Origin of the sequence: Photobacterium nomapromontoriensis (assembly GCF_050336815.1) — a bacterium.
GTDB lineage: Bacteria > Pseudomonadota > Gammaproteobacteria > Enterobacterales > Vibrionaceae > Photobacterium > Photobacterium nomapromontoriensis.
This window is the reverse complement of the sequence record NZ_JAKJSL010000018.1, coordinates 115343-173013: the sequence shown is the minus strand read 5'-3', so window position 1 is coordinate 173013 and position 57671 is coordinate 115343. Positions and strand designations below refer to the sequence as shown.

The window sequence follows — 57671 nt, the reverse complement described above, 5'->3', positions numbered from 1 at the left end:
AGAGCAAATTGCTAAGAATCAGGAAAACCCAGAAAAATTGCTCAGTTTGGGGCGTGCACTTGATCGGGTACTGCAGTGGAATTTTTATGTGATCCCGCAGTGGCATATCAGTAAGTTCCGGGTAGCCAGCTGGGATAAATTTTCTCGTCCGGCACAGCGACCAAAATATTCGTTGGGGAAAGATACCTGGTGGATGGACCCTGTTAAGGCAGCAAAATTGCCTGAGAAGCGGCGTTAACTTATGGCTGCCTATATTCTTCGTCGTTTACTACTGGTTATTCCGACACTGTGGGCCATTATCACAATTAATTTTTTTGTGATTCAAATTGCACCAGGTGGGCCAGTGGAGCAGGCAGTGGCACAGCTCGAAGGGCATGGTTCTGGGATCATGGAGCGTTTTACTGGTGGAGGGCAGGAAGTCAGCAGCCTTGACGTGGCTGAAAGTGGCAGTGGTTACCGTGGTTCCCGCGGACTTGATCCTGAAGTGGTTGAGGCGATAAAAAAACAGTTTGGCTTTGATAAACCCTTGCTTGAGCGTTATCTGGATATGCTAACCGACTACGCCACCTTTAATTTTGGGGAAAGTTTGTTCAAGGGTGGAAATGTCATCGATCTGATCATTGAAAGGTTGCCAGTATCCATATCGTTAGGGTTATGGAGTACGTTGATCATTTATCTGGTCTCAATTCCATTGGGGATCGCCAAGGCAATCAAACACGGCACACGTTTTGATATTTGGAGTAGTGCGGTGGTGATCATCGGCTACGCGATACCGGGCTTCTTGTTTGCAATCCTGCTTATCATCTTCTTTGCCAGTGGCAATTACGTTAGCTGGTTTCCGCTTCGCGGCTTAGTCTCATCGAATTTTGATCAACTGGCCTGGTATCAGCAGATCCTAGATTACTTCTGGCACCTGACACTACCGATTATTGCCATGGTCGTCGGGGGATTTGCCACTTTGACCATGCTGACGAAAAACTCGTTTCTTGATGAAATCAATAAGCAGTATGTTGTTACCGCTCGGGCTAAGGGGCTGGATGATAGGGATATTCTTTATCGTCATGTATTTCGTAATGCCATGTTGATCATTATTGCCGGCTTTCCTGCCGCTTTTATCAGTATTTTCTTTACCGGAGCCATGCTGATCGAAGTGATGTTTTCTTTGGAAGGGATTGGATTGCTGGGGTTTGAGTCCACAATACAGCGTGATTATCCTGTTGTATTTAGTTCGCTGTATATCATGACCTTATTGGGGCTGTTACTGAACATCATTTCTGATATTACCTACACTTGGGTGGATCCACGGATAGACTTTGAGGCGCGCTAGTGAAACTAAACCCGTTAACGAAGGAACGTTGGGCTCGATTTCGCGTACATAAGCGAGGTTACTGGTCGCTGTGGATCTTTTCAATCCTGTTTATGATCAGCTTGTTTGCTGAGTTTATTGCCAACGATAAGCCATTATTGATCCATTATAAATCAGGCTGGTATTTCCCGATTATCGAACAATATTCTGAAACCCAGTTTGGTGGTGAGTTTGATGCAGAGGCCGATTATACCGACCCCTACGTGGTTGAACTTATCAATGAACACGGTTACATGATCTGGCCGATCATCCGCTTTAGCTATGACACCATCAATTATAATTTACCCGGTCCGGCGCCATCGCCCCCAGATCGGGTTAACTGGTTGGGGACCGATGATAAAGGGCGAGATGTGCTGGCTCGGATCATTTATGGTTTTCGTATATCAGTGCTATTCGGTTTTGCCTTGACGATTATATCGACAGTGATTGGTGTCATTGTCGGTGCATGCCAAGGATATTACGGTGGTTGGGTTGATCTCTTTGGGCAGCGATTTATTGAGGTCTGGTCAGGGATGCCAACACTGTTTTTACTGATCATTTTGTCGAGCTTTGTGGAACCTAATTTCTGGTGGTTACTGGGGATCATGGTGCTATTTAGCTGGATGGGCCTTGTCGGTGTTGTACGGGCTGAGTTTTTACGCTGTCGTAACTTTGACTATGTACGGGCGGCACAGGCGTTAGGGGTCGGAGATGGTCGTATTATGCTCCGCCATATGTTGCCTAATGCCATGGTAGCGTCATTGACCATGATGCCTTTTATTCTTAGTGGTTCTGTCACGACACTGACATCACTGGATTTCCTCGGTTTTGGCCTTCCTGCTGGTTCGCCGTCATTAGGTGAATTGCTGGCGCAAGGGAAAACCAACTTACAAGCCCCTTGGCTTGGGTTGTCGGCTTTTGTTGTATTGTCCCTCATGCTGAGCTTGCTGGTGTTTGTTGGTGAGGCCGTGCGTGATGCCTTTGACCCTCACCATCAGAGATAAGCGATGAGCAAACCAATTTTAACAATCGAAAAACTGTCGATAGGCTTTCAGAGTGGCTCTGCAGTACACCAAGTGACTCAAGAGGTCAGTTTGTCCATCCGTCAGGGGGAAACTCTGGCGCTGGTGGGGGAGAGTGGTTCCGGTAAATCGGTGACGGCCAATGCCATTCTACGGTTGTTACCTAAATCTTCAACGCGGTATCTTGGCGGCCACATCCTGTATGACGGTATTGATATGATGCGGTGCAGTGATCGGGAGATGAGGCGTATGCGAGGAGACCGTATCGGCATGATCTTTCAAGAGCCGATGATGTCGCTCAATCCGCTTCATAAAATTGGTCGTCAATTATGCGAAGTGTTGGCTATCCACCGTGGAACGCGCCAGCGTGAGGCTGAAAAGCGGGCATTGGAGTGGCTGAAAAAAGTCGGATTACGCGAACCTGAAAAGCGGCTTGAATCTTATCCTCATGAATTGTCGGGTGGAGAGCGCCAACGAGTCATGATTGCGATGGCATTAATTAATGAACCTGAGCTGTTGATTGCCGATGAACCAACAACAGCGTTGGATGTTTCAGTACAAGCGCAAATCTTGGATTTACTGAAAGCGCTACAGCAGGAGCTGGGCATGGCCATGCTGTTTATCACCCATGATTTGAGTATTGTGCATAAAATTGCCGATCGTGTGGCGGTGATGCAGCTAGGACAGCTAGTCGAAACCAATACGAAAGATGAAATCTTTAATCATCCGCAGGACCCGTACACTGTTAAGTTGATTAACTCCAATCCTTCTGGTCAGCCTGTCCCTGTTGATGTAAACGCTACACCTATGTTTGAGATCGAAAACCTCAGGGTGTGGTTCCCCATTAAAGGGGGATTGCTTAAGCGAGTGAAAGATCATATCAAAGCAGTCACTGATGTGAGCTTTCTGCTGCGTACCGGACACAGTGTCGGTTTGGTTGGGGAGAGTGGGTCGGGCAAGTCGACGATAGGTATGGCGATCCTTAAGCTTCTCGACAGTGAGGGAGTGATCAAATTTGAAGGTTTCGATATTTCACAACTAGGTCGCAAAGCAATGCTGCCGTATCGCAGCCAACTTCAAGTTGTATTTCAAGACCCGTTCTCAGCCCTTAACCCTCGTATGTCCGTTGCGCAGATTATTGGCGAGGGGTTAACCGTCCACCGGCACTATTCGCAGGAAGAGCAGGATCAGATCATCTGTAATGCGATGCGAGAGGTGGAGCTTGATCCTGACACCCGGCACCGTTATCCCAATGAGTTTTCTGGCGGGCAACGGCAGCGTATCGCTATTGCCCGTGCTTTAGTGCTAAAGCCTGCGTTTATTTTACTTGATGAACCGACATCATCGCTTGATAGAACCGTACAATTTCAGGTGTTAACCCTACTGAAATCGTTACAGCAAAAATATGGGTTAAGCTACTTATTTATTAGTCATGATCTGAGTGTAGTGAAGTCGCTTTGCCATTATACCCTTGTACTTAGAGAGGGGCAGGTTGTGGAGCAAGGGGAAACCGATAGCCTGTTTCGGTCACCAGAGCAAGCCTATACACAGCGCTTAGTTTCACTATCAGCGGTTTAACTAAAATGCAACAGTGCGCATCTTCTGAATAGAACATCCTCACTCTTAATTGAGCATAAATCCTACTTTTGACTAAAATTTCAGCAAGAACGGTTTTTCCTATTGGTTTTATAGGTAAAACCTGCTGTTAGTTTTTGTTCTTGGTGATAACATCGCGACACTAATAAAATGAATAGCTTGTTCTGACGGCGTCAGGCGAGTGGGAAAGCATTATGGTTAAGCCTGAAAATAATTGTATCGTCATCTTCGGGGCATCGGGTGATTTGACCCATCGCAAGTTGATCCCTGCCTTTTACCATCTCTTTGCCAATGGCTTATTGTCTGAAGAGTTTGCCATTCTCGGGGTAAGTCGAACGCACTTCTCGGATGAAGAATTCCAGCAAAAGCTGAAAGAGTCATTAACGGCAAATGAAAAAACTGACCCGCAGACATTAGAGGCATTCTGTCAACGTTTGCATTATCAAGCGATTGATACTAAAGATGTCAACGATTACGCTAAGTTGAAAGCCCGTCTTGATGACATTGAACAGATTTATCAGACCAATGGTAATACCACGTTCTATTTGGCTACGCCGCCAAGCCTTTACAGTGTTATCCCAGAGTGCCTTGCTGCATACGGCTTAAATAGCGAAGCCTGTGGTTGGAAACGGCTGATTGTCGAAAAGCCATTCGGTTATGATTTGGCAACCGCCGAGCAGCTTGATGCTGATCTACATAACCACTTCCAAGAACATCAGATTTACCGCATTGATCACTACCTCGGTAAAGAGACGGTTCAGAACCTGTTAGTGTTCCGTTTTGCCAACGGTCTGTTTGAGCCATTATGGAACCGTAATTTTATTGATTACGTAGAAATCACAGCCGCTGAATCCCTCGGGGTTGAGGAGCGTGGTGGTTACTATGACGGTTCTGGTGCAATGCGCGATATGTTCCAAAATCATTTGCTACAAGTATTAGCAATGGTCGCCATGGAGCCACCAGCGGCTATTAACGCGAACACCATGCGTGATGAAGTCGTTAAGGTGTTTCAAAGCCTACAGCCACTATCTGAAAATGATCTTAAACACAACTTAGTGCTTGGCCAGTACACCGAGTCAGATGTACGCGGCAGTCACTTAGCGGGTTACCGCGAAGAATCGGGTGTCGCCCAAGATTCACGCACAGAAACTTATGTCGGTTTGAAGATGTTTATCGATAACTGGCGTTGGAATGGTGTACCTTTTTATGTTCGTACGGGTAAGCGTTTACCAACCCGTGTCACCGAAGTGGTTATTCACTTCAAGAAAACTCCACATCCCGTGTTTGGCGCTAGCGCACCAGAAAATAAGCTTGTAATTCGAATTCAACCCGATGAAGGTATCCTGATGAGTTTCGGTTTGAAAAAGCCGGGTGCAGGCTTTGAAGCGAAAGAAGTGACCATGGACTTTCATTATGAAAGTCTGGAAGAAACCCATATGCTGACCGCTTATGAGCGTTTGTTGCTGGATTCAATGAAAGGCGATGCAACCTTGTTTGCCCGTACTGATGCAGTGAAGGCGTGTTGGAGTTTTGTTCAACCTATTTTGGACTACAAAGAAGATCCTGAGCACCTTTATGGCTATGCCGCTGGTACGTGGGGGCCGAAAGAAGCTGATGAGCTTCTGTCTCGTGATAACCGTGAATGGCGATATCCGTGTAAAAACCTAGCCAGTACGGATTATTGCGAACTATGAATAAGATGAACTACCACGTATTTGACAGTTCAGAGCTGGTGGTTGAAGCGCTGGCAAAATCATTGCTTGAGTACAGCCAGCAAGGTCAACCTGTTCATATCTCGCTCTCGGGAGGCAGTACGCCGTCACAGCTGTTTGTATATTTAGCCAATTCAGCCTATGCGACGGATATTCAATGGGCAAACCTGCACTTTTGGTGGGGGGATGAACGTTGTGTTGCTCCTGAACATGAACAAAGTAACTATGGTCAGGCTAAAGCATTGTTATTTGATCATATAGAGATCCCTGCTGAAAATATTCACCGTATTCGCGGTGAAGAATTTGCCGCGATGGAAGTGTCTCGCTTTACTCAGGAAATGTGTGATTTGATCCCAATGCAGGATGGTGTGCCTGTGTTTGATTGGATCATGCTCGGTATGGGCACAGATGGTCATACTGCATCGTTGTTCCCGGGTCAGACTGATTATCAAACCACGGCGATTGCAACGATTGCCGCGCATCCGGAAACACGTCAGATCCGTGTATCAAAAACGGCGCACCTGTTGGCGAATGCTAAACGTATTACCTATTTGGTCCTTGGCGCAAGCAAGGCATCAATATTGAAGGACATTGCCGAGCAAATGCCTGCGGCAGAACAATATCCAGCTGCGAAAGTCTGTGCCAAACATGGCATTACTGAGTGGTATCTAGATTCAGAAGCAGCTTCAGAGCTGGCATAAGGAGAAGTAAATGAAAGCTGATATCGGTGTTATCGGATTAGCAGTAATGGGTCAGAACCTGATCCTGAATATGAATGATAACGGTTTTAACGTTGTTGCCTTTAACCGTACCGTCGAGAAAGTCGACGAGTTCCTCAATGGCCCAGCAAAAGGCACAAACATTGTCGGTGCAACTTCTCTTCAGAACTTGGTAGACCAATTGGAAAGCCCACGCAAAATCATGCTGATGGTGCGTGCTGGTGATGTGGTGGATCAGTTCATTGACAGCCTTGTTCCATTGCTAGATGAAGGCGATATCATCATTGATGGTGGTAATACGAATTACCCTGATACTAACCGCCGTGTTGCTGCGCTACGTGAAAAAGGTATTCGCTTTGTCGGTGCCGGTGTTTCAGGTGGTGAAGAAGGTGCACGTTTCGGACCGTCGATCATGCCAGGTGGTGATCCTGAAGCATGGCCATATGTGAAGCCGATTTTCCAAGCGATTGCAGCGAAAACCGAAGATGGTGAAGCGTGTTGTGATTGGGTAGGCAATGAAGGCGCTGGCCACTTTGTGAAGATGGTTCACAATGGTATCGAATACGGTGATATGCAGCTGATCAGTGAAGCATATCATTTCATGAAAGAGGGTCTTGGACTGTCTGCTGACGAGATGCAGGCTATTTTCACTGAATGGGACAAGACTGAGCTTAATAGTTATTTGGTTGAGATCACCGCTGATATCCTTGGTTATAAGGACGAAGACGGTGAAGCACTGGTTGAGAAAATTCTTGATACTGCGGGTCAAAAAGGTACCGGTAAGTGGACAGGTATCAATGCCCTTGATCATGGTATCCCATTGACGCTAATCACTGACGCTGTATTTGCTCGTTGCCTTTCTTCACTGAAAGATCAGCGTATAGAAGCCGAGAAACTGTTCAATAACCCAATCACCGCAATTGAAGGTGATAAGGCTGAGTGGGTTGATGCGCTGCGTCAGGCACTGCTTGCGTCTAAGATCATTTCTTACGCTCAGGGCTTTATGTTAATCCGTGAAGCGTCTGAAGAAAACAACTGGGCACTGAATTACGGTAACGTGGCGCTAATGTGGCGTGGTGGCTGTATCATCCGTAGTGCGTTCCTAGGTAACATCCGTGATGCATTTGAAGCCAACCCTGAACTGGCTTTCCTTGGTCTAGATACTTACTTCAAAAACATTCTTGAGCAGTGTCTGCCTGCATGGCGTAAGGTTGTAGCAAAATCGTTTGAAACGGGTCTACCAATGCCATGCATGTCATCAGCACTGACTTTCCTTAACGGTTACACAACTGCTCGCTTGCCTGCCAATATGCTTCAGGCACAGCGTGATTACTTTGGTGCGCATACTTATGAGCGTACTGATAAGCCACGCGGTGAGTTCTTCCACACTAACTGGACCGGTAAGGGTGGTGATATTTCATCAACCACTTATGATGTATAACATCACTATTGACTGACTGATACATTAAAAGCGCGGATATTATATCCGCGCTTTTTTAGTTCAAGTATATAAATAAAACACGACGCTTTGTATTATCAATAGCTTCCTGCGTCAGATTACGGTGAGTGTAGTGGTCAAATTTAGTTGACAACTACATGATATGCTCGCTTTCACAAACAGCATGTTTTTCTAATTTTTCTATTAACACTTCACGGCGAAACGGTTTGGGTAAGTAATCATTCATTCCTGAGTCAAAACAACGTTGAATATCATCATCGAGAATGGACGCAGTGAGAGCAATAATGTGCGTCTCATTGAGTTTTTCTTCGTGTTCAAATTTTCGAATTTCAGTGGTCGCTTCAAAGCCATCCATAATCGGCATCATGCAATCCATTAAGATTAAACGTGTTTTATTATGGTGTTGTCTGAAAAGTTCAAGCGCTTCAGCACCATTATTTGCTATCTCATATTGGAAACCGAGTTTCTTAAGGTTAATTGATACAACTTTTTGGTTAATAATATTGTCTTCAACCACTAATACCATGTTGTTAGAGTTTGAAGATAGTGTTGTGCCTGTTGTAAAAAGTTCATCGCTGCTTGACTCTTGATCCGTTTCGCTTGTTTCTGCATTGTATGCTTTTGCCGATTTAATGAGCGCATCTAACCGACTACCAAGCAGCGGCAGCGTGATGTAACCTGAAATGATGTCACCATAATCAAATTTATCGGCATTGTTAGGGCGTGATAGTAGAAGGGGGAGATTAGGGTATTGCTGGTGGACCGTCTCGACCTGACTATCAAAATAGGGGACATCAAGAATAAGCACAGCATGCGGGTTACTTGTTGTATCACTATTTAAGTTTTGGCGGATTTCTTCTGGTGAGGATATGAGTGAAACAGGGTAGTTCATCGTCTTTAAATTTTGAAGTAATAAGCTATCTAGTTTGGGGGTACAATATATGACGGACTTAGGTTCACCTTTGCGCACTTTTCTCTCAGGGTCTTCGGAAAGACGAATTGTGAAGTAGAACTCACAGCCTTGGCCTTTCTCTGACCTAATTTGAATTTCACCCCCCATCATTTTTATCATTTTAGATGAAATCGCTAATCCGAGCCCAGTGCCGCCATATGTTGTCGAGGTGCTATTACTCTCTTGCTTAAACTCTTCAAACACTTGGTCATGCTTGCTGCTGTCAATACCGATTCCGGTATCTTTGACAGCAAAGTAGAAATCAAAACTTTGTTCATCTTGTTGAACACGATTAAGCGTAAAAGTGACGGAACCGGTTTGAGTAAATTTGATGGCATTCGAGGCAAGATTCATCATGACTTGACGGATTTTCTGTTCATCAGCACGCACATAATCAGGAATGTCAGCGTCCATGTTAATCCGTAAATCAACGTTCTTTTGCTGCGCTTTCGGGGCGATAAGTGCGGCCGTATCGTATAGAATTTCACGAATATCGCAGGTATGAGTGTTTACTTCCAAGTGACCAGATTCAATTTTAGAAAGGTCGAGGACATCGTTAATCAACATCAGCAATGTTTGTGATGATGAGTTTATGGTGGTGAGGTAATCTTTTTGAATAGCTGTTAACTTGGAGTCGGCCAGTATTTCAGTCATACCAATAATACCATTCAGCGGAGTACGTATTTCATGAGACATATTGGCCAAGAAAGAGCTCTTTGCGCGGTTGGCTTTGGTGGCTTTTTCTTTGGAAGCGAGCAGTGCAGATTCCAAATTCGAAACTGAACGAATGACAAAAAAGAGTACAGCTAGAATAGAAAACCCAAGTAAGCTAGCTAATAGGTTGTGATAAAACATATAAGCAGAAAGCTTACTTTCTATCAATTTAGGCATATCGTCGTAGAGTGCTTCTAAGTTAGTTTCAACGCGATGAATAGTTGAGCGTAACTTACCCAGTTGCCCTTCATTATGGCTATAGCCAACTGTTTCAAAGTCATTTTTGAGTTGAGAGTAATGGTCTGAGAATAGTGAGAACTTTGTGGCGAGCAGAGGGTTATCAGGATGGGTATTAACTTGTTGCTGAAGCGCTTGTAAGGCGGTATTTATCTTTGGGATAAGCGCTGTCTCAAAATCTTTGAAAAAAGAGATAAGTAGAGATTGCAGATCGATTAACTGGTTCGTTAACCGTTCATCATTTGTGATAAAAGCGACGCGTTCAAACTCTAATGTAGATTGTTTGAGATCATCAATCGCCCCTTTGTTCTGGCTGTCGCCATGGATAAGGTAAACCGTCTCGGTTAAGCGATTGAATTGTGCAAGGTAAGCATCGATAGCAGAAAGGGTTTCTTTGTAATCAAAATCGGTGGCAAGCGCATATGCTCTCATGCTGTCATTGATAGTGTTCAGACTTGTCTTGATGGCGTTTGCTTCATCCATCATTTTCGTAATGTATTTATCATCTTGGCGAGCAAGAAAATCTTTTTCATGCCTGCGCATCATTAACATTTGCTGAGAGGAGAGAGCGATGTCGAGTTGTAAGAGGTGAAGTGCGTTTTCTTTTTTATCTACCTGATTGTTGGCATAAAAGAAAATGAGGAGAAAAGACATGATAATGCCTGTTCCCCAATAGAGTAGCGTCTGTATTGAATGCGTTTTTTTTGTACTCATTGGAATCGTCCCTGAAACAAAATACATCATTTTTTTTAACTTACTAAGTTATTCGCATTATATGAGTGTTAGAATCTGTTTCGGTAAGTTTTTTTTAAATATGAGAGGTTAGGCAGACGATTCTCCCTGTCTCGTTAGGGGGGATGATATTTCATCAACCACTTATGATGTATCACATCACAATTTACTGATCGATATAAAAAAGCGCAGGTCTGTTACCCGCGCTTTTTATTTTAATCATGAAAGTAATAGATTGCCGATTCAGTCATGGTCTGATTGGTGATTGGTGTCAGGTTACTTCGCTCGTTTGAGCCCAAGGACTGCCTCTTTACCTTTAGTTTCTTCAATTTGTTCGAGGTTAGCGCCTCCGACAAAGAGGCCTAGTTTTATATAATTTCTAATGAAGTAGTTTTTTTCAGGTTCAGTGATAATGGATAAATAATTATCACTAAATTCAGATTCAGTGCTTAATACGTTTTCACCGGCAGGTACAACTTTGTAAAAGTAAACCTGAGGTGCGGATTCACCAATTATTTCGCCATTCACATAAATATCTTTCTTCAGTGCTGCACCAACAACAGAATCACGGTAAATATATAACCCAGATTGCCCTGCTGGTGGAGTCGGGAATGATTTGGCTAAGGCGTCATCTTTACTATCGGCCATGGGTACGGTTGCACATCCACTTAGCATTGAAAGTAAAAATGCAGCGGTTAATAATATTTTTCTCATCATAAAATCCATATAAAAGTGAAAAGTTATTGTGTTATTTTTTAATGTGATAGGTTAGTAGGCGCCTAGCGTTATTGTGTAATTTACATTCCATTAATAAAAGAAGACTTTGATACATATCAGCACAATAATTGTTATCCAAACAATCTGGTTATTGGTGACGTTTCTGCTTGGGGGTTGAGCATCATTTTGCTCTATAGTATCCCAGCCGATATCGCGCTGCATTGGTGGGGTATCAGCCTCTTGGCGGGGGGCTGCTTGTTGCTTGTCAGCCTGTTTTTGATCATTAATTTGTTTTTGAGTCAGTGCCAGTACGGGGACTGGCTTTTCTGCGGGTTGCCACCAGCTATCTCTAGGCACTTCACCCTTGGCCGCTTTAATTCGGAATAAGCGTTTGTTTAGTTCGCTTATTTTGCCTTTGGCGACCGGGATATTATATTGACGTTTGAGGTGAGCCACCTGTTTTTGCAGTGGGATCCCTTTTTCGGGTGCAACCATAGCGACAAAGTTGGCATAACCCGTAAGGCATTGGAATAGCTCTCCCGTCCCCCAGTGTTTGCCTTCCGGCCCATCTAATTCGACTTGGCGAACGGTGGCTCTGAAGCGTTTTAGAGTGGGGCGATCAACCGATAATCCGTCGTTAACCACGATACCAGTCACTGCCTGTTTTTGGTGCTTGCGCATAACGCGTGTTTTATCAGGGTGAAGAATAAATCCTTCATCCGTTACAATGTGTTGACAGCGCCACAATAAGGATTGAATTTTATCGGTGTCATCGCTAGAGAAGGTCAGATCATCTGCATAACGGGTATAGCAAAACCCCAGTTTATGTGCCATGCCTTGCAGACGGGCATCCAGCCGGCGGCACAGGACATTGGTAATTGCAGGACTACAGGGTGAACCTTGGGGTAAGACCCGTTCGCTGCCTGTTATATGCCAAACTTGTCCATCCATTTCGACAGCCTGAGTGTCCGGTTTCGTGGCAAGCAAAGCAAAGGTAACGGCTAGCTCTTCGCTGTATCCTGCTTGCTTAAATAGTCCTTTTACCCGAGGGTAAGAGACAGTTGGGAAGAAGTCTTTTAAGTCGAGATTAATCACAACCTGCTTATTGGTGTGTGGTTTGGCATTACTCACAATACTGCGCCCTGCAATAAAACCGTGAGCAGCATTGTGAATCGGTAATACATTGAGAATATTATCCAGTAACCAGTATTGCGCTCGCTTCATCCGAGGCATTGGGGCTGAAATTAAACGGGTTCCCCCGGTTTTTTTACTCAGGGCAAAATGTTGGTAATGACTCACGCGTGATACGTCTTTTTGATAGCAAAGAAAACGTAGTTCAGCGACTGAAATCCCCATTGCTTCAGCAAGCTGTTTGATACTTTCGAACGCAGGTAAGCCTTGTCTGATAAGCCGTTCTTTGTCGCAAGATTTATGCTGTAGAGCCGCAGTTAGTGCTTTGTCACCAGCCCCTGCATCCCCTAAATAACTAAAAGATTTTTTCTGTTTGTTGTGCCAATTTAGGGCTTTTTCGTAGCGTGCTAAATTGTGGTTTATGCGGGTTTGTTCGCGTTTATCCAGCGCTGATTGTTTGCGCTCTTTGTGTAATGCTAGCAAGGCCTTTTCTGGATCGCGGTATAACTGATCTAAGCGAGTTAATTCACGCAGTTTGGTGAGTAATGAGGTCCGTTTTTCAATAAATTGTTCCGCGATACTGGGCTTTGAACGATCTTTCTGCCAAAAGCCTAAACGGGTCATTTCACTGAGAATGTATTCCTCTTTGCTTGATTGACGAACTCGATCGTATATTTCTTGGCGCGTCAGTTTAGGTGACGGCTCAGGCGGTAGCTCATTGTTATTTGGTTGAGATATCGGATCTGAATTACGCATGACTAAATACCGCCTGTGGCAAGAAGAGTGAACAGAGTGAGGGCGCACTAGTTAGTAACAACGAAAGTTGAAAATGACGGAGTGTGTCAGTCACTCGCTGAGTGCCTGTTAGATAAATACGAGAAGAAAGGGTAGGTAGCGCGGCATCTTCCTTCGAAGAGTTCTTAGTACTGGGGTAATCAACTCGATGCCGCACGTTACCCATATCGCTTATTGACTTCTTTGAAGTCATACCGCAATAGCGATATGGGTGACTGTGCGGCCCAGTTAAGATTTCACCAGTGACGCGTGGGTAGCCTGTAAACCAGAATGGCGATCCACCATTCGCGATGCAAGGTTCTATAGCCGCGCTACCTTGGTGACAAATTGTATTGATTACGTATTGAAATACAAGTTGATAGCCAATATTTAGTGAAGTCAGTCGCGGAATTGCTGTCATTTGAGCAGATCCCCAGCAACATGTAATCGCAAACTTAACATATGCTCGCAAGGACCTTGGCGCAATTGATTTTGATGCCAGAAATGACATTGGCACTGTGCTTTGGTTAAGCGCTGATCATTATCGATGCTGAGGTAAACTTGATGTTCGCGACCATTATCCATCACACTGCCTGAGAGCGCTGTGCCTGCTAGGTTTGTTTCAACCTTGCCGACAGTGATCAAATTCGCCAAAACAAAACTAGCGGCTCTTTTCTCGCGCTCGTTAGTAAAGCGAATATCATCAAGATTGATCGGGGCGTTGTAAAGCTGGCGTAAACGGTAGACATCAAGCTCGATATCATAGAGCACTAGCCCCAACTGGCTGTACTGGGCCAAGGCTGACTTAATCGTGGTGATGTCGATATTAAGACGATGTGCTAGGCTGGTAGCACTTTCAACATGGTTTTCTGCCAGCGCATTATAAATAACCTGTGCGGTAAATTGATCGACGGTTGCTCGCGGCGCAAGAAGATCGAAATTGCCGGCTTTTGACCAATCGTTAGCACTCCAGCCAGACAACCCGAGAGTAAAGGTCAGGTTATCCATGTTGGCGATAAAAAATGACGGCAAGCCATCACCCATTAAGTGCACATCAAAATAATTGGCGATAGGCAGCAAACGCTCAAGGATCAGTAAACGGCGTCGTCCCCAGACACGAATGGTACGTGCAGTGTCACCTTGGTATATTGAGCGGTCAAATTGCAGCACGTCATTCCAGGGTTCCATGACCACACGAATTGGCCGTCCAGGCTCTAATTCAAACCGCATCGAACGGGGCCCGACACGCTCTTTCTTCCGTTTTAACTGAACACAGAGGTTGTGAATATCCATGGGTTGCAGCCGCAACTTAACCATGGGTAAGGTCATCGCAGAGCTGACCTGAAGAAATCCCCGTACCCAGCTTTCAGGTAGATCAATTTTCTTTTCATCGTAGGTCTCTGTGCCAGTTGTCTGAATATTAAACCCGTCAGGATCGATTTTTAGCAATGTTGTCCGGTAGTCGCGTATTTTTTGAAACTCATTATACAAGCCCGTGGAGTAATCAATATTAGTCGTGCCAAATGCCTGATCCGTCACGTTATCAAAGACGTCATAACGACAGGTGAGCTTGCCATAGCTGGATTCATCTTCCGAAAAACATTCGAAAAACACTTGGTCAGGGTGAATAGTGATTACAGGATCCAGTACATACCAGCTATCAATGTCATGTTTGTACAGGTAGTTAAAGTATTGCTGTTGAGCATGATAATAAGGGCCCATGATTGTATTGGCTTCTTTACTCATTACTGCCAATTCTGACCGAATATTGGCGAGTTCTGCTGTAACTTTGCTTGATTGACTGGCAAATTCCGCGAGTAAGCGTGGCTCTTCTTCCGCTAACCAACGTTCATAATCATCTCGATTTTTCGGTTGAAAGCGCATATCAGAGATCACCACATCATGAAGGCATGAGATAGCTTCTCGAAAGCGGCGTTTATCTTTTAACTCACCAACAAAATAGGTCGGTGCACGAGAAAGATCGGGTGCAAAAGACAAGTCAGTCCGTTTGCTGTTTGAACCTACCTGCGATTGTGAGGCATAACGGTAAGAGACTTCCATGTTTATTCCTCAATCCTGCGCGGTACTGTCGTGGCTATTTGGGTTGGGATCGGCGTGATCTGTATCGGCAGATCAAGATCTTTATCATGATGACGCTTGCTCAGATCAAGCATCAATTTTAAGTAGGCACTTTTGTCTTTCTGCACCGAGGTAAGTGAAAGACGAGTCAGAAGGGCACAAGTCATTTCAAGGGTTTGCGGCGAGGTATCGGCATGTTCGTTAATAAATTCCATGACACAGTCTTTCGCGATACGGCCAGTGTTTACCCGTGATAACACGGACAAGAAGTAAGGGTGTAATGCCAATATGACGTTGGTATCGCCAGCAGCATATTGGGGTAATAACTGGCTGACAAATAGTTCAACATTCGCTGATGGGTGCTGGCTGAGTTGGATTAAATACTGCCTGCCGTCAGATTCGTCAAAGTAAGTTTGGATTAACTCTCGTCCATATTGTTGAACAGGCTCTACCACACTGTCACAGATCGCGATGATCTGATCGGGTTGCCAGATATCTTTCGTCATATGTTCACGGCAGAATGCAAAGCCATAGCGCTGGGTATCAGGCCAAGGGCTTTCTAGCACCTGTAAAATGGCATCCATACGCATGAGAAGCGTATCTGGCTGATGACTGAAATAGGTTCTTGCCAGTTTTCTTAGGGAAAGTGTTGGGCTTGAAAGTAATGGAAACCATTGATCAGCCGTTAGCAAGGAAGGTTCCGCGCGACTACTCGCATCAGTATCATCAATATGTTGGCCAAGGTATTCAGCCGCTAATGACTGTGCCATTTGCGAACGAGCACAAGCCAGTAGCCACAGCCCATCAGCTTTGTTGGTGTTAAGGGCGGCATTAAAATGCTTCTGTAGCAATTGAATTAACCCTTGTTGTAATGGCTGCTCAAGTTCACGCTTGTGCAGCTGGTGGATCAGACGGTTAAAAATATCGCTACGAGAAGGCTTATGGGTCGAAATCGCCGTTGCGATGACACTTATTATGGCGGCTCGCTTGGCTTCTCCACATTTAGGGAGCAACTCGATTAGATAGTCTGTTTTTTCTGCAAGCTGTTCAGGAGTGAGCTTTTTCAGTAAAGCGATGCTAAATGCTTGCACGGCCTTAGAGGATGAATGGTGGATCGCATTTAACGTTGATTCTGAAATATAGGTATAACTGACAGGCATTGCATCTAGCAGTTTACAACCCAGCAGACTCGTTGAATAGGATGGACTCAGAATTAAGGGTTCTACGGATTTAATGTCGAGTCGCTTAATCGCATTCTTGCACTGGTTCATGAGCCAATTAAATAGCCACTCATTGTGATCATACAGGTCTGTTTTTACAGAAAGACCATGGTTAGCATTCGTATCTGGATTCACGCATGCGTTGAGTGTCTCTTCTAATAACTGGTCCTGATTAATGAAAGTGAATTTAGTGCTATTAAGAGGGCTGTTTAACCATGCTCTAAGCGCCGAATTATTGATACAGAGCAGTGAAACAAGTAATGATCTGGAACGATTAAAATCACGAATTTTATCCAGTTCAGTAAGGGCAAACTGAATGATGTCATCTGACGGGCTTAAAAATAGCTGACTGATAATATGATCGGGTAATGGCGTATCAGAGCGGCGCGAGTGTAGTTGTTGTAATGCAAACTGCTGTGACGACTCGAAGGGTTTTAATAGTAGCGTAATCAGTGTATCGAACGATAATGCTTGGCAGAACGCCGTATTATCACGTAACGCACGCAGACTAAAATTAGCAACAGGTAGGCAGTCGGTATTGAGTGCAATGTTCAGCAGTGATTCTGGTGCTTTATCCCACAGGTGAGGGAACGCCTCGCCGCGGCCTGTGAACGTCTTATCGGGATCATAAAGCCAGATCCCACGAGAATTATGGCTGTAATTAGGCGCGTTTGAATGCAGTAGGGTATTAAGCGCTGTACAGTGGGCATAACTGTCATAGTGGTGTTTGTTCGATGTGTAACACTTTGACTGTTGATTATAGTGATAGCTATGGCTGCAACGTGGTTCTTTGGCGTTGTTATCGGAATAATGCAGTAATGTTTTCTCTGCCATTGCGGTAAAATGTGGGCTACTAGCAACCCCTAGTTGTTTCAATACCCGAGAAAAACGAGCACTAAAATAGCGGTGAGTGCGTTGGGAGATAGCTAAACGAGCATTGTCCGATGCCAATTCTTTTGCCACATTGAGTCGACCTTGCGCACTGTAATAATAATCCCAACTACGGATAAAATGCGGAGCACTGGTTTCTAATAGAAAATTTATTAGCGGCTGAATATCAGTATCTAGGCGGAACTCACTCATTTTTAGTAAGTAACGCAGTCCTTTGAATACACCAGGTACAAAGGGAATTGCAGGCAAAAGATTTATTAATGTTTGCTTAAGAGCAAGATCAAACCATGATTGTAAATAAGCCTGCTTGAGCAGTGCATTGATGTGTCGTTCTGCCGGAACGTGTTTGTGCTGACTTGCCGCGAGACAAAAATCGTTAACCCGTTGTTCAAGCATGTCTGATGTGAGTAGAGCAGGGACGTGACAGAGTGCTTGATAGCGTTCCTGGCGTTGATTGGGTTCAGTTAATGCGAGAATCACTTCAATCGCCAGATTGGCCATTACCGGATTAGAATCACGAAGGTACGGTATCACTTTTATGATATCGTCAGAAGACCCAACCCGGCCTAGTGTCCATAAGATACTGTAGTCATAACGCCATATGTCACTGCCTAGAAAGCCTGTAATTAAGCTTGCTGCCTCAGGATGTGGTGCTGGTGGCAGCCGCCAGATCTGTCGTGATCGCGCATGATCATATTTTTCGTTTTTGATCCGGTGAAGTAGCTGCTCAGTATGACTTGCATTTGATTGTACAGTATCTGTAACAGGTGCTATATCTTCTGAGTAATAGCCTTTATTACATTTAGCCACGATGACCGAATTGAAGATTTTTTCAGCCTGATCGAAAGAGATAGGGGTTGGTGTTTTGGTGCCTTCTCGCAGATTGCCACCACGGCGACCATAACGAAAATTCACTAGGTATTTATGCCCTGTATTCGCTGTTGTTTCGACGAGATCGACTTCATACACTTTGTCTGAATTGCCCTCCTGAAAGTGCAATTGTGATGTCTTTATCAGCTTCATTACCCTATCTCACACGACTGAATATCACCCTCTACTATAACATAGAGCAGAGGGTGAATTGCATGAGTAAATGCAGATTTAGCTGTGACTTCACAGAAACCCGTTGGATATAACTAGCTGAAAATAAGGAAAAGAATATTATGTCACTATGAATAAAGCGATTGGTTGAGCATGAGATATTCCCCACCATCAATGAAGATGGCAGGGAGGGGGGGGGAAGTTAAATAGCAGAGTTATGAAAAATTGTTAATCAATCAAACCGTACTGATCGCGTAAGATCGTGATGATCTCAGCTTTGGGGTTTTCACAAAGGACGATTTTTTGTCCTGTGACTTTTTCTGCAATGTTGGTATAGATTGCGGAGATATCCATTAACGCTTCGACGGGCAGTGCATTCTCGCGTGCAAGGGCAAAACGCTTTTCCATACGATCTTTGTTTAGCAGAATATTGGGATCAGGGAAGTGGTTAAGCAGCATCTGGCGGAAGCCTTCTTTGGAGTTTTCAACGATCTCGCCATTACGGTAGGCGGCACCGTCCCAAATACGTGATGAATCAGGCGTTCCTACTTCATCCATATAAATCAGTTTTTCCTGGCCTGCGGCATCGGTAACATAGCCAAATTCAAATTTTGTATCGACAAAGATTTGATCAAGCTGGCTCAGTGCCTGGCTGATCACATTGAAACCTTCTTGCAGTAGTTTTTCATAATGCGCGATGTCTTCAGCTTTGCTGAAATTAAAGGCTGCAAAGTTGTTTTCCAGAACGGTACGGGAGACGTTGACATCATCCACTTCCTGAACGCCAGGAATGCCTTTTAGAATGCCTTTAGTTGATGGGGTCATCAGTAGTTCTGGCAGTTTCTGATCTTTCTCTAATCCCTCTGGTAGTTCGATACCACAGAAGTGTCGCTCACCGTTGCTATAGGCACGCCACATTGAGCCGGTGATGTATTGGCGGCAGATAGCTTCGACCATAACCGGCTTGGCTTTTTGTACAATCCAGACAAAAGGATGGGGTATATCGAGAATATGGCTATCCGCTAACCCGTTGTCACGAAATAGTTTGAACCAGTGGTTGGAGATAGCATTCAATGCCGCCCCTTTCCCCGGTACGCCTTTCAGACCGCCTTCAGCATGCCAGATACAATCAAAGGCTGAGATACGATCACTGATCACCATGATAGCAAGTGGGGCATCAGGCTGGACATTATAGCCTTTTTCGGCGATCAGACGGCGGCTGTCTGCTTCGGTTAACCAATATACGGAGCGTACTTTTCCACTGTGAACGGGTTTGTCTGTACGGATTGGCAGGTCATCATTTACAGCGAGAACTTGATCAGCAAGGCTCATGGCGAATTCCTATTTCGAAAGTTAAACGAAGGTAAACCTTTAACGTAAGGCAAAAGTGCCTGACTGCGGTCATCAGACCGTTGTTGCTGGCGATAATAACAGAACTCAAGTGCCCTTTCAGCTAGAAAAGCAAACGTTTGCGCAATTTTATTTTTCATTCTCCGTGATGTTGCATACAGGCTTGCTCAGCGCTGACTCTATGTTGTCTTTGAACCGAGAGCCAGCATGGTTTGGCGTTGATAGTACGCACTATTACATTGCTGAATAGGTAAAATACTGTGTTGGTTCCAGTTATGATAAGTACCAGAGGTCAGCTCTGTGTGTGAGGTGCGGTTAAACGGTCATAATTTGTTCCGCTATTCTGTTACAAGTGTGGCAAAATCGGACTCCTTATTTTTGATCTCAAGGCGCGATATGACTTGTTTTACCTCTGAACAATCGGCATTTATTGAACATCAGCAGGGTAATGCGCTGTGTATAGCCGGAGCGGGAACAGGCAAAACAACCACATTAGTCGGCTTGATTGAACGAAAACTGGCAACGGTTTCAGCTCAAGACATGTTGGTGTTGATGTTCAACCGTGATATCCGAATGGATTTTCAAGCGAAACTCCAATCGAGTGGCGTTGATGCACCTGTCCCTGTTCATACCTTTCATAGCTTTTGCCTGAAGTTTCTCAACCAGACCGGATTTATCCGTGAAACGGGCTACCGGGTAGATTACCAAAGCGGTGAGAGTGATAAATCTTTGGTGAAAGGGATCTTACGGGAGTTTGCGGGGCTGGAAAAAACCTATCAGCGCCAGCAGATGATTAAAGATCCGAAAACAATTGAGCTTCTGTTGAGTTTTATCGGCTTGGTTAAGGCGTACATGCTCTCGCCGATGGAAGTATTCAAGCTTGCCGAGATCAACCGTGACTACCTGTTCATTCTTGATGCTTATGATAAGTTTGAGAGCTTACGTAAGCGGCAAAAGCTACTGTTTTTCGATGACTGGTTAGTCGAGACCGTTAAGATCCTTGAAGGCAATGATGCGATCCGTCAGCATTATCACCAGCACTGTAAGCTGGTGGTGGTAGATGAGTTCCAAGACATTAATACCGCACAGTATCGTCTTCTGAAGCAGTTACTTGGGCCTGATACGCAGTTATTGGCGGTGGGGGACGTTGACCAGTGTATTTATAAATGGCGAGGAAGCGCACCGCAGTTCATGCTCAATTTTGAGCAGGATTTTGCGCCTGCGAAGACGTATACCTTGTCGCAAACCTTCCGTTTCGGGCACAGTCTCGCACTGGCTGCAAGCCATTTGATTGCCAACAATGAACAGCGCTTTAGCGAGTTTTTAACCACTTCAGGCGAAGGCATTACAGATACAGAAGTGATTGAATGTGCGTCTACCCGTCAAGTCGGGGAGATCGCACAGGCGATTCAGTCATATCTTGAAGACGGCGGAAAGGCCTCTGATGTTGCGATATTGGTACGTCGGTGGTCGCAGACGTTACTGTTTGAGTTGGCGTTTTTGAGTAAGGGTGTACCGTATCAGATGCCCGTTCCATCGATATTAGCGAATAGCCGCGAGGTTAAGCTACTACTGGAACTGATGGTTTTGGCGACGGGCCGCTTCATTGAACAACCGTTACCGCAAAAATCGGCGCTGTTGTTTAGTCTGCTATGTTTTCCGCATTGTTATGTGCCTAATAAAACGCTGAAGCCGTTGTGCGATCAGCTGGCGGGGATGGATCCCGTGCAGTGGTTGACGTTTATTGGCCGTTATGAGAGAGCCAATGCCACGTTGAAGTTGGATAACTTGACAGAGCGGCTTGAGCTGCTGGTGCGATTATTGCGAAAGGGCAGTGATAAAGCGGCGCTGGTTTACAGTCAATACCGTAATGAAAGTGGTCTTGATACGTGGATCTGGAAAACGGAAGCCACGGCAACTGAAATTGAAGAAGCGATTGAGCGGCTTGACAGTGTGACCACGGTGTTAGAATCGATGGATCAAGACTGTAAGCGAGCATTACAATATTTTGAATACTATACTAATCAATCGGCCAATCAATCCGCTCAGCAGTCAGCCCAGCGTTCCAGCGGACAGGGTATCCCGTCCGGTGAGAATAAAGATTGCGTTCAGCTGACCACGATTTTCCGCGCTAAAGGGTGTGAATATGAACACGTCCATTTGCCGTTCTGGGATAAAGACGCCTTTCCATATATGAATAAGGCGAGTGGCAGTATTGCTGCTGATATAGAAGAAGAGCGCCGATTGGCCTACGTGGCGATGACCCGGGCAAAACAGAAAGCCTGTATCTATTACACCGAGTTGGAAAAATCCTCTATAAAGGCAAGCAATGCTAGTCGGTTTGTGTTGGAGGCCAAAGTTGCGTTAGCGAAAGATTTGGGGCCGAAGTTGTATATGGACGGAGAGCTGCCGTTTTATTCCAGTCCGGTTGCAGAAGAGTATTGTCGCCGACTAGGCCGGGATGACGATGTTAAAGTACCGGATCTGAAATTACCGACTGTTCAGCTCTCTGATAAAGAAACGGTTTATAGCTATAAATGGGCATTAATTCAACCCTTGCCTGATAATGCTGAAAAAGTCATTCATGCGATGATTCGTACTAAAACGGCGAAGTATTTGGATACTGAGATCAGCCGCATTTTGCGAGAGATCCCGACAGTTGCAGAGACTAAACGAAAGGTATTAGTTAATCGGCTGATTGTGGCGGCGAATGCCAGAAGTCGAGTGCGACGCTAGTCTTGCATGAGGAGGTGAGGGGATGAAAACAGAAAAGAAGGCATGTTGGATATAAAGAGTACAAATTAGTCGTCACTATTGTTTCTTCTAAGCGTACAGAGTGTCTCTTTGCTCACACTTTGTTTTTATTTAGGGTTCGAAATAAAACGATGTTGCTACAATGTGCTTCAGTAATGAAAGGTGGGCAGTGAAGTACGGTGTTACGGATGAATGCATTAAGATATCAGTTATTTACAAAAGATGAGTGCGGCTATGTTCAGCTAACCAGTCATACGTTCAAGCAAGAAGCAATTATCCAAGCAACAATTATTCATGAGCAAAACACGGAAATCAATTTTACCAATTTGTGGTTATACGACAGTGAAGCCCAAGAGGGTAGTTATGATGTATTCCGATTTGATTGCTCAGGGTTGCCATGTGTAACCGGGCATAAGGCGTCTGCAATCTTAAACTCATTAGCACTGACGTCGGTCCCTTCTTTAGCTTTGGCTGGTATTTATCCTGCAGTTAATGTCGATAATTGTGTGGTATTACTCAAGTCGCTTGCTGAGCGTACTCCGGCGACTCAGGTTCTGGGTGAAGACTACCTGAAAATACAGGCGGTTATTGATGAGAACCAGACAGCGACGGCTGTGCATCGTCAGTATGATGATGTGAATGAGCTGGTTCTCGAAGTATTGTGTCAGGGGGAGCTGATAGCGGTGGCGATGTTTAGTCGCTACGTAGAAGATCATCGTTTTCCGACCAAATCGTCAGAACTTTATTATGAAATATCATTACATTCTATTTATGTTCAAGACGTTTATCGTGGACGAGGGTTAGCGGCTGCGCTGTCTGAATTGCTCGTGAATATTGTTCGTAAAGATAGTGAGCATATTTTAAGGCAATTATCATGCTTACATATTAATTTGAAATTATGGTTTTCGGCATTGGCGATTACGCCAGGTGGCGAAGCGATTTGTGACTGGTTAAGCGAAGCGATTGTCGATATGACTGATGATGTGGTTGATGAATTATTGGATGAAGGGCTTGATGTTCATTATCAAGAGCCGATGATTTTTGTTGATAGCCTGTTCTGATAATGGCTGATCGTTGTGTTTGTTCGCTAGATGATAGTTACTATTGTAAAAAATCCGCTCAGAAGACGGATTTTTTTATGCAAGTTAAATGATAAATAAATGGTTTGTGAGTATGGAAAAGATGAGTAATTACATTGATGGTTACACGCAAAAATAGGCATTGCTCATGAGGTTAATATAGTTGAATAGATTAAAATTGCTTTACGTTCAATAACCGCTAAGTCAATTTTTAAGTATGTTTAATGAACAGTGATTTTGCATATTCGTTGGTCTAGCCTGTAATATGAGAATTGTAATGATGTATCTCACAGCTAGTAGCCTAAGATATTCATTTGTTAATTTTGTCCGATATACTTTAAAGATGGAAAAATTATATAAGTTTCTAGGTTAGGTATAACAATGACAATGACAGAGACAAAAAGGGATAAACGAGTAAGGCAATTAGCTGAATTGTTGCATGGTCAAGAAAAAATCCATTTAAAAGATGCGGCTGACTCGTTATGTGTTTCTGAAATGACGTTACGACGTGATTTGTCTGAACCTCATCCTACATTGTCAGTCATTGGTGGATATATAATCAACAAGCAGGCTCAAACAAGAGAGTATGATTATATTATCAATGAACAGAATTCAAATAATGTCAGTGAGAAAAGTGCGTTAGGTAAAATAGCCGCAAAGAAGGTTAAACAAAATGACGTGGTTTTTTTTGATAATGGTACAACGATTGTTCACATCATTCATGCTATTGATGACGAAATAAACTTTATTGGGGTTTGCTGTTCTCTTAATGTGTTTTTAGCGTTGAATAACAAACCTAATTGTAATGCTATTCTGTGTGGTGGACATTTTGATCCAAAATGCAATCACTTTTATCCGTTAACCGAGAGTAATGAACTAGCCAATATTCGTTTTGATCTGATGTTTGCTTCGGCTGCGGGTATTGATGATCAACAGGGTATTACATGTCATGCATTGACGGAGATTGCCTATAAGCGTCGAGCTATGAAGCAATCTCAATATATTATGCTGGTGGTTGATAGCAGTAAAATGAGTAAGGTTCGCAAAGCGTTTGTGTGTGATATTGCTGACATGGATGAGATACTGTGTGATGTCGATCTGCCACTCACCTGGAAGCGACAAATCAAACATAAAAAAAGAGGCTGAATTCAGCCTCTTTTCATTTAGTGCTTTAGCTAATGTTATTTACGTAGGCGACGAATGAAGCCTAAACCAAGCAGTGATAACAGGCCAAATACGCCAGTTGAACCACCACCTGTGCCATCATACGGAGGTACTGTGATAGTTGGTTCTAGTGAATCACGTTTAACCACGTCAACATTCATTGTCACCGTTGCATCAGCAACAGATTTTGTTGCTGCTGGGCTGCTTAGTGACATGGTGATGTTGTAGTTACCTGCATCAATACCACTTACATCGAAGAATACAGTTTGTGCACCATTGTCTTTCAACGTAATGGTTGGTAGCGTAACCTTGCTCATGTCTTTTGGTTCAGGTGAGAAGGCGATAGAAGCGATATCACCGGCTTTGGCACCTTTAAAGCTGATAGGATAAGCCACTTCCATACGGCCGCTCTTGGTTGCGAGTACAACCGGCTTACCATCGGTAGTTTCACCATAATCATAGCTTAGTGCGATGATTGCAGAGTCATGATCTGATGAACGATAAGCATCGTTTTTATAGAATTGGTGAGCACCAGTACCATCTAGAGTGCCTTTATAACCATTTTTGTAATCAAATAACGTTGATTCAGCGGCATTGATGTGCCAATCAGCAGCATCAAGTAGCTTGCCTTTTAGTGATGGTGTGATAAGCATATGATCTAACGAACCAATTTCATCGTTATACGAATAGCTCCAGCTTGATTGGCCTTTTTCTGCATCTTTGATAGTTACTGCATTCAGCAATCCGAACGATGAGGTAATCTCAGCGCCGTTAGCACCAAATTGTGGTTTGTAGCCAACAAAGGTATCACGCGCGGCACGGATAGTTTTTCCTTCAGGAAGAACTGCAGGGATCTCAGTCAGCACCAGCATAGCATCTTCTTGACCATAGGAGTTGAAGTCACCCATTATGACTTGATCACCACCGATCTTGGCCATTTGCTGACCAAGTTCGACAGCTGCGGCTACACGGAATGCTTCGCAAGAACCCTGGAAGTCGAGGTCTTTAACATCGTCTTTTACAGGATCGAAATTGTTCCATGTTTCCCAGCCTTTCCAGTCTTCCCAGCAGTTTGAGCCTTTAGACTTGAAGTGGTTAACCGCAACCGTCAGTGTTTTACCTGTATTGAGTAGGCGGAAAGTCGCAGCAACGGTATCACGCTGATAGTTTTTGCCGCTTTCACGAAGTTCACCATCGTCGTCGATCAGTGCATTACCGTGTTCGTCGGTGATCATTGGTGCATCTTGACGTGGCATCGGGATAATACGAGATGATTCGAGTGCAACTCTACTTGGACGGTAAATCAGGCCAGAAGTAATCGCATCCCCACCAATAGAGTCTTGATCGTCGAGAATTACATCACCGTTTGAATCAAAACCGACAAAAACATAACGATTATGCAGTGAGTTTGGTTTATCACGATCACCATAGTTCTCTTCGTTATATTTGAGATTAATGGCGTTAACAAACTGGTTAATCGCACCAAAATCGTCAAATCCGTTATTTTCGATTTCCATCAAGCCAATGATATCGGCATCAAGGCCATATATCGCTTCAACCAGTTTGGCTTGCTGTTGTTCGAATTCAATTTGGCTTTTAGCACCACGGTTGTCACCGTGCTGGTTATCAGAGCCGCCGTATGGTGAATTGAAATAGTTAAGAACGTTTTGAGTTGCCAGACGAATAGCAAATGCATTTGGATCTGCTTTATCATTTAGTACTGGCGCCTTTGACCGATCTGTATTGTGAATGAAGTTAGAACCACTAACTTCATTCATTGCGATCAAGCGGAAGTTACTGTGAGAATAATGCAGCACACCTTGTAGACCAATAACGCTGTCATTGATTCGAATGTAGTTTTTGTGCGGATCAGTATTGAAATCGGGGTAGTAAGGGATTTCACCGTTAGGCGCTTTTTCATCTGTCTCAACATACAGGCGGAAATTATTATTTTCAGCTGAATGGTTTAAAGATGCCTGACTACCAGCAATGTGTTCTTGGTTTGGCTGCATGTTAGGACGCTTATATGCCAATACCATGTTGTTGCGATAGCTGTCGTAGTCAAAGCTGAAGGTGCGTGATACACGCATGCTTTCGTCATTGTCTACGGTACTTGGATCGATGTCAGCAGGAAGGTTTACCAACATGCCTTCATAGCGTTCAAGGGTTTTTGCAAAATCATTGCCATCACTTGCGATTTTTACCAGATCAATAGCTGTAGGGATGCTACCCGCTGCGCCAACTGACCAACTATCTGCAGCTACAATAGTAAATCCGTAGTCTTCTTTTACCTTACCTGTGACCGTTACTTCTTTACCGATTAAGTCATCAGGTAAGGAGTCTACTGTTTTGATGAATAAGCCATCTGAAGTTAGGTCATTGCCATCATGATCGTAGATGTAGAAGCCTTTAGCGATGCTAGTAGCAACGGCTGCTACAACACCTTTTACCTCATAGTAATCTTTTGATGTGTATTCACCGTCTTCAAGTAGTGGAGAACGATAGCCTTCACCTTGAATTTCACCAATGGTAATCGGTTTACCGACAACTGGTGGTGGTGGTTCTGGGGCAAATTCAGTACTACCTAGGCCGCTAAAGGTATCTTTGGCTGATGACGTCCAGCTACGCGCCACATATTGATCTGCTGGTGTTGTAGCATTGATATTACGACGGAGGGTTGTGTCTGTACCCCAGTCAGCGCCAGCAACACCAATGATGTCATGAATATTATTCTTAGTGTCAGTCGTCTTGGCTAAGAATACAGAATCATCACCATTGAAATTCATGGCACTGTGTGAGACTTCGTCGTAAGTTCCTGCTTTTACGACAGAAGAACCGTTTGCAGTAACAGCATCAATTAGTGCCTGGCTAGCGTCGTGGTTGATAAATACAACACTCTTCTGAGCTGGAACAGTGACGCCACTGACAATAGACTTACCATTAGAAGACTTAATAATATTGGTGTATTTACCACCGTCGTAATACAAGCCAATAGTATCGTCAAACGTATAATCGGTAGCGTCAGTATTGGTAATTTCAATGGCTTTGTTATTAGATGAGCCTTCAACGTATTCTGAAATAATAATATCGTTGATGCCAGCCATCGCAGGCGCGGCTAGCGCAGTGGCCACTGCTGCTGATAATAGTGTGAGTTTGTTGTTCATCATGAATCCTTATACTCTTTGTTGTTATAGTGAGTGAGCGTTAGAAATAAACACGGGCATAGGCGTAAACATCCTGAGATGCTTCACCAACGTTACCTTCAATCGCCAGCACAGAAGAGCGGGTCGGCTTAAAGTTAACGCCTAGCGTGCCCCAAGTGCGGCTGCGTCCCCAGTCAGAGTCCTTACCGTCCCAGAATGGACTTTCGTCGTCCCAGTGCTCATAAGCTTCATAGTTGCTTGAAGCAACAATTTCCCACTTTGGTGTCAGGACATAACGAGCAGAGATGAGTGCGCCTTCATGATCCAAGGTTTGGTAATCGTTGTAGCGATGGATTTTGTTATTTGGATCGGTAACATCAACAGCGTGTTTCTCTTGAGCGATGTCTTCGCGTTCAATGAAGCCATTGAAGCCGAGTGACAGTTCGTCAGTGACAGCCCAGCGCATGCCAAGACCAAGTAGACGCTGTTCGCCGTATTTAGATTCACCTTTAGAGCCATTACGACCTTCAAGACCAAGAACAATAGAGAATGTTTTGCCAAAGTACCCGGTATAACCGTTAATGACGTCGCCAAGGGATGAGCCAGAGCTTGATTCAGCATCGTAGCTGTATGATACGCCAGCTTTGAAGTTGTTGTAGCGACCTTCATATTTTAGGGTTGCACCCTGATCGCCGGCTTCACCTGTTTCAACGGTGGTATCAAAAGTAAAGTCACCGTATTTGTCGTAATCATCAAATGCGGTGTCAGTCAGGCCGGCTTCAATATAGTGGTGCTGGTTGAACTCGTAGCCTAGGTACATCTTGTCGATGCTAAGCTCCATATCACCTGTTGCGTACTTCCAGTTTTCACGCTGATAATCAAGTTCTAAGCGGTAAAGGATATCGCCATTACGTCCTTTGGCACCCAATGTTGCAAATGGGTCGTCAATGTAACTCTGATCTTTGTAGAACTCACCAGAATCATAATTAGCGCCAAAGTGTCCACCGATACCAACTTCACCATAAACATCGAGATAGTCGCCGTTATCGTTTTGATAAACTTGTGCAGCGTAAACTGATGGGGCAATAAAGAGTGTTGATAGCAGTACCGCTATCGTTGTTTTTTTAGGTGTGACAATATCCATTATGCAACCTTTGTTATTATTGAAACAAACAATGTAATTTATGTTTCAATGGTCACATTAGTGGGCTAGTACGAGCAATTAGTGACTATCAGTAATGAGATCACTATCAATGAAGATCTGATTATTGTGTTAAATGTGTGATCGATATAGCAAACAAGAAGTTAAACATGACTCATTCGATTGTTATGCATATTGTTTAGTATTGTGGTGTAGGTGATTGGTGAGTTAAAGGGGGGTATGGAAGAGGGGAGTGAGATAATAAGTGCCATAAATCATATACCCAAGTTATCTCAATATTTACTCGCGGAAATGCGCATCTTGAGGTAGCTCAGGTATGTATGGCACCATGATGTGGTTACGATTCTAATGAAAAATCGTCTGGTAAATCCTTCAGGATCATTTTTTGCACATTCAAGCCAACTGACATGATAATCAAACACCAGTTTAAGAAAGGCAGTGAACTTTTGTCTAAGCTTTCTTCAAATTGTTTTTGATTCCAATTGAACTGTTCAGAGATTACTTCTGATGTTAATAATGGGTAATTATCATTATTAATTAAATTAGAAAATTGGCTTGCCGTTGGGCAAATAAATTTATTATTTGGGACAAAAGCAGTTGGTTTGAAATATGACAATACTTTTCGTACGTCAACACTGATCTCATTCCCATTGTTTTGAATGTTGTGTTTGCCAACGAGTGCGCATAAGAAGCACCAGCAAGGATAAGGAATAGTTGACGTATTGTAAGGTTCTTTTTTATAGTTTTCAGTCCACTTACATAGGTTCTTTTCTTGCAGGCCTGCTAGTGCTGTAAGTTTTTTTGTATCATACTCATATTCTTTTAGTAAGTTAACAATCTCAGCAACTTCTGATACAAAAGGCTTAGTCCAATTATTAAATGCAGTAAATGTGTTTATTCTGATCATGATGAAATCCAGTATATTTCAAAACTAGGTTTATGCTTGAATGTCGTGTAAGTTTAGATCATACCTATGCTGTTAAAGATGTCTATCAGTAACAAGTAGTAGGATACAATTTGATGTAAAGTGGTGGGGTGGTCACGGTCAGATACAAAAAAACCTACAATAAGTAGGCTTTTATCTTCAGAAATGAACATTTCTAAAGGAAATTTGGTACGACCGAGTGGACTCGAACCACCGACCCCCACCATGTCAAGGTGGTGCTCTAACCAACTGAGCTACGGTCGTACTGTTACCTAATCTATAGATAATATCATATAGGTTAGTAAATATGGTGGGCGATACCGGGCTCGAACCAGTGACCCCCTCCTTGTAAGGGAGGTGCTCTCCCAACTGAGCTAATCGCCCTGAATAACCGCGTTGGGATGTTTCTAATGAAACCTGCGATTATCGGAATTTGGTGGGTCTAGGCAGACTCGAACTGCCGACCCCTACCATGTCAAGGTAGTACTCTAACCAACTGAGCTATAGACCCAAATTCATTTTATTTTACATTAATAAAGCAATGCAAAATTTGGTACGACCGAGTGGACTCGAACCACCGACCCCCACCATGTCAAGGTGGTGCTCTAACCARCTGAGCTACGGTCGTACAGTGTTCTTCTGGGAACGGAATGCATAGTAGCGACTGATGGTTGTTGACGCAAGTGTTTGAGATCGCTTTTTTATGTAATTGGTCTTGTTTGCTTACGCTTTGAGCGCACAGGGTTATTTCTGGTCTTATTGGTAGGCACAAGGTGAGATCTATGTCACAAAAAACACTCACATCCGTGAGTTAGTCGTAGATATAGAGTGCTTGTTGGTTATTCGTAAATTGATGGTTCATTGAGCAAGAAAAAAAGCCCTCTGTTAGTGGGCTTTATATGCATTTTTTGAATCAATTGTTTGTTGAATCAAGATTCTTATAGAGAGCGTAAAACGCTTGGCTGAGTTTGTGTTTAGGCAATAAGTGAATAACAGGTGTTTGATGATAGTGAGATTCTTTCATTTTGATAGAGAGTGGGAGATAGGGCTCCAAAATGGGCAGCCCTAAATCATTAAGATCATCAATGATCTTGCGTGGGAACTTTGCCTGAGCGTTGAACATATTAACGATCACGCCTTCAACATCCAAATGTTGATTATGATCTTCTTTAAGCTCTGCAACATTATCGAGCAGAGTGATTAATGCTCGTTGCGAAAAACTATCGCAATCAAAGGGGATAAGAAGTTTGTTTGCCGCAATCAGTGCGGATTTACTGAAGAAATTAAGGTTTGGCGGTGTATCAATATAAATACGATCGTACACTTTATCTAACTCATCCAGCGCATCTCTTAATTTGTATATTTTGTAACGGCGTTCTAACTCAGATTCGATTTTTTCTAATTTAGGACTTGATGTAATAATATCCAAGCCCTCAAAGGTGGTTCGTTGTGGGAACTCTTTTATCGGTGTTGAAACAGAAAACCAACCTACAGTCTGATTGAGTAGATCTGCGATAGTTTTATTATTTTCTATGTTGATATCAAAACCGAGATAGTGACTGCTATTTCCTTGAACATCTAAATCAATGAGGAGGGTTTTAAAGCCCGCCTCTGCGCTGATTGCTGCTAGATTAGCTGCAATACTTGATTTCCCAACTCCACCTTTTTGATTGAACACAACCCGACGCATGTAGATATACCTTATGCAACTCAACTAATACCAAGAAAGTACAGGAGTGACTCACGAGCTGCAATGATAGGTTTGGGTAAATGCTAGGCAGATAGCGAATTCTGTTTATTTATTAAGGATACAGGCTTGCTGTTAAACAAACCTGTACTGGATATTATTTATTGCAGCAATTCATGATCAGGAGGTAGAAGTCGAGAGATCCACAGAACGAGTTTGTGCTTCATGTTCGGTCCATCTTCTTGATCAACGGCTAAGGGGGTAATTTGCTTGGCTTCAATTAGTAAGCGATAAATACATTCCACTTTATCTTTGGGTGAAACTGACTTGTCGAGATCGCCATATCCTTGTTTTTTAGCAAAAGCCATCCCTAATTCGAGTGCTTTTTTTAGCAGTTTTGCTTCATTTTTGTATTTTTTCATTCTGGGCTCCTGCCACAATCAAGGTGTTATCTTAGATTGTGGGAACGTGCATTTATAGTCTATTCATTAATTTTTTTGCGCTGTGTCTATGAAGCCACCCGATTTGTAAGATCAGTGGGTACCTACTGATATGTCACATCGCTTGAAAGTACGACGCCAAAAATTAACATGTTTCAGCGTAGCCTCTTTAAAATCATGATGGAGAGTCCCGTTAATATAAGCGTGATAATAGTGATGAAATTCAATGCTGAGTTGCGTCGGTGGGATAAGTAATGTCTGAAGTATTGGCTGGATCTGGCGGTATTGTGAATCAAGTTTTGACATGTAGGGTTGAAGATCAGTCACGAAGTATTTGTAGAATACATTACCCAATACTTCTGCTTTTTGTTGGTTACGATTTTTGCTACAGATGATGCTTGATTCTTGGCGTTCCAGCATACGAGTAATATTATGCAATCGTTGTGTTGTTTGCTTCAGGGAGTAAATGAGCTGACCAAAGTAATGGAAGGTATGGATCTGCTTCTGATGAAAGAGCAATCTGTCAGCCTGTTTGGGAGTGACAGCAATAGAGTCGTGGATTTGATGTTGTAAAAAATTCAGGTAACGGAAAGCACTGATTGTTTCATTGAATCCATGAAGTTGATTGATATCAGGGCTTTTATGAAAGACTACAAGCTGTTGACGCCACTCTTTGTCTGTGGTGATCATATTCCATAATTGCAGTGGTAGTTGCTGTTTTTTTATATGTTGATAAGTAATCAGTAAGGTACGTAACTCAGAACTAGAGGGAAGGGTATCAAGACAAAATTGCATGCCATGAATAAGTAGCAATTCATACCGGAGTTGGCGAGTCTTATCCTGAACCTTACCTAATATTGAATTTCGTTCAGCGATCAAATTGAATAAACCACATTTTCTCATTTCGTAGGCATCAAGTAAGTTGATACGGAGATCCTCAATTGGCAGTTGTAAGTCCCGCGGAGAGGGAAGGGAAACCATCTCTATATCATCCAATTGGGCGGGTTCAGTATCAAGCACATAAGCAAGACGGATATTGTACGTTTCAAAGTGATCGTTGACAGAAGAGCGGTCACAACCGGTCAATAGTATTAGGCTATAGAGGGCAATGAAGAGCGGAGACAATGCCCACTTATGATTTTTAATAGCTTTATGTGTCGAATCTAGCAGACAGAAGCAGAGAAACATTGAGCTGATCATTCGGCGTCAAATTTCGGTTAATTAGTCAATTATATGCCTAAAATAACCAAGCGAACTAATTAGGTCGAATTGACTTTTTAGCTAACATTTAAGGTATAAGCAATTTATCACGCTAATAAAAATGAAAATTTAGTACTATGCTGGTCATTTACTGAGTCTGATACGTATCACATAAAGTGTGTGATATTCCTCGTATAACGGATATTCCACTTACATTTGTTATACAAAAAATGAAGAAAAGTACACTTTTGGTTAGCAGTGTTATTGCTGCAACTATTGCAGGACAAGCAAGTGCCTGTACGACGATTCTAGTTGGCAACCACGCAACTAAAGATGGATCTTACATTGTTGCTCGTAACGAAGATTATCAAGCAACAAACGCGAAAAATTTCGTTTTCCATCCAGCAGAAAAACAGCAAAAAAAGGCCTTCCACTCTAACGCCAATGATTTCAGCTATCCGGCAGCAAAAGATGCGTTGCAATACACTTCCATGTCTGATTTCAATACCAATGGTAAAAGCATGGGTGAGGCGGGATTTAATTCTGCAGGTGTTGGTTTGTCATCAACCGAGACAATCTATAATGGTGAGAAATCCTTAAAGGTTGACCCATATGTAACCCAAACAGGTATTGGTGAAGATTCCATTGAGAATGTGATTTTACCGCGTATTCACTCTGCTAAAGAAGGGGTAGAGTTACTTGGTAAGATCATCGAAACTCAAGGGGCTTCTGAAGGATTTGGTGTTGCCTTTGTCGATAAAGATGGGATTTGGTATCTAGAAACAGGCAGTGGTCACCAGTGGATGGCAGAGAAAGTGCCTGCTGATAAATACTTTGTTTCAGCAAACCAAGGTCGATTACAACACTATCTACCCAATAATCCGAATTACTTAGCCTCACCGACACTGATTAGCTTTGCTGAAAAGCACGGTTTATATAAAGCGGTTAAAGGTCAGCCTTTTGATTTTCATCGTGCTTATTCGCAAGATACAGCAAATGATGTCACCTATAACTATCCGCGAGTTTGGACCTTGCAACATATGTATACTCAAGGTCTTAATACTCAAATTGATCAAGGTAAGACGTTTCCAGTTTTCTTAAAACCTACACACAAGCTAACTGTTGCTGATGTAGAACAAGGACTGCGTAATCATTACCAAGGCACATCCCACGACCCATACGCCAATAAAAATCCGAAAGAACCATATCGCCCTGTTTCTGTATTTAGAACTCAAGAATCTCATGTATTGCAAGTGCGTCCAAACCTGCCCAAAGCAATTGGTGAGGTGGAATACATGGCTTATGGCATGACCTCATTGGGTGTCTATCTGCCTTATTATCAGGGTATGACTGAAGTGCCTCACAGTATCACGTTAGGTACCGACCAAGCCGATGATCTATCCGCTAACTGGAAGTTCCGTAAGTTACAGACTTTAGCAATGATGGATTGGAACGATTTTGCGCCAATTGTCCAAAAAGAGTATCAGCAGTTTGAACAGCAAACGGCACAAAAACAAAAGGCGATGGAAAAAGAGTATTTAGTTATCTACAAATCTCAGCCAGAACAAGCTCAAGCGCTTATCAATCACTTTGAGCAGCAAACCGTCACAGATGCATTGAAATTGACGGATCAGCTAACCAATACGTTATTTACTAAGCTGACTCACAAAGTGGATATGACCTATCATTTCGAAGGCGCATAATGGTCAGGCAGACAAGCTAATAATGAGTCAATAAAATAGTGCCTAACGAACAAAGCCGCTGCTTAATTACGTAAGTCAGCGGCTTTTCACCTCAAATTTACAGCCAAAAATAAGGCGGCCATTTTAAAGTGGCTGCCTTGTTGATGGAGATTCGTTAACGAGCAGACATGGCTAGCTGCGTGGTTTCATCTTGGCGCTGTACCCAATATAGACGAGAAGCAAGCATACATGCTGCAGCACTTAGGCCAATAATATTACCAATCCAGAATCCATGTGGGCCCATAGGGGCAACAAACCAGCCTGTAATACCAAGGGTATAACCAACGGGTAAGCCCAAAATCCAGTATGCGATAAAGGTTCGAATGAAAATCGCACGCATGTCTTTGTAACCACGGAGTGCTCCTGCTGCAACAACCTGAATCGCATCAGTACATTGATAGATGGCCGCGAGGAATAGCAGTTGACCCGCAATTAAGATGACATCAGGGTTATCAGTGTACATTAATGCAATTTGTTCACGGAATATAATGGTCATTGTGGCTGTAAATGTGGCAATACAAAAGCCAACGAGCAAGCCACAGCGGCTGGCAATCGTTGCTTCTCTGATGTTCTGACGCCCCATTAAGTGGCCAACTCGGATGCTTAATGCCGCACCAAGGCTCATTGGGATCATGAAAATCAGGGATGAGAAATTACTGGCTACCTGATGGGCTGCAACAGTAATTGAGCCTAGCGGCGAAATCAGTAAAGCGATCGCTGCAAACAGAGAGACTTCGAAGAATATTGAGGCTGCAACGGGTAAACCGAGTTTAAACAGGCGAGTTACGGCTCTTAATTGGGGCTTATGCCACTGAGAAAACAAGCCAACACGGTTAAGTCGCTTATTGAGTTTGATGTATGTCAGCATGGAAAAAAACATCAGCCAATAGACAATGGCTGTCGCGACACCACAGCCAACACCACCCAGTTCAGGTGCACCAAATTTGCCGTAAACGAAAATCCAGTTCAAAGGAATATTGGCAATAAGGCCAATAAAGCCGATGACCATGGCAGGTACGGTCATCGATAAGCCTTCAGAGAAGCTTTTCAGCGTCTGAAAAAAGAGAAAAGCAGGAACAGCAAATATCACCGCATAAAGGTAGCCCATCGTTTTATCTGCAAGCGCTTGCTCAACATCCATAGCATTGATTAATGCACCGGCGTTGTAGAGTACACACATAATGGGAACAGAGATGATGGCAGCAAGCAGAAAGCCATGCTGAACTTCAAAAGGGATTCGTTCCTTGTTACCTGATCCATTTAGTGTGGCGACAATGGGAACAATCGCAATAAGTAGGCCTACACCAAAAAGAATAGAAGGCAACCATATGCTGGCTGCAACCGATACGGCTGCCATATCCGTCGCACTAACACCTCCGGCCATTACTGTATCAACAAAGCCCATGGACGTTTGAGCAACAGACGCAAGAAGTACTGGAATAGCCAGTTTAAGGAGGTGACGTGTTTCACGCCGATAATTATGCACAGATAGGCTCCGAAAAAGAGGGATATAAAATCGCGTGAATTATAGCGAGTCGCCAAGTTGATACAATTGTTGATGAGCGAAAAAATGAAAAGAAAATAAAGCACGTGCTAGATGCGTTTTAATGGTAAGTGAAGAAACAGACGTACTGGCTGTTGCTATTGATGTGAAGTTGCTAGTATGACAGTTTTCCATTGTACAGGAGTCAGCATGTTTACGGGTATCGTTCAAGGAATGGCAACTGTCGTTGCGATTGATAAGAAAGAAGATTTTCAGACACATATTATTGAGTTAGATGACAGTATGCGTCATGGGCTTGTGATAGGGGCGTCGGTTGCTCATAACGGTTGTTGCTTAACCGTCACATCTATCCATGGTAATCAGATTTCATTTGATCTAATGCAAGAGACACTGGCCGTCACTAACCTTGGATTGTTAACCGTGGGTGATCGGGTGAACATTGAGCGAGCAGCAAAGTTTGGTGATGAGATCGGCGGACATTCCATGTCTGGTCATATCAATGTAACTACTGAAATCTGCGCGATAGAACAAACACCCAATAACTGTACGATTTGGTTTTCAATTCCGGAAAGTTACAATAAATACCTATTACGAAAAGGGTATATTGGTATCGACGGGTGCTCATTAACGATTGGAAGTGTTGATAATGGTCGGTTTTGCGTTCATCTGATCCCTGAAACACTTCAACGTACATTGTTTGGTCGTCGAAAAGAGGGTGATAGCGTCAATTTAGAAATCGACCCTCAAACACAAGCAATTGTCGATACAGTAGAGCGCGTGCTAGCTGCCAGAGACGTTCAATAAGCAAGGTGAACATGTCTCTATACCCAAGTTACTTCAAGATGTTCGTTTCAGCGAGAAGATAGCTTGGGGATTCATTTTTTATCGCCACTTCGAGACTGACGTATAACGCTAGAATCACGAAGTGGCGATGGTAAATAAGCAAAATAGAGCACTTAAAGTGCTGGTGTTACATCTTCAATATGGAATTGGCCTGCATCCAGCGGACGAATTTCTTCTTTTTTACCAGTAAAGTTCAATTTAGATAAATCGACTTTCTTTATTGTGCTGTCATGCATGGTTTTGTAGAAGAGTAAACCATTGGTTTGATCGATGACTGATGTCCACTGTGTTGCACTGGGTAGATCGGGAATGTGCTCTTTTGAATTAAACTCGATACCAATCGGAATATCAAAGTTATTGAGAATATGGAAAGCTTGAGAAACGGCTTGCTCGCTATTGTGCATCACTGGTGCCGAGTTAACATAGAATGCAGCTCGGACAAAACGAGAAGGCGGTGTGATATCGCCAGGTAAACCGAGAAATCCAGAGCCAGCACCAAAGGCAAATGTATCTACACCATTTATCTTTTGACCTTTGCTACCCCCTGGATGGAGATTGATGTAGTTGTTAAGATTGGTTACTTGCCAATTGTAGTCTGGTGAATTGGTTAGAACTTTTGCGGTATTTTTATGGATATTAATTTTACCGTGATCCATGATTTCGATCACAATGCTATGTCCTTGTTTATCAGAGACTCGCCAGTGTGCTGTAGGGGATGGATTTCCTTTTGCATCCATGTAAACAGGTACGATTTTGATTTGACTTAATGCTTTTTCAACCTCTTCCACCGTTTTAAATTGGGTGAGCATCCACCGAATAAAATCCATATCGGTGATGTTATTTGCCGTTTGATTGGGATCGTATTTCGTCAGAGAACCGTAATTTTTAAAGTAAAACAGACCAGCGGTCAGCCCTTCTTCATTCATCCCTTCGGCAATGAAGCGATCATCACTGACTGAAATGCCAGCAAAGCCGTATTTAGAAAGCCAAGTCAGGCCTTTTTTTTGGTCTGATAAAATTGACGTATATTCATGATCTCGAGGGGATATAACCAATTTACTGTTTAAATTATTTGCTCCCCATTCGATAGTACGTGCTTGAATATAATCGTGATTCGTTGTTGTGAGAGAAATTCCAGTACACGCATTTGCAGAATAAGCCATACAAGATGCAAGAAGAGCAGAAATAAGTTTAAGTTTCATTGTATATAAAGCCTGCAATTATTTGACAGTGTTACATTATATGCTCATATAGTATCAATGTATGTACTCAGAATTTCTCTCTTAGCTTGTCAAACTGGTGTTATGCAAGCTTTCATTATTACGGTGTTAAAATATTTGCTCGTCATCGGCATCAATAAATAAATTGATTGTCTTATGTAACTCATCAACTTGCATATTGAGGTGAATGGCGTGACAGCAAGCCGGACAATCATCGTAAAACTCCTGACTGCCTGCACTGGAGTCTAGAGTAATACGAATGTTGTGCCCGCAGTGAGGGCAGGTTACTGATTGTTCAGTGTAGTTTTTCATTGTTGACTCCTTGCTATGTGATTTCACATAACTATTTTTAATCTGGTTATTCAAGTAACTATATTGCTTAGGGGTAGTTAATTGTCTTAAGTATTGCCTTAACTTTAGCGTTTCGTGTTCGTTTTCGCCTCAAATTAACTGGAAACTTTGATCGAGTGAGAATTTCCATGAAAGAATTGGGATTAGTTAAAATTATTAGATGGGAAAACTGGACCTTTAGATTTCATTTTTTTTAGTTTGAAAAATAATATGTCAGTAATGGGACATTTTCAGAAGGGTTGTAAAAAAATTAATGGTGCAAAAAAAATCCATGTTTCATCTGCACCATTAATTGTCACCGTTATTGTGTGAGGGAGGCAATAAGTTGTGGGTTTACTTCGAGTAGCGAGTTAAGTTTACAGTCGGCAATCGCCCAGCGAGGGTCGTTGATGACAGTCGGTTCTGGCACGGCAATTCCTTTCATCTGAGCAGCTTTAGCAGCAAGTAGGCCGTTAACTGAATCTTCAAATGCAACACAGGCTTGTGGTGGTATACCTAAGGCATCCGCTGCATTGATATAGACTTCTGGATGAGGTTTGCCAAAGCGGAGATGTTCAGCAGACAAGATGACAGAAAACTTGTTTTCCAGTGAAAGAGCTTCAAGCGTTGTCATGATGAGACGCATAGGTGAAGAAGAGGCGAGAGCAATTTTAAGGCCTGACTGTTCGCAAATACCAATAGCCTCTATTACCCCTGGCAGCATGGGTTTATGTTCTTTGATTAATGATTCGACACGGGCGACAATCATTTCTGTTACTGTGGCAAGGTCATGGTCTTCCCATGGTTGCTTGCCGTACCAAAATTCAACGACCTGATCAATGCGTAACCCTGTGGTTTGCAAGGTATCTTGTTTCGTCATGACAACACCGAGTGAGGTGAAAATATCAACTTGTGCGTGTTGCCAGAAGGGTTCTGAATCGACCAGAAGGCCATCCATATCAAATACAGCAGCTTGTAGCATGAATGTGTTTCTCATGAGTGGTAATGAATGAAAGTTATGCCCAAGTAACTGAAATAGGTTAAATACAGAATTCCGCCTATTTCGGTTACTTGTTATCAGCTGGAAAGGAATCGCATCCGTTTGCTATCTTTTCCAGTATTATTCACACCACAACATACCATAGATGCCAATGATTGGTTAAGCATGGATTAAGTTATTAATTCAAGCTTTTCAAGTATATGTTTGGCTTGGATAATATAACTGCCGCCGTACAGGTTACAGTGATTGAGAACATGATAAAGGTTATAAAGATCTTTACGTTGTTGATAGGCTTCGTCAAGCGGCCATACTGACTGATAACCGTCATAGAAGCTTTGAGGAAATCCCCCAAAGAGCTCTGTTAGTGCAATATCACATTCACGATCACCCCAATAACTGGCTGGATCAAAGATAATAGGACCAGTCACTGTCACTGCAGTATTGTTATGCCAGAGATCACCATGTAATAGTGAGGGTTTAGGTTGATGATTCACTAGCAGTTTAATGACCTGGCTGGTAATGTCATCAATGTTACCAAACTCAATCCCTTTTTCTTTGCATAGTTGTAGCTGCCAGGCAATACGTTGTTCAGCAAAAAAGCGGCACCAGCGACGTTGCCATTGATTGGGTTGGGGAGTGAGTCCGATGTAATTATCAATATCAAAACCGTATTCTCCTTGTTCACCCCAAGAATGCATACGTGCGAGCTGTTGGCCTAAAATAAATGCAGAATCGTTATCAATAACTTTGGTTGGCAGGTAGTTTAAAATAAGAAAGGATTTGTCTTTACTTGTACCCAGATGGACAGATTGAGGAACCTGTATGCAATCTGTGTCATTTATTATACGAAGGCTTTCGGCTTCGGTTTCAAATATAACTAGTCGTTCTCGGTCGTTGAGCTTAATAAAAAAGCGCTCATTACCATCGCTGATGCAGTAGCATTCATTGACGTCACCGCCATCAATCGTTTCCTTTTCGCTGATCTTGAATGGTCTATCCAATACTTCAGACAGTTGGTGAGAAATCGCTTGCCACATAGCATCCTCCACAAAACAACAAAAGTTGGTGACTCTTCAACATAGTAGTCTATATATTGCCTTAATAACTGGGTGCCTATCAAGGTTTTACATTGTATGGTCGAGATGTCGAATAAATGATAGTAGAGCTACTCTGGTGAGAGTGGCTTTTTTAGCGGCTAAATACTGGGTAACAGCTGTTTTGGCATCAGCTCATTGAAGCAAGCCTCGGCAAGCAGTTGATTTGCTTTTTCAATATCAGGCGCAAAGTAGCGATCTTTATCATAGAAGCTGACATGGGCTCGTAGCATGGCTTTTGCTTGCTCCAGTTTGTCAGAACTACGGTGCGGTTGGCGAAAATCGAGTCCTTGGGCCGCGGCGAGTAGTTCAATCGCAAGAATCCCTCGAGTATTATCTGCCATGTTTTTTAAGCGACGACCAGCAAATGCCGCCATTGATACATGATCTTCCTGATTTGCCGACGTTGGTAGACTATCTACACAGGCTGGATGCGCCAGTGTTTTGTTTTCGCTGGCTAGTGCAGCTGCGGTAACCTGAGCAATCATAAAGCCTGAATTTACGCCGCCATTATCGACTAAAAAGGGAGGGAGTCTACTTAACCCGCTATCGATCAGCAGTGCTATACGGCGTTCTGACAGGCTACCCATTTCCGCAATTGCTAATGCCAGATTATCTGCCGCCATCGCGACGGGTTCAGCATGAAAATTACCACCGGAGATAATATCGTTATCATCGGCAAAGACTAAAGGATTGTCTGATACGGCATTGGCCTCAATTGCTAAAATGCCGGCGGAATGGCGGATTTGCTGTAAACATGCCCCCATGACTTGGGGCTGGCAACGTAATGAGTAGGGGTCTTGCACTTTCTCACATTGCTGATGGGACAAGCCTATATCACTGTCATGATCGAGAAGGTGACGATAGGCCATGGCGGCATCAATCTGGCTACGATGACCACGAACGTGGTGGATCCGAGGGTCAAAGGGACGACGACTGCCAAGTGCTGCATCCACAGACATTGCTCCGCAGACGGTTCCTGATGCATAGAGATCTTCTGCAGCAAATAAGCCTTCAAGGGCAAAGGCGGTGGATGCTTGTGTACCGTTGAGTAAGGCCAGCCCTTCTTTAGGCGCAAGTGTGATGGGTTTCAGACCGGCCATTTTTAGGGCTGCTGCACCACTGATTATTTCGCCACTGTGACGAGCCAGCCCTTCGCCAAGCAGTACTGTGCTCATATGAGCAAGAGGTGCGAGATCACCGGATGCGCCAACAGAGCCTTTTTGGGGAATACATGGATAAACATCAGCATTAATCAGCGTAATTAATGCGTCAATCACCACTGGACGAACACCGGAATAACCCCGAGCTAGGCTATTGATTTTTAATATCATCATTAAGCGTACGGTGTGGTCGGCCATCAATTCCCCGATACCTGCAGCGTGAGAGAGAACAATACTGCGTTGTAGGGTCTCAAGATCGCTAACAGCGATACGGGTATTGGCCAGTAAGCCAAAGCCAGTATTGATACCGTATACGATCTTATCTTCAGCGATGATCTGCTCAACAGCTTGGGTACTTGCCAGCATGCCGTTATAAACCTCACTTGCAAGTGACGTTGTCACTTTGTGCCGATTTGCTTCTCGCAATTGTTTGAGTGACAGCTTTCCCGGGATGATTTCAAGTGTATACATACAACCGCCTTATTTTTTGTTGGCTGATGTGATCATCGGTAAATCGAGGTGTTGTTCATCTGCACACTGTATTGCGATATTATAACCGGCATCGGCATGGCGCATCACACCAGTCGCAGGATCGTTATGAAGCACGCGGGCAATACGTATTTGGGCATCATGACTACCGTCACAGACAATGGCCATGCCAGCGTGTTGTGAAAATCCCATACCGACTCCGCCACCATGATGTAGAGAAACCCAAGTGGCACCCGACGCAGTATTGAGCAGGGCGTTCAACAGAGGCCAGTCAGATACGGCATCAGAGCCATCTAGCATGCCTTCCGTTTCTCGATTGGGGCTGGCAACGGAGCCTGAATCAAGATGGTCTCGCCCGATAACAATGGGGGCTTTCAGTTCGCCACTCTTAACCATGTCATTGAAGGCTTTGCCGAGGCGTGCTCGATCTTTCAGGCCGACCCAGCAGATCCGAGCGGGTAAGCCCTGAAACTGAATACGATCACGGGCCATATCGAGCCAGTGATGCAAATGTGGGTTATCGGGGAGCAACGCTTTGACTTTTTGATCGGTTTTGTAGATATCATTTGGATCGCCGGATAGTGCCGCCCAGCGAAATGGCCCAATGCCTTTACAGAAAAGAGGGCGGATATAAGCTGGAACAAATCCCGGGAAATCAAAAGCATTTTTGACGCCTTCCTCTAATGCCATCTGGCGGATATTATTGCCGTAGTCAACGGTCACTGATTCGGCTTTTTGAAGCGCTAGCATCGCGTTGACTTGAATGGCCATTGATGCTTTGGCCGCTTTAATGACAGTGGCTTCGTCTTTGACCCGCATTTTTGCAGCATAGGCCATTGTCCAGCCTTGTGGCAGGTAGCCATTAAGTGGGTCATGAGCTGATGTTTGGTCTGTTGTGCAGTCTGGTACAATACCTCTGTTGACTATCTCGCTATAGATATCTGCCGCATTACCCAGAAGTCCTACAGAGACAGGTTTATTGCTTTGCTTAGCTTGTTTAATGATGACCAGCGCCTCATCAAGCGAAGTGGCTTTTTTGTCTACATATCCGGTACGTAAGCGGTAATCGATACGGCTTTCATCGCACTCTACGGCTAACATTGAAAATCCAGCCATGATTGCCGCCAGTGGTTGTGCACCACCCATGCCACCAAGGCCACCAGTCAGGATCCAACGGCCTGTGCTGTCACCGTTAAAGTGTTGCTTAGCCATTGCGACAAAGGTTTCGTAAGTGCCCTGAACAATGCCTTGAGAGCCGATATAGATCCAACTGCCAGCGGTCATCTGGCCGTACATCATCAGGCCTTGTTTGTCCAAGGTGTTAAAGTGTTTCCAGTTGGCCCAATGGGGAACAAGATTGGAATTGGCAATCAGCACTCGAGGGGCATGGCTATGAGTGTGGAATACTCCCACAGGTTTACCCGATTGAACCAGCAATGTTTCATCGTCTTCAAGCCGTTTTAACACTTCTACGATCTTGTCATAGCATTCCCAGTTACGGGCTGCGCGACCGATCCCGCCGTATACCACCAGAGCGTGTGGGTGCTCTGCAACATCAGGGTGGAGGTTATTCATTAGCATCCTGAGCGGTGCTTCTGTTAACCATGATTTAGCGTTAAGTGTCGTGCCCGTTGGTGCGATGATAGTACGGTTCTTATCTAAGCGTGGGTTGGTATGGGAAGGCGAGTGAGTCATGAGGCTCTCCTTGCAATGCAGTGTTTACTTTGCGGTGTCGATTGTTAACGTAGGGCGCGAGCAACCTGCCATGCGAGGCGTGCGGCCAGACGTGCCGTTTGGTTATCAATATCAAACCGAGGGTTGTATTCTGCTATGTCGAAGACCAGTACTTTACTTTCACCATTGTTTTGCTTTGCGGCGAGTATGGGTAACAGCAGGGTTTCGATGATATCCAGTGAAACGCCTCTTGAAGCAGGAGCACTGACACCTGGCGCAACAGCTGCTGGAAATACATCAAGATCAATGGTCAGGTAAAGATAATCACATTGATTAATAAAAGACTGAATGGCCTCAACGGTGTCATTAATATGCTGAAATGAAAGTTGTTCATCGTCACGGTACAGAACGCCAAGTTCGTCTGCTTTTTGGTAAAGTGCTTGGGTGTTAGCTGAATGATTGAGGCCCAGACACGCATAGTGAAACGGCCAGTTTTGCAGCTTGCAATAACGCGCTATTTGGTGGAATGGGGTACCTGAACTACCTTGTTGTGGCTGGTGGCTAGGAGGGTTTCGAAGATCAAAGTGGGCATCGAAATTGATGATACCAATCTGGGGGGCTGTGGTTGTTTCGTTTATATCCTTTGCTAAACCAGATATATTTTCTGAGGCGTGCTGTTTTTGGATTAAGTAACTACCTATCCCTTGGAAAGATCCCAATGCAACTTCATGACCTCCGCCAAACACAATGACTTTGTGCTTTTGTCGTAATGCTTTACACACATCTTCCCCGAGGCGATGCTGGGCCTGTTCAAGGTTACCATCGTCACAACAAATATCGCCCCCATCATAGACGGGCTCCGTATGGTGCCATGCGAGATTAGACAATGTCTTGCGAATAACGCTAGGGGCCGTATAAGCCCCTGTCCGACCTTTATTTCGGGAGACCCCTTCATCACAGGCAAACCCAAGTAGCATAATGCCTTCTTCGTTGGCCCGATCGGCGGGCTGAATGACTTGGTGCCATCGTAGACCCTGAGCGCCATCTTCCGGATCGGTTCGTCCTTGCCAGATACTCATATCAATTGGCATGACAGTCTCCTTGCTGTAGCTGATAGGGTTGTTATTTGTGATAGAACATTTGTCCGTTAACGACCCGGCATTGCAGATCTGGCACACCAATACGATAAGAGAGTTCTGCTGGATGATTGAGATCCCAGATAGCCAAATCTGCTGCCATGCCAGAAGCGATATATCCTCGGCTGTTACTGACACCAAGTGCTCTCGCGGCGTTAAGCGTTACTCCTCGAAGACACTCTTCAGGTGTCAGCTGAAATAGTGTACAGCCCATATTCATTATTGTCCTTAATGAGGCAATGGGGGATGTTCCTGGATTAAAATCTGTCGAAAGAGCAATAGGTACGTTGAGTTTCCTTAGCTGATCGACTGGCGGTAACTGGGTTTCACGTAAAAAATAGAAGGCCCCCGGCAATAAGGTCGCAACCGTCCCGCAGGCAGCAAGTGTGGCTACACCTTCATTATCAAGGTGTTCAAGATGGTCTACAGATATGGCTCCTAAACGTGCAGCCATCGCACTGCCGTTAAGATTGGATAGTTGTTCAGTGTGGCCCTTAATCATAAGCCCGTATTTTAATGCAGTGTGAAATACTCGTTGGCATTGTGTTGGTGAGAAGCCTATTTTTTCACAAAAGACATCAACGGCATCGACTAAACCCTCTTTAACAGCCGCAGGGATGATGTTTATGCAGATATTGTCGATATAGCTATCTGCGGCATTGGCATATTCAGGGGGAATCACATGCGCGGCGAGTAGGGTGGTGGTGATCGTAATGTCCGGCTGCTCTCCCAGTCTTCTGGCGACTCGTAGCATTTTGAGTTCGTCGTTGAGTGTTAATCCATAACCAGACTTTATTTCAACAGTCGTTACTCCCTCGTTTTTCAATCCTTGCAGTCGATTGTTGGCCTGATTAAAGAGTTCATCTTCTGACGCGGCACGGGTTGCATTAACCGTCGTGAGAATACCACCACCGGATTGGGCAATGTGCTCATAGGGAACACCATTAAGTCGTTGTTCAAACTCTTCTGCACGGTTCCCTGCAAAAACTAAATGTGTATGGCAATCAATCAGGCCCGGTGTGACAAGTGCGTCTTGACAATTAATGACCTCTGGGTGGCCATGATAATCATAATGTTTGGATGCTCCGGCAAACATGATTTTGCCATTTTCAATGCCGATCATGGCATTACTGATTAGCTGGTAACCGTGATGCGGTGCCATGGTCACCATTGTTAGGTTTGTCAGAACTTTATCCATACTCTCCAACACTGACGACAATTGAGTCTATTCAAATTGATAGGAGATTGAAGAGCAAAATTCAAGCGTGAATGTAAATGCCATTGGTGTTTTGTGTAACAAGTCACTAGAGCAATGTTGTTTTAAAGTGGTCATTGCTAGGTAGTCGAGAACACGCAGTTATACCTTCTCTTAAAGAAGGCGGCACATTCTTACTGTGCTTGATAGAAAATAAGGATACACTTGCGCCACTCTCATGATCAGACATGTTAAAAGAAGATGACTGTTATCAATATACCTACTGAAATGACGTTTTTTGAGCGATTTGAGTCAGATATTCTATCGGGCAAGAAAATAATCACGATACGTGATGAAGCAGAAAGCCATTATGTACCAGGAACCAGTGTTGAAGTGTCAACGTATGAGGACGGTAGATGGTTTTGTCGCTTGACAATATTGAAAGTAGATGCGGTTAAGTTTGATGAGTTGACTGATTTTCATGCAATGCAAGAAAATATGAGTCTAGAAATGTTGAAATCAGTGATTCAGGAGATTTATCCGGGCATTGAACAACTTTATGTCGTGTCTTATCAACTTGCTTAATGAAGCGATTAATTTCGTTAAGGTCTTTGCAATATCGCGTGTCCGTTTGGTATAGTGATTGACTTGCTCAGGTATCAGTGTGCTGCTCTGTATTGCGGTGCCGATATCATGAGTTTCATTATTTAAGCTTCTCTAAGCTTTTTTTAATTCAACATGTCTTGCTTGGTGTGCAAGACCACTGTGAAAGGATATATACATGCCTGTAATTACTCTTCCTGACGGCAGCCAGCGTCAATTTGACCAAGCTGTTTCAACTATGGATGTCGCTCTGTCTATTGGTCCAGGTCTTGCGAAAGCTTGTATCGCTGGTCGTGTTGACGGTGTTCGTGTTGACGCTTGTGACCTTATTGAAAATGACGCAAGTCTGGAAATCATCACTGCTAAAGATGAAGACGGTCTGGAAATCATCCGTCACTCATGCGCGCACCTTCTTGGTCACGCCATTAAGCAGCTGTACCCAGACGTAAAAATGGCAATCGGTCCTACGATTGACAACGGTTTTTACTATGACATCGACCTAGAGCAGTCTCTTACTCAAGAAGATCTTGAAGTAATTGAGAAGCGTATGGTTGAGTTAGCTAAAACCAAATACGAAGTCGTTAAGAAAAAAGTGAGCTGGCAGGAAGCTCGTGATACGTTTGAATCACGTGGCGAAACCTACAAGATCGAAATCCTAGACGAAAACGTTTCTCGTGATGATCGTCCAGGTCTATACCACCATGAAGAATATATCGATATGTGTCGTGGTCCTCATGTTCCAAACATGGGTTTCTGCCAACATTTTAAACTGTTGAATGTTGCGGGCGCATACTGGCGTGGTAATAGCGATAATAAAATGCTTCAGCGCATTTACGGTACTGCATTCCAAGATAAGAAGTTGCTAAAAGCACACCTAACTCGTCTTGAAGAAGCGGCTAAGCGCGACCACCGTAAACTGGGTAAGCAACTTGATCTGTATCACATGCAGCAAGAAGCACCTGGCATGGTATTCTGGCACCACAATGGTTGGACAGTATTCCGTGAACTAGAAGTTTTCATTCGCGATAAGCTGAACGAATACGGTTACCAGGAAGTAAAAGGTCCTCTAATGATGGACCGTGTTCTTTGGGAGCGTTCTGGTCACTGGGATAAATACGCAGAAAACATGTTCACAACCTCGTCTGAGAACCGTGAATATGCAATCAAGCCAATGAACTGTCCAGGTCACGTACAGATCTTCAACCAAGGTTTGAAGTCTTACCGTGATTTGCCATTACGTATGGCAGAGTTCGGTTGTTGTCACCGTAATGAGCCATCAGGTGCTCTACACGGCCTGATGCGTGTGCGTGGCTTTACACAGGATGATGCTCATATCTTCTGTACTGAAGGTCAAGTACAACAAGAAGTAACATCTTGCATCAAGATGGTTTATGATACGTATCAGACATTTGGTTTTGACAACATCGTTGTTAAGTTATCTACACGCCCAGAAAAGCGTGTAGGTTCAGACGAAATGTGGGATAAAGCCGAATCAGATCTAAAACTTGCACTAGAATCAATGGAAATCCCTTACGATATCCAAGAGGGTGAAGGTGCATTTTATGGTCCTAAGATCGAATTTACGCTACACGATTGTTTAGATCGTGCTTGGCAGTGCGGCACAGTTCAGTTAGACTTCGCACTTCCTGAGCGTTTGGGCGCCACCTATGTGGGTGAAGATAACGAGCGTCATACGCCAGTTATGATTCACCGAGCTATTCTTGGTTCTCTAGAGCGCTTTATCGGTATTCTTATCGAAGAGTATGCGGGCTTCTTCCCAACTTGGTTGGCACCTCAGCAAGCCGTTGTCATGAATATTACTGACAGTCAGGCTGAATATGCTCAACAAGTGGTCGAACGACTGCAAAAAAGTGGAATTCGAGTCAATGCGGACTTGAGAAATGAGAAGATAGGCTTTAAAATTCGCGAACATACTTTGAAGCGAGTGCCTTACATGCTTGTTTGCGGTGACAAAGAAGTCGAAGCAGGCGAAATTGCAGTTCGTACTCGCAAGGGTAAAGATTTGGGTAAATATAAGATTGATGATCTGGTTGCATTCCTGCAGCAAGATATTAGCAGTCGTAAGCTCAATGTTGTGGAGGAATAAGGTATTAAAGGCGGAAAAAGAACCCAAGCACCAGTTAAGCAAAATGCACATCGCCTGAATGGCGAAATTCGCGGTGTACGTGAAGTGCGTCTTACTGGTATCGATGGTGAATCCATTGGTGTTGTTTCTATCGAAGAAGCAGTGACTATTGCTAATGAAGCTGGTGTAGATCTGGTTGAAATTAGTCCAAATGCCGAGCCACCAGTTTGTCGTGTGATGGACTATGGCAAGTACCTGTTCGAAAAGAGCAAGGCTGCTAAAGAGCAAAAGAAAAAGCAAAAACAAATCCAGATCAAGGAAGTTAAATTCCGACCTGGTACAGACGAAGGCGATTATCAGGTAAAACTGCGCAACCTGAGTCGCTTTTTAGAAGAGGGCAACAAGGGTAAGGTCACACTGCGTTTCCGCGGTCGTGAAATGGCCCACCAGAGTCTTGGTATCGATCTTCTAAATCGTATTAAGGATGATCTAGTCGACCTAGCGGTCGTTGAGAGCTTCCCTAATCGAGTTGAAGGTCGTCAAATGACGATGATGCTTGCTCCAAAGAAGAAGTAATCAAGGCATTCAAGTAGCATTAAGCGCTGCTTACAGCAGCGTTTTTTGTTCGCCTAATTACTATGTTATTAACTATCAACAATGCGGAGTCTCATCATGCCTAAGATGAAATCCAACAAAGGTGCTGCTAAGCGTTTCAAGAAAACAGCTGGTGGTTTTAAGTTTAAGCACGCAACTAAGCGTCACATCCTGACTAAACGTACTACTAAGAACAAACGTCAGCTTCGTCCAAATGCAATCCTTCCTAAGTGTGAAGTGGCTGCAGTTGCTCGTATGCTTCCGTTCGCTTAATCGTTTTTAGTTTTATTTTTTAATTTATTAGTTAGGAGTCTCCTATGCCTCGCGTAAAACGTGGTGTACAAGCGCGTGCACGTCACAAGAAAGTTCTTAAACAAGCTAAAGGTTACTACGGTGCACGTTCACGTGTTTATCGTGTAGCTTTCCAGGCTGTTACTAAAGCTGGTCAATATGCTTACCGTGACCGTCGCGCTAAGAAACGTACTTTCCGTCAACTATGGATCGCACGTATCAATGCTGCTGCTCGTCAGAACGGTATGTCTTACAGCCGTTTCATCAACGGCCTTAAGAAAGCGTCTATCGAAATCGATCGTAAGATCCTTGCAGATATCGCTGTATTCGACAAAGCAACTTTCACAGTGCTAGTTGAGAAGGCAAAAGCTGCTCTGTAATTTTACAGTTTAGTTTTTACGTAAAAAGGAGAGCTTCGGCTCTCCTTTTTTCGATCTGTACATACAGAGTTGCTTGCAGTAGATAAAAAAATAGCCTCATTATGAGGCTATTTTTGTCTGTGCTTTAAATGGATTAAGCGGTAGCGCTTAGGCGTTTAAGCGTAGTCACCGCTTTACTACGACCGTGTAGTAGGTAGCCTAAGAAGCCGATAAACATGGCATTAAAAGCAATGTAAAAACCAACGTGAATAATGTTTAAATGGTTCATTACCATAACAGGCAATGAAGATGTTAAACCAATATTACCAAGGATTAACAGGACAGCGCATAACAAAACAGCAAATGTACTCATTTTAATTAGTGCTGTTACATCTTTGTTCTGCATTTTTAAACTCCCAATTGTAAGCAGGTCCTTAATCTACTGCTAAATGAAACAATTTTAAATAGAATTGCTTACAATATTCTGTATATAGTAGATGATATGACTGCTTTTACCTCTTTGTGTGTAATATTTGTTCTTGGTGTGATGTTTATTTTGCAAATAAGATGCGCTGATGTAATGCAATGAGAACAGCATTGCTCGTATGTAATTGGTGAGCCTTTAGTTCAAGATGTACACAGATTGGTTGTGACCCTCCCCGGTTAGCGTTGATTATTGAGGAGATCAATATTCTGGTGGATTGTATGTGTTGCTTAAACTTCTCGATATTTTGTTGTGTTTTACAGAGACAGTTTCGCTGATGTGTAATTTGTTTCTTTAATGCTAAACCTGCCGCTACTTTGTGTGTAAATAATGATGGCGATAATGCTTCACACGTACCTGCAGCGGTAAAGGCAAGTTCAATCATCTCCTCGTTAGTGTTGAGCTGCGAGAGCAATACTTGATAAGCCGTATTGATTCGTAATTTCTTTTGCTCTATTTGGTTTAACAGCAGCAAAAGCTGCTGCTGTTGTAGAGTGAGATCGTGGATATATTGATTAGCCATGTTGCCACATCGGAAAATTAGTCTTCAAGCTCATTGAGTATTTGCGCTGTTTTTGCTGCTTCAAGTTTATTGAGAAGTTTTCTGGATTCAGCTTGGTCGCGTACGGCTTTGCTCAAGGTAATGGTCGCACTTACTAAAAACAGGCTACAGATACTGTAATAGCCTTTAACCAGTAGATCACCTGGTAACTTGATAATACTGATGACCATGGCAATGACCGCAATAACGAAAGTCGCTTTTGCATAAACTAGCCAATACTTATCTTGTTCACCCATTTTTGTATTCCTTATATTGATATGTTTAATCTAATTAAACGGTGTTTTATTAATGTAATCTGCCCGATAGATGAGCGCAAGTAGGAGAGGGGATTTTTTATGTTTATAAAATGATTTCCGGGTGTTTTTACGTTATATATCTCAAAAAAAAGTAAGAGATAGAGCTGTCATTATCAGTATATGAATACGTCTTTTCGATAAGTCTTAGCTCATGGGAAGGGTGAGTAAGATAACGTCATGGAAGGTAGAGCGATTGATCCATAGGAACATTCATAGATTCAAATTGGTAAAGACGTTTTATTTTCGTTCAATTCGACCCTTTTCTTACGATTGGATTTGGATTTAGACGGATGTTTCTTTAGTATGTATCGTTACGCGAATTTATATCTCCCTAAAGGACGCCACCTGTAGGTGGATGAGGAAACGATGCAACATCTAGACGAGATTATTGCCAATGCAACGGCCGCCATTGAGCTGGCTGATTCATCAGCCGCTCTGGACGATGTCCGTGTGCAGTATATGGGCAAGAAGGGTGAACTAACTCTTCAACTACAAAGCTTGGGTAAACTTCCACCGGAAGAACGCCGTACAGCCGGTCAAGAGATCAATAAAGCTAAAGGTGCTGTTCAGCAAGCTATTGCTGCGCGTAAAGAAGCCCTTCAGCGTGCAGAACTTGAAGCTAAGCTAGCAGCGGAAACTCTTGATGTGACCCTACCTGGTCGTCGCATTGAAAACGGTGGCCTCCATCCTGTTACTCGCACAGTTGAGCGAATTGAGCAGTTTTTTGGTGAGCTTGGTTTTAACACTGAGTCTGGTCCTGAAATTGAAGATGCATTCCATAACTTTGATGCATTGAATATTGCAGAAGATCACCCAGCACGTACAGATCACGATACCTTTTTCTTCAATCCTGATCTTATGTTGCGTACTCATACTTCAGGTGTTCAGATCCGCACAATGGAAAATGGCAAGCCTCCTTTCCGTTTCATTGCTCCGGGCCGTGTATACCGTAACGATTACGACCAAACTCACACGCCAATGTTCCACCAAGTGGAAGGTATGCTGGTTGATGAGAACGTTAACTTCGCACAGCTAAAAGGCATTCTTCATGACTTCCTATGTAATTTCTTTGAAGAAGAAGTGGAAGTGCGTTTCCGTCCATCTTATTTCCCGTTCACAGAGCCTTCAGCTGAAGTTGACGTGAAAGGTAAAAACGGTAAATGGTTAGAAGTACTAGGCTGCGGTATGGTTCACCCGAACGTACTACGTAGCGTAGGCATCGACCCTGAAAAATACTCTGGTTTTGCATTTGGTATGGGTGTAGAGCGTTTGACCATGCTTCGTTATGGTGTTAATGACCTACGTGCGTTCTTCGAGAACGACCTTCGTTTCCTTAAGCAGTTCAAGTAATCCAGAGGTTTAAGCACTATGAAATTTAGCGAATCATGGCTTCGTGAGTGGGTTAGCCCTGCGGTTACTACTGACGAACTAACACATCAAATCACAATGGCAGGCCTTGAGGTAGATGATGTACTACCTGTCGCCGGCTCATTTACTGGCGTTAAAGTTGGTAAAGTTGTTGAGTGTGGTCAGCACCCAGATGCTGATAAACTGCGCGTTACCAAAGTTGATGTAGGTGCTGAAGAGCTTCTTGACATCGTTTGTGGTGCATCTAATTGCCGTCAAGGCATAAAAGTGGCTGTGGCGACTGTTGGTGCGGTATTACCTGGTGACTTCAAAATTAAGAAAGCGAAGCTACGTGGCCAACCATCACATGGTATGCTTTGTTCTTTCTCTGAGTTAGGTATTGATGTTGAGTCTGATGGCATTATGGAATTGGCAGAAGATGCAGTACTGGGTACTGACTTCCGTGAATTCTTAGGTCTTGATGACGTTACCGTGGATGTTGATCTGACAGCGAACCGTGCCGATTGCTTTAGCATTCGTGGTATGGCGCGTGAGGTTGGCGTACTGAACCGCGCTGATGTGACTGAGCCTTCAGTGACAGCTGTTGCTGCATCAATCGAAGATACCGTATCTATCGACGTTAAGGCACCAGCAGCATGTCCTCGTTACCTTGGCCGTGTGGTTAAGAACGTCAACGTTCAAGCTGAAACACCACTTTGGATGCAAGAGAAACTACGTCGTTGTGGTCTTCGTTCAATCGATCCTGTTGTTGATATCACTAACTTTGTTCTACTAGAACAAGGCCAGCCAATGCATGCATTCGATCTTGCTAAGATTGAAGGCGGCATCGTGGTTCGTATGGCAGAGCAAGGCGAGAAGCTGACTCTTCTAGACGGTAATGAAGCTGAACTAAACGCAGACACGCTAGTGGTTGCAGACCAAAGCAAAGCGCTAGCTATTGCGGGTATCTTTGGTGGTGAGCAATCAGGTGTAACGTCTGAAACGAAAGATGTACTGCTTGAGTGTGCGTTCTTTGCTCCGGATCATATTCGTGGTCGCGCACGTGCGTATGGTCTGCATACAGATTCTTCAATGCGTTTTGAGCGCGGTGTGGATTACGCACTGCAAGTTAACGCAATGGAGCGTGCAACGGCGCTGCTTGTTGAAATCTGTGGTGGTGAAGTTGCTCCAGTGGTTACCGTAGAATCAGACGCTGATCTACCAAAAGCCAACCAAGTTGCTCTACGTCGCACTAAACTAGACAACCTACTAGGCCACCATATTGCAGATGCAGACGTGGTTGAAATCCTAGAACGTCTAGGCATGGTTGTAGAAGCAAACGCGGAAGGTTGGGTTGCAACTGCACCAACATGGCGTTTTGATATCGCCATTGAGCAAGACTTGATTGAAGAAGTTGGCCGTATTTACGGTTATAACAATATTCCAAATCAGTCACCTGTTGCTGCGCTAAGCATGAACGACCACAAAGAAGCGGATCTACCGCTGAAGCGTGTTCGTAACCTGCTTGTGGATCGTGGTTACCAAGAAGCGATCACTTACAGCTTCGTTGAACCTGAGCAGCAGAAACTGGTTGTTCCTGATGTTGAGCCACTAATCCTGCCATTCCCTATTTCTGCGGAAATGTCAGCAATGCGTCTTGGCTTGATTCAGGGGCTGTTGAACACCGTTGTTCATAACCAGAAGCGCCAGCAGCCTCGCGTTCGTCTGTTTGAATACGGTCTACGTTTCATCCCTTGCGAAACCGCTGAAAATGGTATGCGTCAAGAGCCAATGCTGGCGGGTGTTATCGCGGGTACCCGTAGCGAAGAGCACTGGGATATCGAAACTAATACCGTTGACTTCTTTGATTTGAAAGGTGACCTAGAAGCGATCCTTGAGCTGTCTGCAAATGAGAAAGCATACTCATTTGCTGCGACGAAGCACCCAGCACTGCACCCAGGTCAGTCTGCATCTATCATCGTTGATGGTAAAGAAGTGGGTGTGATCGGTACGGTTCACCCAGAGCTAGAGCGTAAGTTTGGTCTGAATGGCCGTACTATCGTATTCGAAATCGAATGGTCTGCAATCAATACTAAAGTGATCCCTGAAGCTGTTGCTCTGTCTAAGTTCCCTGCGAACCGTCGTGATATCGCGGTTGTAGTTAACGAAGACGTTGCTGCGGGTGATGTGGTTGCCGCTTGTCGTGATAATGGCGGTGAGCTACTGACTGACGTTAACCTGTTCGACGTATACCGTGGTAAAGGTGTTGATGATGGTCAGAAGAGCTTAGCTATCGCCCTGACGCTTCAGTCAGCCGATCGTACTCTAGAAGAAGCCGATATTGCTGGTGCAGTAGAAGCAATTGTCGCTGTGCTTGCAGAGCGTTTTGGTGCGAGTCTTCGTGACTAATACCGGGTGATTTCAGTCCTTTTGTGGGATTTGATCTGACCGAGCAAGACTTTTTAAGTCATTGTTTTATTAAAAGCAGCCTTTGAGGCTGCTTTTTTTTGATCTGAATCTCAGAAACTTAACTTCATGATGGATAGATGTTATTTCTATTACATGGAATAAAATTAGTGTGATATTTTGTTTTTATTGTTATTTTCAGTTGAATTTATCGAATAATGTTTAACTTAAGCACAACTTGATGCACTATACTGGCGAAAAATGGCTTTCATTAATCAATAATTTGACAGTAAGTTAACGTAAAAAAGTTGGCGGAAATCAGCAAGTTGGCTTAAACTTGTCTCTAGTTAAGATTGAACAAGGTTTCAGTGATACTAAATCATGATTCTGGTCGCTCGATCTAACATGACTAATTCGCTACAGATATAGCCAATGCTATCTCTGTTATTCAATCAATATAGTCTTGAGGGAATTATCTATGGCGCTCACAAAAGCCGATTTGGCTGAGAACCTGTTTGAGAACGTTGGATTAAGCAAACGGGACGCCAAGGATACGGTGGAAGTCTTCTTTGAAGAAATTAGGAAAGCGCTCGAATCTGGCGAACAAGTGAAGTTATCTGGTTTTGGTAATTTTGATCTTCGTGATAAAAATCAGCGTCCAGGTCGAAATCCTAAAACAGGTGAAGATATTCCAATTTCTGCCCGTCGTGTTGTTACTTTCCGTCCTGGTCAGAAATTAAAAGCTCGCGTAGAAAATATCGAAATCGAAAAGTAATCGCGGCAACACCATAATATGAGCCCAGACAAGATGTGTAGACTTGTCTGGGCTTTTTTATGCTTTCATTGTTACATCGATACCCAAGTATCTTGAGGTTGCTTGGGTATCGTCAAACATTCCAATTACTGACAGGAGGTGATTAATGGGGATGTTACAGTGTGTACAAGAGGGACATTTTCTTGAAGCCAGTTTAGATATGACGAGCGTGGTCGAGCAGGGTCGCTGGCAAACAGAAGAGGGAGCGCTGTGTGAGTTACTAGGCCGTGGGATATTACAAATCACGCCCTTAAAACCGACTGGCTTAGAAAAAGAGATCGTTTTGTCCTCAGGTATCCATGGTGATGAAACTAGCCCTGTCGAACTAATTCAGCAGTTAGTGGAGAGGATTGTCGTTGGCGGTTTGCAGCCAGTGCATCGGTTACTTTTTATTATTGGTCATCCCGAAGCGATCAATCATCAGCAACGATTTATAACTGAAAACATGAATCGTTTATTTAAGCAGAAAAACACAGGGTTAACGGCAGATGCTGTGCGAGCGAATGAAATCCAGCTTGCCATATCGGCTTTTTATCACAACCGCGTTAAGGATCGTGAGTTCTCACTATCATCGTTACGCTGGCATTTGGACTTACACTGCGCTATTCGAGATTCTAAATATTATACGTTTGCCGTCAGTCCCTATACCCATAAACCTACCCGTAGCAAAACGTTGTTTGGCTTTTTACAAAAAGCAGAAATAGAAACGGTATTGTTGTCGAATTCACCCTCATCAACATTTAGCTGGTTTAGTGCTGAGCATTTTGGCGCACAGGCTTTGACTCTTGAGCTTGGGCGGGTTGCGCGATTTGGGGAGAATGACCTTATTCGGCTGGCTCCTTTCTTTGATGCCTTGGTTGAACTGGTCTCTGAACCTAATCCAGACTACCACTGGCAGGATAACTTACTGACTATTTATAAAGTCACACGTACTTTGGTTAAGCAGTCTGAACGCTTCGTATTCAGCTTTCCTGATGATCAGGCTAATTTTACCTTTTACGAGCAAGGTCGGCTGTTGGCGCGAGATCAAAACGTTGAATACTATTCACTGGAAGGCGGGGAGGCGATTGTGTTTCCGAACAGGCACGTTATGATCGGCCAGCGGGCATGTTTACTTGTGCGAAAAACAGAGGTAAACGTCGATGAGCAAATTACTCTTCAGTGACTATTGTTTGATGGTTAAATAGTCAGTTT

General features: G+C 43.7%; 47 protein-coding genes and 4 tRNA genes (1 of these 51 cut by a window edge). 22 read left to right on the top strand and 29 right to left on the bottom strand.

The features are described 5' to 3' along the window. The 7 genes from L4D12_RS04950 to gnd all read left to right on the top strand — a co-directional run. On the top strand, positions 1–238 hold the 3' end of the coding sequence (locus L4D12_RS04950; RefSeq protein WP_428446754.1) for an extracellular solute-binding protein. Its footprint begins 1547 nt before the window's first position; the window shows 238 of its 1785 coding nt (coding positions 1548–1785); its start codon lies beyond the left edge, outside the window; its stop codon occupies positions 236–238. Positions 239–241: 3 nt separating this feature from the next. Further along, on the top strand, positions 242–1327 hold the full coding sequence (locus tag L4D12_RS04945; RefSeq protein WP_428446709.1) for a microcin C ABC transporter permease YejB: 1086 nt from the start codon (positions 242–244) through the stop codon (positions 1325–1327). After that, positions 1327–2349 (top strand): ABC transporter permease, encoded by a 1023-nt coding sequence (locus L4D12_RS04940; RefSeq protein WP_428446708.1) that lies wholly within the window; start codon positions 1327–1329, stop codon positions 2347–2349. Before L4D12_RS04945 ends, L4D12_RS04940 begins: the two co-directional genes overlap by 1 nt. Positions 2350–2352: 3 nt before the next feature. After that, positions 2353–3945 (top strand): ABC transporter ATP-binding protein, encoded by a 1593-nt coding sequence (locus L4D12_RS04935; protein WP_428446707.1) that lies wholly within the window; start codon positions 2353–2355, stop codon positions 3943–3945. Positions 3946–4157: 212 nt separating this feature from the next. Next, positions 4158–5657 (top strand): glucose-6-phosphate dehydrogenase, encoded by a 1500-nt coding sequence (gene zwf, locus L4D12_RS04930; RefSeq protein ID WP_428446706.1) that lies wholly within the window; start codon positions 4158–4160, stop codon positions 5655–5657. Further along, positions 5654–6376 (top strand): 6-phosphogluconolactonase, encoded by a 723-nt coding sequence (pgl, locus tag L4D12_RS04925; protein ID WP_428446705.1) that lies wholly within the window; start codon positions 5654–5656, stop codon positions 6374–6376. The genes zwf and pgl overlap by 4 nt, the downstream gene beginning before the upstream one ends. 10 nt (positions 6377–6386) lie before the next feature. Then, positions 6387–7835, top strand: coding sequence for a decarboxylating NADP(+)-dependent phosphogluconate dehydrogenase (gene gnd / locus L4D12_RS04920; RefSeq protein WP_428446704.1), 1449 nt, complete (start codon positions 6387–6389; stop codon positions 7833–7835). A gap of 151 nt (positions 7836–7986) precedes the next feature. On the opposite strand, the gene L4D12_RS04915 is transcribed toward gnd, so the two are convergent. The 7 genes from L4D12_RS04915 to L4D12_RS04885 form a co-directional block, all read right to left on the bottom strand. Beyond that, positions 7987–10470 carry a hybrid sensor histidine kinase/response regulator gene (locus tag L4D12_RS04915; protein WP_428446703.1) on the bottom strand — a complete coding sequence of 828 codons (2484 nt, stop codon included), beginning with the start codon at positions 10468–10470 and terminating at the stop codon, positions 7987–7989. Positions 10471–10764: 294 nt separating this feature from the next. Then, the gene (locus L4D12_RS04910; RefSeq protein ID WP_428446702.1) at positions 10765–11205 is read right to left on the bottom strand and encodes a DUF2846 domain-containing protein; all 441 of its coding nucleotides are present in this window, start codon (positions 11203–11205) and stop codon (positions 10765–10767) included. A gap of 90 nt (positions 11206–11295) precedes the next feature. Continuing rightward, positions 11296–13092: a reverse transcriptase family protein gene (locus L4D12_RS04905; protein ID WP_428446701.1), complete on the bottom strand. Its 1797-nt coding sequence runs from the start codon at positions 13090–13092 to the stop codon at positions 11296–11298. After that, positions 13085–13531, bottom strand: coding sequence for a hypothetical protein (locus tag L4D12_RS04900; protein WP_428446700.1), 447 nt, complete (start codon positions 13529–13531; stop codon positions 13085–13087). The genes L4D12_RS04905 and L4D12_RS04900 overlap by 8 nt, the downstream gene beginning before the upstream one ends. After that, positions 13528–15171, bottom strand: a complete 1644-nt coding sequence (locus L4D12_RS04895) for a hypothetical protein (protein ID WP_428446699.1) — start codon at positions 15169–15171, stop codon at positions 13528–13530. Before L4D12_RS04895 ends, L4D12_RS04900 begins: the two co-directional genes overlap by 4 nt. A gap of 2 nt (positions 15172–15173) precedes the next feature. Beyond that, positions 15174–18323, bottom strand: coding sequence for a hypothetical protein (locus L4D12_RS04890; RefSeq protein ID WP_428446698.1), 3150 nt, complete (start codon positions 18321–18323; stop codon positions 15174–15176). A gap of 246 nt (positions 18324–18569) precedes the next feature. Further along, the gene (locus L4D12_RS04885; protein ID WP_428446697.1) at positions 18570–19673 is read right to left on the bottom strand and encodes a phosphoribosylaminoimidazolesuccinocarboxamide synthase; all 1104 of its coding nucleotides are present in this window, start codon (positions 19671–19673) and stop codon (positions 18570–18572) included. 55 nt (positions 19674–19728) lie between these two features. Here L4D12_RS04885 and L4D12_RS04880 point away from each other — a divergent pair, with 55 nt between their 5' ends. The 4 genes from L4D12_RS04880 (at position 19729) to deoR (ending at position 24670) form a co-directional block, all read left to right on the top strand. Further along, a complete protein-coding gene (locus tag L4D12_RS04880) occupies positions 19729–19941 on the top strand; it encodes a hypothetical protein (protein WP_428446696.1) in 213 nt (70 codons plus the stop codon). 146 nt (positions 19942–20087) lie between these two features. After that, on the top strand, positions 20088–22427 hold the full coding sequence (locus tag L4D12_RS04875; protein WP_428446695.1) for an ATP-dependent helicase: 2340 nt from the start codon (positions 20088–20090) through the stop codon (positions 22425–22427). A gap of 206 nt (positions 22428–22633) precedes the next feature. Next, complete coding sequence (locus tag L4D12_RS04870; RefSeq protein WP_428446694.1) at positions 22634–23506, top strand: GNAT family N-acetyltransferase; 873 nt, start codon at positions 22634–22636, stop codon at positions 23504–23506. Positions 23507–23905: 399 nt separating this feature from the next. Continuing rightward, positions 23906–24670 (top strand): DNA-binding transcriptional repressor DeoR, encoded by a 765-nt coding sequence (gene deoR / locus L4D12_RS04865; RefSeq protein ID WP_428446693.1) that lies wholly within the window; start codon positions 23906–23908, stop codon positions 24668–24670. Between the two features lie 35 nt (positions 24671–24705). Here deoR and L4D12_RS04860 read toward each other — a convergent pair whose 3' ends face one another. From L4D12_RS04860 to L4D12_RS04815, 10 genes are all read right to left on the bottom strand, one after another. Continuing rightward, positions 24706–27855 carry an ExeM/NucH family extracellular endonuclease gene (locus L4D12_RS04860; protein ID WP_428446692.1) on the bottom strand — a complete coding sequence of 1050 codons (3150 nt, stop codon included), beginning with the start codon at positions 27853–27855 and terminating at the stop codon, positions 24706–24708. 37 nt (positions 27856–27892) lie between these two features. Further along, positions 27893–28975, bottom strand: coding sequence for a porin (locus tag L4D12_RS04855; protein WP_428446691.1), 1083 nt, complete (start codon positions 28973–28975; stop codon positions 27893–27895). Between the two features lie 355 nt (positions 28976–29330). Next, on the bottom strand, positions 29331–29900 hold the full coding sequence (locus tag L4D12_RS04850; RefSeq protein WP_428446690.1) for a hypothetical protein: 570 nt from the start codon (positions 29898–29900) through the stop codon (positions 29331–29333). Positions 29901–30105: 205 nt separating this feature from the next. Continuing rightward, positions 30106–30182 (bottom strand) — tRNA-Val (locus L4D12_RS04845). A 44-nt stretch (positions 30183–30226) separates the two neighbouring features. After that, positions 30227–30302, bottom strand: a tRNA-Val gene (locus L4D12_RS04840). Between the two features lie 50 nt (positions 30303–30352). Further along, a tRNA-Val gene (locus L4D12_RS04835) sits at positions 30353–30429 on the bottom strand. 40 nt (positions 30430–30469) lie between these two features. Continuing rightward, positions 30470–30546 (bottom strand) — tRNA-Val (locus tag L4D12_RS04830). Positions 30547–30831: 285 nt separating this feature from the next. Beyond that, positions 30832–31608 (bottom strand): ParA family protein, encoded by a 777-nt coding sequence (locus L4D12_RS04825; RefSeq protein ID WP_428446689.1) that lies wholly within the window; start codon positions 31606–31608, stop codon positions 30832–30834. A 158-nt stretch (positions 31609–31766) separates the two neighbouring features. Further along, complete coding sequence (locus L4D12_RS04820) at positions 31767–32027, bottom strand: DUF5062 family protein (protein ID WP_428446688.1); 261 nt, start codon at positions 32025–32027, stop codon at positions 31767–31769. A gap of 111 nt (positions 32028–32138) precedes the next feature. Then, positions 32139–33245 (bottom strand): DUF3080 domain-containing protein, encoded by a 1107-nt coding sequence (locus L4D12_RS04815; protein WP_428446687.1) that lies wholly within the window; start codon positions 33243–33245, stop codon positions 32139–32141. 230 nt (positions 33246–33475) lie between these two features. Here L4D12_RS04815 and L4D12_RS04810 point away from each other — a divergent pair, with 230 nt between their 5' ends. Next, positions 33476–34948, top strand: a complete 1473-nt coding sequence (locus L4D12_RS04810; RefSeq protein ID WP_428446686.1) for a C69 family dipeptidase — start codon at positions 33476–33478, stop codon at positions 34946–34948. Positions 34949–35102: 154 nt separating this feature from the next. Here the strand turns inward: L4D12_RS04810 and L4D12_RS04805 are convergent, their stop codons facing one another. Continuing rightward, positions 35103–36473: an MATE family efflux transporter gene (locus tag L4D12_RS04805; protein WP_428446685.1), complete on the bottom strand. Its 1371-nt coding sequence runs from the start codon at positions 36471–36473 to the stop codon at positions 35103–35105. 207 nt (positions 36474–36680) lie between these two features. On the opposite strand from L4D12_RS04805, the gene L4D12_RS04800 reads away from it, so the two are divergent. Further along, positions 36681–37295 (top strand): riboflavin synthase subunit alpha, encoded by a 615-nt coding sequence (locus L4D12_RS04800; protein ID WP_428446684.1) that lies wholly within the window; start codon positions 36681–36683, stop codon positions 37293–37295. Between the two features lie 152 nt (positions 37296–37447). Here L4D12_RS04800 and L4D12_RS04795 read toward each other — a convergent pair whose 3' ends face one another. The 8 genes from L4D12_RS04795 to hutI all read right to left on the bottom strand — a co-directional run bounded on the left by L4D12_RS04795 (position 37448) and on the right by hutI (position 46638). Further along, positions 37448–38536, bottom strand: a complete 1089-nt coding sequence (locus L4D12_RS04795; protein ID WP_428446683.1) for a linear amide C-N hydrolase — start codon at positions 38534–38536, stop codon at positions 37448–37450. A 126-nt stretch (positions 38537–38662) separates the two neighbouring features. Then, positions 38663–38866: a CPXCG motif-containing cysteine-rich protein gene (locus tag L4D12_RS04790; protein ID WP_428446682.1), complete on the bottom strand. Its 204-nt coding sequence runs from the start codon at positions 38864–38866 to the stop codon at positions 38663–38665. Between the two features lie 340 nt (positions 38867–39206). Continuing rightward, positions 39207–39866: a hexitol phosphatase HxpB gene (hxpB, locus tag L4D12_RS04785; protein ID WP_428446681.1), complete on the bottom strand. Its 660-nt coding sequence runs from the start codon at positions 39864–39866 to the stop codon at positions 39207–39209. A 188-nt stretch (positions 39867–40054) separates the two neighbouring features. Further along, positions 40055–40921 carry a fructosamine kinase family protein gene (locus L4D12_RS04780; RefSeq protein ID WP_428446680.1) on the bottom strand — a complete coding sequence of 289 codons (867 nt, stop codon included), beginning with the start codon at positions 40919–40921 and terminating at the stop codon, positions 40055–40057. A gap of 158 nt (positions 40922–41079) precedes the next feature. Continuing rightward, positions 41080–42612, bottom strand: a complete 1533-nt coding sequence (gene hutH, locus L4D12_RS04775) for a histidine ammonia-lyase (protein WP_428446679.1) — start codon at positions 42610–42612, stop codon at positions 41080–41082. Between the two features lie 9 nt (positions 42613–42621). Beyond that, the gene (gene hutU / locus L4D12_RS04770; protein ID WP_428446678.1) at positions 42622–44325 is read right to left on the bottom strand and encodes a urocanate hydratase; all 1704 of its coding nucleotides are present in this window, start codon (positions 44323–44325) and stop codon (positions 42622–42624) included. 44 nt (positions 44326–44369) lie between these two features. Beyond that, positions 44370–45395, bottom strand: a complete 1026-nt coding sequence (gene hutG / locus L4D12_RS04765) for a formimidoylglutamase (protein WP_428446677.1) — start codon at positions 45393–45395, stop codon at positions 44370–44372. A gap of 31 nt (positions 45396–45426) precedes the next feature. Continuing rightward, positions 45427–46638 carry an imidazolonepropionase gene (gene hutI, locus L4D12_RS04760; RefSeq protein ID WP_428446676.1) on the bottom strand — a complete coding sequence of 404 codons (1212 nt, stop codon included), beginning with the start codon at positions 46636–46638 and terminating at the stop codon, positions 45427–45429. Positions 46639–46896: 258 nt separating this feature from the next. Here hutI and yqfB point away from each other — a divergent pair, with 258 nt between their 5' ends. The 5 genes from yqfB (at position 46897) to rplT (ending at position 50589) form a co-directional block, all read left to right on the top strand. After that, a complete protein-coding gene (yqfB, locus tag L4D12_RS04755) occupies positions 46897–47220 on the top strand; it encodes a N(4)-acetylcytidine aminohydrolase (RefSeq protein WP_428446675.1) in 324 nt (107 codons plus the stop codon). A gap of 196 nt (positions 47221–47416) precedes the next feature. After that, positions 47417–49345: a threonine--tRNA ligase gene (thrS, locus tag L4D12_RS04750; RefSeq protein ID WP_428446674.1), complete on the top strand. Its 1929-nt coding sequence runs from the start codon at positions 47417–47419 to the stop codon at positions 49343–49345. 3 nt (positions 49346–49348) lie between these two features. Then, positions 49349–49900: a translation initiation factor IF-3 gene (infC, locus tag L4D12_RS04745; protein ID WP_428446753.1), complete on the top strand. Its 552-nt coding sequence runs from the start codon at positions 49349–49351 to the stop codon at positions 49898–49900. Positions 49901–49996: 96 nt separating this feature from the next. Further along, the gene (gene rpmI / locus L4D12_RS04740) at positions 49997–50191 is read left to right on the top strand and encodes a 50S ribosomal protein L35 (protein WP_036832349.1); all 195 of its coding nucleotides are present in this window, start codon (positions 49997–49999) and stop codon (positions 50189–50191) included. Positions 50192–50235: 44 nt separating this feature from the next. Beyond that, positions 50236–50589: a 50S ribosomal protein L20 gene (rplT, locus tag L4D12_RS04735; RefSeq protein ID WP_428446673.1), complete on the top strand. Its 354-nt coding sequence runs from the start codon at positions 50236–50238 to the stop codon at positions 50587–50589. A gap of 133 nt (positions 50590–50722) precedes the next feature. On the opposite strand, the gene L4D12_RS04730 is transcribed toward rplT, so the two are convergent. From L4D12_RS04730 to L4D12_RS04720, 3 genes are all read right to left on the bottom strand, one after another. Continuing rightward, a complete protein-coding gene (locus L4D12_RS04730; protein WP_428446672.1) occupies positions 50723–50974 on the bottom strand; it encodes a hypothetical protein in 252 nt (83 codons plus the stop codon). A gap of 145 nt (positions 50975–51119) precedes the next feature. Beyond that, positions 51120–51575, bottom strand: a complete 456-nt coding sequence (locus L4D12_RS04725; RefSeq protein ID WP_428446671.1) for a hypothetical protein — start codon at positions 51573–51575, stop codon at positions 51120–51122. Between the two features lie 17 nt (positions 51576–51592). Further along, the gene (locus tag L4D12_RS04720; protein ID WP_428446670.1) at positions 51593–51850 is read right to left on the bottom strand and encodes a YiaA/YiaB family inner membrane protein; all 258 of its coding nucleotides are present in this window, start codon (positions 51848–51850) and stop codon (positions 51593–51595) included. Between the two features lie 426 nt (positions 51851–52276). Here L4D12_RS04720 and pheS point away from each other — a divergent pair, with 426 nt between their 5' ends. The 4 genes from pheS to L4D12_RS04700 all read left to right on the top strand — a co-directional run bounded on the left by pheS (position 52277) and on the right by L4D12_RS04700 (position 57642). Beyond that, complete coding sequence (gene pheS, locus L4D12_RS04715) at positions 52277–53260, top strand: phenylalanine--tRNA ligase subunit alpha (protein ID WP_428446669.1); 984 nt, start codon at positions 52277–52279, stop codon at positions 53258–53260. Positions 53261–53278: 18 nt separating this feature from the next. Further along, the gene (gene pheT / locus L4D12_RS04710) at positions 53279–55666 is read left to right on the top strand and encodes a phenylalanine--tRNA ligase subunit beta (protein ID WP_428446668.1); all 2388 of its coding nucleotides are present in this window, start codon (positions 53279–53281) and stop codon (positions 55664–55666) included. A gap of 475 nt (positions 55667–56141) precedes the next feature. Continuing rightward, positions 56142–56438, top strand: a complete 297-nt coding sequence (gene ihfA / locus L4D12_RS04705; RefSeq protein WP_428446667.1) for an integration host factor subunit alpha — start codon at positions 56142–56144, stop codon at positions 56436–56438. Between the two features lie 145 nt (positions 56439–56583). After that, positions 56584–57642, top strand: coding sequence for a succinylglutamate desuccinylase (locus L4D12_RS04700; RefSeq protein ID WP_428446666.1), 1059 nt, complete (start codon positions 56584–56586; stop codon positions 57640–57642). Positions 57643–57671 lie beyond the last annotated feature (29 nt).

Coding starts and splice junctions, on each gene's coding strand:
- L4D12_RS04945 (WP_428446709.1), top strand. CDS start 242: ATGGCTGCCTATATTCTTCGTCGTTTACTACTGGTTATTCCGACACTG.
- L4D12_RS04935 (WP_428446707.1), top strand. CDS start 2,353: ATGAGCAAACCAATTTTAACAATCGAAAAACTGTCGATAGGCTTTCAG.
- zwf (WP_428446706.1), top strand. CDS start 4,158: ATGGTTAAGCCTGAAAATAATTGTATCGTCATCTTCGGGGCATCGGGT.
- pgl (WP_428446705.1), top strand. CDS start 5,654: ATGAATAAGATGAACTACCACGTATTTGACAGTTCAGAGCTGGTGGTT.
- gnd (WP_428446704.1), top strand. CDS start 6,387: ATGAAAGCTGATATCGGTGTTATCGGATTAGCAGTAATGGGTCAGAAC.
- L4D12_RS04915 (WP_428446703.1), bottom strand. CDS start 10,470: ATGAGTACAAAAAAAACGCATTCAATACAGACGCTACTCTATTGGGGA.
- L4D12_RS04910 (WP_428446702.1), bottom strand. CDS start 11,205: ATGATGAGAAAAATATTATTAACCGCTGCATTTTTACTTTCAATGCTA.
- L4D12_RS04905 (WP_428446701.1), bottom strand. CDS start 13,092: ATGCGTAATTCAGATCCGATATCTCAACCAAATAACAATGAGCTACCG.
- L4D12_RS04900 (WP_428446700.1), bottom strand. CDS start 13,531: ATGACAGCAATTCCGCGACTGACTTCACTAAATATTGGCTATCAACTT.
- L4D12_RS04895 (WP_428446699.1), bottom strand. CDS start 15,171: ATGGAAGTCTCTTACCGTTATGCCTCACAATCGCAGGTAGGTTCAAAC.
- L4D12_RS04890 (WP_428446698.1), bottom strand. CDS start 18,323: ATGAAGCTGATAAAGACATCACAATTGCACTTTCAGGAGGGCAATTCA.
- L4D12_RS04885 (WP_428446697.1), bottom strand. CDS start 19,673: ATGAGCCTTGCTGATCAAGTTCTCGCTGTAAATGATGACCTGCCAATC.
- L4D12_RS04875 (WP_428446695.1), top strand. CDS start 20,088: ATGACTTGTTTTACCTCTGAACAATCGGCATTTATTGAACATCAGCAG.
- L4D12_RS04870 (WP_428446694.1), top strand. CDS start 22,634: ATGAATGCATTAAGATATCAGTTATTTACAAAAGATGAGTGCGGCTAT.
- deoR (WP_428446693.1), top strand. CDS start 23,906: ATGACAATGACAGAGACAAAAAGGGATAAACGAGTAAGGCAATTAGCT.
- L4D12_RS04860 (WP_428446692.1), bottom strand. CDS start 27,855: ATGATGAACAACAAACTCACACTATTATCAGCAGCAGTGGCCACTGCG.
- L4D12_RS04855 (WP_428446691.1), bottom strand. CDS start 28,975: ATGGATATTGTCACACCTAAAAAAACAACGATAGCGGTACTGCTATCA.
- L4D12_RS04850 (WP_428446690.1), bottom strand. CDS start 29,900: ATGATCAGAATAAACACATTTACTGCATTTAATAATTGGACTAAGCCT.
- L4D12_RS04825 (WP_428446689.1), bottom strand. CDS start 31,608: ATGCGTCGGGTTGTGTTCAATCAAAAAGGTGGAGTTGGGAAATCAAGT.
- L4D12_RS04820 (WP_428446688.1), bottom strand. CDS start 32,027: ATGAAAAAATACAAAAATGAAGCAAAACTGCTAAAAAAAGCACTCGAA.
- L4D12_RS04815 (WP_428446687.1), bottom strand. CDS start 33,245: ATGATCAGCTCAATGTTTCTCTGCTTCTGTCTGCTAGATTCGACACAT.
- L4D12_RS04810 (WP_428446686.1), top strand. CDS start 33,476: ATGAAGAAAAGTACACTTTTGGTTAGCAGTGTTATTGCTGCAACTATT.
- L4D12_RS04800 (WP_428446684.1), top strand. CDS start 36,681: ATGTTTACGGGTATCGTTCAAGGAATGGCAACTGTCGTTGCGATTGAT.
- L4D12_RS04795 (WP_428446683.1), bottom strand. CDS start 38,536: ATGAAACTTAAACTTATTTCTGCTCTTCTTGCATCTTGTATGGCTTAT.
- L4D12_RS04790 (WP_428446682.1), bottom strand. CDS start 38,866: ATGAAAAACTACACTGAACAATCAGTAACCTGCCCTCACTGCGGGCAC.
- hxpB (WP_428446681.1), bottom strand. CDS start 39,866: ATGCTACAAGCTGCTGTATTTGATATGGATGGCCTTCTGGTCGATTCA.
- L4D12_RS04780 (WP_428446680.1), bottom strand. CDS start 40,921: ATGTGGCAAGCGATTTCTCACCAACTGTCTGAAGTATTGGATAGACCA.
- hutH (WP_428446679.1), bottom strand. CDS start 42,612: ATGTATACACTTGAAATCATCCCGGGAAAGCTGTCACTCAAACAATTG.
- hutU (WP_428446678.1), bottom strand. CDS start 44,325: ATGACTCACTCGCCTTCCCATACCAACCCACGCTTAGATAAGAACCGT.
- hutG (WP_428446677.1), bottom strand. CDS start 45,395: ATGCCAATTGATATGAGTATCTGGCAAGGACGAACCGATCCGGAAGAT.
- hutI (WP_428446676.1), bottom strand. CDS start 46,638: ATGGATAAAGTTCTGACAAACCTAACAATGGTGACCATGGCACCGCAT.
- yqfB (WP_428446675.1), top strand. CDS start 46,897: ATGACTGTTATCAATATACCTACTGAAATGACGTTTTTTGAGCGATTT.
- thrS (WP_428446674.1), top strand. CDS start 47,417: ATGCCTGTAATTACTCTTCCTGACGGCAGCCAGCGTCAATTTGACCAA.
- rpmI (WP_036832349.1), top strand. CDS start 49,997: ATGCCTAAGATGAAATCCAACAAAGGTGCTGCTAAGCGTTTCAAGAAA.
- rplT (WP_428446673.1), top strand. CDS start 50,236: ATGCCTCGCGTAAAACGTGGTGTACAAGCGCGTGCACGTCACAAGAAA.
- L4D12_RS04730 (WP_428446672.1), bottom strand. CDS start 50,974: ATGCAGAACAAAGATGTAACAGCACTAATTAAAATGAGTACATTTGCT.
- L4D12_RS04725 (WP_428446671.1), bottom strand. CDS start 51,575: ATGGCTAATCAATATATCCACGATCTCACTCTACAACAGCAGCAGCTT.
- L4D12_RS04720 (WP_428446670.1), bottom strand. CDS start 51,850: ATGGGTGAACAAGATAAGTATTGGCTAGTTTATGCAAAAGCGACTTTC.
- pheS (WP_428446669.1), top strand. CDS start 52,277: ATGCAACATCTAGACGAGATTATTGCCAATGCAACGGCCGCCATTGAG.
- pheT (WP_428446668.1), top strand. CDS start 53,279: ATGAAATTTAGCGAATCATGGCTTCGTGAGTGGGTTAGCCCTGCGGTT.
- ihfA (WP_428446667.1), top strand. CDS start 56,142: ATGGCGCTCACAAAAGCCGATTTGGCTGAGAACCTGTTTGAGAACGTT.
- L4D12_RS04700 (WP_428446666.1), top strand. CDS start 56,584: ATGGGGATGTTACAGTGTGTACAAGAGGGACATTTTCTTGAAGCCAGT.